The following is a 40494-nucleotide window of genomic DNA, read 5'->3' on the forward strand; positions in this document are numbered from 1 at the left end:
TTCCTTCTATAAATAATGGATTGTAGTTTAATCCGCCTGATTTCCAAACGCAACCTAATCCGCGTTCCCAAGCAAGAAGTTGGAAGTTTTGCATGAATGCACATGTTGCAGCATAATCTTCATCACGTTGAATTTGACGCGGATCTTCATTTATATATACAACGATTTGTGCAGGCGTGCTTAAAAAACGATCTGATAAAATTTTACCGCGTTTCGCTCTTTCTTCTTCCGTAAAAGAGTTTAATACTGCATCTACTAATTTCTTGCGGCCTTCTCCGATGTATAGTTTACAATTCCATGGTTCACGGTGCTTATGATTTGGTGCCCATGTTGCATCGTTTAATAGTTCAATTAATAAATCTTTTTCTACTGCTTTGTCTGTAAATGTACGAACAGAGCGTCTTTCTTTAATCACATTAGCGATGGAAGTATATGTAGTCATATTTATCTCTCCCTTATTTTTATCTATATGTATAAGTTTATCGTCATCATTGATATTGATTTTCAATTTCGATTATACCTTAGTTTTTTACTATTAATCAATGTTTTATGTTGGAAAACTTCTAAAAACGTCATTTCATACTGTGAATAAAAAAACTTGATTTGTTCACAAGTATTTCACATTTTATGGAAATGATATGTGTACAGTTTTCTACATTATCCATCTAGGAGGAGTTTTCATGTACAAAAAAATCGCTGTTTGTATGACTATGGCAGCATTATTATGCGGGATATCCACCTTCCCTACATCCGCTGCCACACCAAAAGAAGTAACAATGCATCACCATAAACCAATTCCAGAAGAAGTGCAATCGCTAGAAAAACTCGGCTATAACAAACATGAAATTTGGAAAGCTGCTCATATTGCAAGAATTAGTAATAAAGAAATAAAAGATGTTTTAGCTTACTATAAGCAAAATAAATCTTGGGAGAAAACAGCCGAGCATTTCGGTGTAGATCCAAGTAAGCTGAAAAAGCATCATATGAATAAAGAAACAAAGCAAGCACTGCTACAACAGTTAGCAACTATGCAAAAATCCACACCTGATCAGCTAAAGCAAAAAATGAAAGAATATAACATCAAATTGCGTCATCTTACTGTGTTAACAATCATCTCTCAAAAAAGCAATACCCCTCTTGATGATGTATTAAAAATGAAAAAAGATGGAATGGACATTAAACAAATTGCCGAAAAATTAAATGTAAAAAGAGAAGATATACGAGCGGAAATGATGAAATTAGTGAAGTCTATTAAAGAACAAAAAACAAATTAAAATGCTAAAAAGGAAGAGGCTTTCACTACTCTTCCTTTTCTTTATGAACTTTCAATTTTTAAGTATAAATTCCCGTCTTTCCCAAAAACTAACACAAGTAAATGATGTAAGTTAGGGGTGAGAAAATGTTCGGTTTATCATCTAAGAAATCAAAAAAGACTAATACAAAAACACTTTGTTCTATCCCAGAATTTATACAAACCATGAAAGAATCAAGCGATTTTGTCTCTTATAACATACTTAAAGATGAAACGTTGTGCTTGTTTTATTATAAATCTGTCGTGGAAGCACTTATTATTAAACAATTCATTTTAACTCCTATAAAAAAGGAATCGGAACAAATCCAAAACATCTCTGATTTATGTAATATTATCTCTATTGAAGACATTATTACCTCCCCTTCTATTGATGATATTCGTGAAAAATTATTAGGTGGATATATTTTAATACGCTTAAAAAACAATTCGAAGCCTGATCAATATGCTTTAATTCGTGCCGAAAGTACTGTTTTAGGAAAACGATTATATAACGATACAGAAAATGAGTATAGCGTAATCGGGCCTAAAATCGGTTTCGTTGAAAACCTTGATACAAATATCCACTTATTACGCCGAAATATCGTAACGGAGCAACTCATTTTTAAAGAAGTTACCGTCGGATCTATATCAAAAACAAAAGTAGCAGTTGCTTATATAGAAGGAATTACAAATGAACAATTTGTCAACACCGCAATTCAACGGCTAGAAGACATTGACTTTGATGTCCCATTTGATTCAACTATGATTGAGCAATTTATTAGTGATAATAGCAATTCACCTTTTCCTGTTCTATTACCTACAGAACGATTAGATCGAGCTGTATTTGCATTAATTAACGGGGAAGTTTTAATTTTAACAGATGGTTCTCCATATGCTTTATCAGGACCAACAACGTTACTGGATTTTTTCATTTCACCAGAAGATTATTATTTACCGTGGATGATTGGATCGTTCTTTCGTATTATTCGTTTTTTCGGAGCTATATTTTCTCTTTTTTCCTCCGCTATTTATACAGCGGCTTTAACATATCATTATCAAATGATCCCTGCCGATCTACTAGGTCCTATTATTTTCTCGAGAGCTAACGTACCTTTTCCTCCTATTCTAGAAGCACTCTTTTTAGAAATTACAATCGAATTGCTTCGTGAAGCAGGGGCGCGTTTACCAACAAAAGTCGGACAAACGATCGGGATTGTTGGGGGGATTGTAATTGGCCAAGCATCTGTTGAAGCAGCTTTAACAAGTACAATTTTATTAATTGCAGTTGCTTTATCCGCCCTTGCATCTTTCACAACACCGACTGTAAAGATGTCTTCTACTATCCGGTTGTTACGCTTTCCGCTTATTCTCTTAGCCGGTGCATTCGGAGGATTAGGCCTCGCTGTCGGATTTGTATTTATTTTAGCTCATTTAATTAAATTAAAATCGCTTGGATCACCTTATTTGTTACCTTTATATCCATTTCGTGGTTTAGGTACAGCAGAAGGTTTTCTTCGATTACCATTTAGTCAAACGGCACAAAGACCTTCTTTTCTTAGACCAAAATCAAAATGGCGCTACAATCCAAACAAATCGAAGCAAAAACGTGATGGTAAGAATGAATGAAAAAAATTTTATTGCACCTTATCATTATCTTCTTCGTTTTACAAACTGGCTGTACACAAACGTATATAGTGGATGCACAGCGTATTATTCATATTGCTGGATTTGACATCACAAAAAACAAAAAATTCCAAGGAACTATTCTATTCCCAGAGTACACACATGGTGTAAAGTCTAAACCAGAGACGCAAACAACATCTGCCCGTTCACTTGAAACAATTGCTTCACGATTAAATGCGAAATCTCCTCACAATGTTGTTGTAGGTCAAATGCGTGTCGTCCTATTTGGAAAGGCTCTAGGGGAACGCGGAATGGGAGAGATTATTACTAACTTACAACGTGACCCAAATATCGGGCGTGATGTGCAACTAGCAATTGTAGATGGATCGGCTGAAGAGCTTTTAAATTACGGGAAAAAAAATGGGTCTTTATATATTGCTGATTTACTCGAGCAAAATATAAGAAATGAGAACATTCCACAAACTGAATTAAACATTTTTTTATATAATTATTACTCTTCTGTATGTGATGCCTATGTTCCTTATATTAAAATGGACGATAATCATTCTGTCGCTGTCAAAGGACTTGCCTTTTTAAAAGGCGATAAAGTCGTCATGTATACGGATAAAAGACATTCTGTTTTAGCAAAATTACTTATTAATCCTACGAAAAATGGACGTTACGAAGCAGCAATAAAAAAGGATAAACATAAAGGTATGGTTGTGATACAAAACTTAGCTGGGAAAAACAAATATGATATAGATCAAACTGGCGACATACCAAAAGTAAAAATCCATTTAAAATTAAATGGATTAATTAAAAACTCTCCTAATTGGATTGATTTAAGAAAAGAAACAAATATCAACTATATAAAAAAACAAATTGAACGAAATGTCGAAAAAGACTGTGAAGATTTAATAAAACAATTTCAAGAAAAGGAAATTGATCCGTTAGGAATACGAGATGAAATTAGAAGCCATACGAGAAAATGGAATATAAAACAAATTCGAAATATGTATAAAAATGTAGCGGTAGATATAAATTTAGATCTTAATATTGTACAATCTGGAATCGGAGAATAGTGAGGTGAAATAAGCAATGAATACAATGAATAAAACAAAGACAGTATCTCCATATTTTGCATTTATTTTATTGCATTCTCTCCAGATTGGTATAGGAATTCTCGGATATCAACGTGTAATTTTGAAAAATGCAGGTTATGATGCTTGGATTTCTCTTATTATTGCAGGTATTGCAACTCATATTGTACTGTTTTGTATGTTAAAAATGCTTGAAAAAGACGGAGATTTAATTAGTATTCATACAACAACCTTTGGAAAATGGGTTGGCTCTATATTTTCTGTAATTTTCACTCTTTATTGCTTATTATTTTGCCTTACTGTTCTTCGTACATATATGGAAGTGATACAAGTTTGGATTTTCCCTACCATTAAGTTATGGAAACTTACGCTTATGTTTTTATTAGTCACTTACTACATTATAAAAGGTGGCTTCCGTTCTGTGACAGGGATATGTTTTTGGGGTATTGTTCTTCCTATGTTCGTTGTATTCTTTTTAATCTATCCGATGAAGTATGCACATTTTCGTAATATTTTACCTATTTTTACACATTCACCTTTTGACATGCTTATATCTGCAAAACACTCTGCATTGGAATTTCTAGGGTTTGAAACAATTCTTATCTTTTATCCCTTTATTGAAAAAGGAAAATCTTTAAAAAGATGGGCCCATGCTGGAATTGCTTTTAGCACCTTAATTTATGTAGTTTTAGCTATCGTATCTTTTATGTATTACAGCGAGGGACAATTAAACCGTACTATTTGGCCTACTTTAACGATGTTAAAAATAATTAAAGTTCCTTTTATTCAGCGCTTTGAATATATTATTATTTTCGTTTGGTTTTTAATTATTTTACCAAACCTTTGCTTAACCATTTGGTCATCATGTCAAACGATGAAGCGTTCCTTTCATATTTCATTTAAATTTACATTACCGTTTTTTATTTTCATCATATTTTCAGCTTCTCTACTTTTCACAAACCGTGAAAGTATCAACACATTAAATACCGTACTATCTCAAGCGGGTTTATATATTGTATACGCTTATATCCCAATTTTATTTCTATTCCATTCGCTAAGATGGCGCTTCAAAAATCAGTCAAAAAAATCTTCAACCGATACACCGTAATCTCTGATACAATTTGATTAATACATTTGTAAAGGGGACAAGCGAATGAAAAAGTATGTATTTTCTTTACTTGCAGTACTAAGCTTAATTCTTGCTGGATGCGGAAGTACTGGTACAAATGACCAAAAATCTTCTGAATCAAAACAAGAAGAACATGACCACGCATCGCACACTCAGCAAGCTGACATTCAAGAGAAAACAAAAGGAGTCGACACACTTCCAACCTTCCTAGATAAGCTTGATCCACAAATGAAAGATATCTACACCGTCGCTGGACAAAATGCAGAGCTATTAGATTGGATTCCATGCTATTGTGGTTGCGGTGAAAGTGTAGGACATAAAAATAATAAAAACTGCTTTATTCGTGAAATTAAAAAGAATGGTGAAGTTGTTTGGGACTCCCATGCAACGACTTGCGTCAATTGCCTAGAAATTGCAGTTGAATCTGCTTCCATGAAACAAAAAGGAAAATCAACGCTTGAAATTCGTAACTATATCGATAATAAATACAAAGAAGGCTATGGCAAACCAACACCTACGCCAATGCCAAAAGCTTAAAAAACGAGGGAATTCCTCGTTTTTTCTTTTCATTCTCATTTTTTCTTAACAAATTCTTTCAAGTGTATTTCTCCTTACTTATCACACACTATATATAACTCTCGGTAAGGAGGGTACACAGTGCAAACATATAACGACTATGATAAAGCTCTCTATTACACGTATTGCTGTAATTGGGATAAATTACTCGTTCTCATGGTTCAAACGAACGATCAATTATTTTCTAAGCGTATTGAGCATTTTTTACACGCTTATCAATACAGCAAGGAACTGCCAGAAGTTGATAAACAATTGCAGCTCCTATTTCAATATATTGACCACGCATCCCAAAAGTCGCATGTAGAAGAAGTAGAACAAATTCAAATGTAAACTATAGCGCTATTCTCTTCCGGAGAATGGCGCTTTTTTTAAATTTTTATATCAATAAAAGTTTCTCCTCATAAAACTTTTATTGATAAACATATTTTTTCTTTCTTTTCCATACCACTTCATACTATAATTTAGTATGTAACTATTATAAGAGAGGTATAAAATATGGGACGAGAAAAAAAGCAAGAATATGCTTTACTTACCGCATGGGGAGCTTCTTTTATCGCTACACTGGGAAGTCTTTATTTTTCCGAAATCATGAAATTTGAGCCTTGTGTACTTTGTTGGTATCAACGTATTTTTATGTATCCATTCGTTTTATGGCTCGGTATCGCTGTAGCAAAAAAAGATTATCGCATCGCAAGTTATTCTTTACCAATTGCAAGTATTGGTGCTTGTATTTCTTTATATCACTATGCAATTCAAAAAGTCCCAGCGTTTTCAGCTGCTGGAGCAGCTTGCGGTCGTGTACCCTGCACCGGAGAATTTATAAACTGGTTTGGTTTTATTACAATCCCGTTTTTAGCACTTATCGGCTTTATTACAATCGCTGTTTGTAGCTTTATTGTCATCAAAAACAAATAAGGAGATGAAAGAATGAAAAAAATGCTTATATTTGGTGGTATTATTATCGCCTTGTTCGTAGCAATTTTCGCTGTCACACAAATGGAAGAAAAAAATGCTACTAGCCAAAAGATTGATAATCCTACTGAAAGTAAGACAAACGGTCCTGACTACTACACAAATAAAATCTCTCTTTCAGATCTTCAAAAGAACTTAAAAGAGAAAAAAGAAGAAACAGTATACTTTTATCAAACATCTTGCGTTCATTGCCAAAAATTATCTCCTGTCCTAGTGCCAATGGCTAAAGACTTAAACGTTGATATGAAAGTTATGGATATTGAAAAATTAGATGCTCCTTGGGATGAATATAAAATTCAAGGAACACCAACAATCATTCATTTTAAAGATGGCAAAGAAGTGAGCCGTATTAGCGGTGAACAGCCGAAAGATAAATTAAAAGAATGGCTTGAGCAAACGAAAAAGTAACTAGAAAAGGAAACTCCTTCTACACATGAAATGGGTGTAAAATCCCACACTAATGTATAAGGAGGGGGTTTTATGCCAGAAGTAAGATGTTCTGTTTCCAACTGTTCTTTTTGGGGACAAGGTAACTTTTGTCAAGCAAGTGCGATCATCGTTCAGCCTGATGCAGATGAAACTGGTCAAACTGAAAATGATTCATATACAGCTGCTGTTTTAACAAACGAGACGCTAGAAAGTTCTGTAGCAACGAGTGTAGAAACTTGTTGTCATACATTTAAGCCTAAATATTAAACAAAAAAAGCATGCGATTAATCGTATGCTTTTTACATTCCCCTCCAAAAATCATGCATAATAAAAAAGTACAAAATAACGAGAACGGCCGTCCCGCATAAGGTAATGCGCCGATATATACTCTTCTCTCCTTCCCTCGCTTTCACAAACGCCCAAATAAATCCGAAGAACAATATTAAATCAACATATGGAACATAAAAAGAAAAGACGAGAAACGCATATAAATACACGATAAATAAACAGGTCGTTACTAAAAAAACTTTAAACGCAAATTCACTTTTCATAATATAACCGCCCCCTATCTGTACTGTATTATATTCAGCAAAATACAATAGTTGCAGTTAAACTCCAAGTATAAATAAGCTACCGTCTATAAAACGGTAGCCATTACGGAACATTGTATTTCCGTTTATATATATTACTTAAAATCGAAGAAGGAATTTGCTCGTAACGAATTTTCTCTCCTGTTTCATCTATAATATACAAATTGTTTCCTATATAATATATTCCATCTTTTCGTTTTGAGTACACTGGATATCTTTCATTTGGCAATACCGTTTTCACTTTTGTTAACTGTCCATTTGGTTCTTGCCAATATATATCCGCGCGGTCTACTAGCGTAAGTACTCCAATTTGTTCTTCTTCTATTTTCCGACTATTCCAGCTCACAACGCGATAACCAAGCTTATTCGCTTCATATTCGGGGCTCGTATGAAAACGAGAAATGATTACTTTTGTTTGTAATTGTACTCTGTCATATAACCATTGTATATCCCTGTCATGCATGCGAATACAACCATTTGATTCCCTACTTCCAATCGTCCATTCCCGATTTGTCCCGTGAATCGCATATTCATTCTTATCTAGTCCAAGCCACCTCGTACCGAGAGGATTATTCGGTGCACCCCCAGGTATTTTTTTTCGATGGTATTCTTTATTTTTAAATTTAGTTATAATACAAAAGTTACCTTCAGGCGTAGGTGTACGATCTCTTCCAGTCGTTACTGGAAATGTTTTTGTATAATTTCCATTCTCAAAAAAAGACAACTGATTTGTCGTAAGATTCACTAATATTAAATGATCTGTATTAGCAAAAGCACTAACCGGTAGGATGAAAAATAATAGTATGACGAAACATAACTTTTTCAGCTATATCCCCCCTAGCGCTCACTATAATAAGTGGAGTTAATATTACTTTGCTCTTATAAATGAAAACTATCCATTTACAATAATGCCCCCATTTACATGTATCATTTGTCCAGTAACATAAGAAGAATCACCAGACGCTAAATATACGTATGCCGGCGCTAACTCATATGGTTGACCAGGCCTTTGCATTGGGACATTGCTCCCAAACCGAGAGACTTTCTTCTCATCAAAGCTCGATGGAATAAGCGGTGTCCAAATCGGTCCTGGTGCAACACCATTTACCCGAATCCCTTTTTGCACTAACGATTGAGAAAGTGATCTTGTAAAAGCTACGATTGCTCCTTTCGTCGCGGAATAATCAATTAACGTTTCATTTCCTTCATATGCAACGATAGATGCCGTATTTATAATGACATCCCCTTTCTTCAAATGAGAAAGGGCTGCTTTCGCAACGTGAAAATAAGAAAAAATATTAATACGAAAAGTCTTTTCTAGCTGTTCTGCTGTAATATACTCTAGTCCTTGCTGCGGATATTGCTGCGCGACATTATTTACCAAAACCTGTAAACTACCTAGCTGCTGGACGGTCTCTTGAACAACATCTTTACAATGCTGTTCATCACTTAAATCACCCGGCAACAATACACACTTTACACCTTCTTTCTCAACATATTGCTTCGTCTCATTAGCATCTTCTTCCTCATCTAAATAAGCAATCGCAACATTTGCTCCTTCTTTTGCAAAAGCGATGGAAACTGCTCGTCCAATTCCGCTATCTCCCCCTGTAATTAATACATTCTTTCCTTTTAACTTTTCGCTACCTTTATAATTGGGATCTTCAAACTGTGGTAGAGGATTCATTAATGATTCAATACCAGGCTGCTTATTTTGATGTTGCGCAGGCATTGTTATAAAGTTTTTTTGCTGTGGCATAGCTGCTTTCAACTCCTTTTCCTTAGCATGTGCACAATAAAAAGCTGAAATTCACACATCGGTTTACGATTAATATTCGAATTTAAGACACAAAATATGAATTGTTATAAACTTTTTATGCAAAACTATTGCAAAATAGATAAAAAACGAATATTATATATAACTGTTGTGAAAATTATTCGTAAACAGAAAGGATGTTTATATGTTTAACCTTTCAAAACATAAAACTTCTATTAAAACTGAAATTATGGCAGGTATTATTACCTTCTTAACAATGGCATATATCATTGTCGTAAACCCTGTTATCCTTGGAGATGCAGGTGTTCCATTTGAACAAGCATTTACAGCAACAATTATTGCTGCTGTTGTCGGAACATTATTTATGGCAATCTTTACAAACTTACCAATCGCAATCGCGCCAGGTATGGGATTAAATGCTTACTTCTCTTACTCTGTTGTAAAAGCGCATGAAGGCATGACTTTCGCAATTGCATTCTCTGCTGTATTCGTAGCAGGTATGATTTTAATTTTGCTATCATTTACATCTTTCCGTACAAAATTAATGGAAGCAATTCCTGAAAACTTAAAACATGCAATTACTGCTGGTATCGGGTTATTTATCGCCTTTATCGGTTTACGATTAACTGGTATCGTTACAAAAAATGATGCAAACTTAGTTGGACTTGGTGATCTTCACTCTGCTCCAGTTCTACTAGCATTAGCTGGACTTGGAATTACTATTATCCTTATGTCTTTAAATGTAAATGGCGCACTATTTATCGGTATGCTATTAACTGGTATTATCGCTTTCTTCACAGGACAATTAACATTCTCAAACGGTGTTACATCAATGCCTGGATTACCAGAAGGAATTATCGTTTCAAATCCAATTACTGCTGTATCTGACGTAATTAACTACGGATTATACGGCGTTGTATTTTCATTCTTCCTTGTTACATTATTTGATACAACAGGTACATTACTTGGGGTAGCTCAACAAGGTGGATTTATGAAAGACGGAAAACTCCCAAAAGCTGGACGAGCTCTTCTATCTGACTCATTCTCAGCAACTATTGGTTCTATGTTCGGAACGACACCATCAACAGCTTACATTGAATCATCTGCTGGTGTTGCAGCTGGTGGTCGTACTGGTTTAACAACTGTTACAGTAGCTGTTCTATTCGCACTAGCAGCATTCTTCGGACCATTAGTAAGTGCTGTCTCTGGTGTATCAGCTATTACTGCTCCATCATTAATTATCGTTGGTAGTCTTATGATGGGTTCAGTTCGCCACATCGATTGGGACGCATTTGATGAAGCATTCCCAGCATTTTTAGTAATCTTAAGCATGCCTCTTACATCAAGTATCGCAACAGGTATCGCACTTGGATTTATTTCATATCCACTTATGAAAGTGGCAAAAGGTAAATTCCGTGCTGTTCACCCACTTGTATATGTATTTGGAATTTTGTTTGCTTATCAATTGATATTCTTACCACATTAAAAAAGTAGAGCATCGAAATCCGATGCTCTACTTTTCTTTTACAACAATCATTCAAACTATAAAGGCACCTCCAAAATATGAAGAAGGTTATAACCTTTTAATACTTCTCTTCTACCTTTAATTCTTTACTATACTTTTGAATGAAAACTGATGAAATAACCATTACTATGCCCACACTAAAACCAATAAGTTGATCTATTAACATTTCATCATGAATAAACCAGCGAAGTAAAAATACGCTACCAAAAATAAACATCATAATAAACCCAGTATGCCTAAGTCCTTTATAGACATTTTCCATATGTATCACCTCTTCACATAACATTATCCATATTATACCATACAACCATCAAGTAACCGTATCGTCCTCTGACAATATGCAGCTACCTTTTGATCATGTGTAACAACTAACACTGTTTTTCCTTCTTTATTAATCTCTTGTAAAATACTCATAATTTTCTCCCCATTTTCTTGATCAAGAGCACCAGTCGGTTCATCAGCAAGTATAATTTTTGTATCTTGTGCTAAAGCCCTTGCTATTGCTGTTCTTTGCTGTTCTCCTCCTGATAACTCGTAAGGATATTTGTTAATATGCCTCTCAAGCCCTACCATTTTCAGCATTTCTTTTGATATTTGCATACGTTTCTTATGAGAAATTCTTCTATATATAAGCGGAAGCATTACATTTTCAACAACTGTATAATCATCTAATAGCGAAAAGTTCTGAAACACAAATCCAACTTCCGTGTTTCTATACTTATGATAATTTGACTTGAATGTACTCGTATCCATTCCATCTAAAAAATACTTTCCAGTAGAGGGGCTATCAATTAAGCCAATAATGTTAAGCAAGGTTGATTTCCCAGAACCAGATGGTCCCATAATGGCTATCATTTCGCCTTTTTCTATTGTAAGATTAATATCTTGTAAAGCACTAAAATTACTCTTTCCGTATCCCTTAGCCACATTTGCGAGCTGAATCATCTATAACACCTCTTTCATATATGTATTTTTATTTTTAGTACATTGAAATAAATGATTGCATATATAACGAGGATCATTACAAATGATAAAGCACCTATAACAACCAATGATTCTATAGAGACTTTTAACGTTCCAAAGAAAGATACTATACTATTTTCTAGCCCTTTCTGAATTTCAATTACTCCGCTATTCTCCCATTGAAAATACATTATGCCTATACATATCGCTAAAACGAATAGCAACATATACTCAATAATAAATGGAAGACATATTTGAAAAGTGCTTGCACCTAACGCTGATCTAATAGAAATATTTTTACGCTCCATATAAAGTGCTGCCATTGATGTTAATACAATAGATAGAAATGAAAAAAATAAGACTGTACCGCTTAATAATAAGGGGTATGACATATTATCAATACCTTGTTTTTCGTTTTCTAACAATTTATTCGGATTTGTAACATAATACGAATAACCCTTACCTTCTGTTACCTTTAATACTTTCTTTTGAAGTTCATTTATATTTATCTTATCATTTGTTTCTATAATTAACCCATTGTATAAAAGTTCTACACTATAGAACTCTATTTCTTCTGTTCCAATTGGTAAAATCGCCATGTCATCTAATAATGTAATACGATTATCCGATATTTCACCACTTCGAGGATATGTAAATGGTGAATTTTTTTCTAAAAAACCAATTACTTTTAGCTTCATTTTTCCAGATGGTATAACATCACCAATAGATACCTTTTCTATATAATTAGCCCCTAATATAACAGGTCTAATATCAAATACTGATTTATGAAATTCCGATTCCTCAAAATATCTTCCTTGTGAAATTCGTATACGAAAGTACTTATTAATATCTTTATCAACAATAAGAGTCTTTATCGTTCCATTTTCTTTTTTTAAACTAAGTGAATAGTTACGGAACAGATAATTAGTTTTATTTGTTATTGGTATCATATTAGATAACCCTTGCATGAAATGTTGATAATCATTTTTCGCTTTTTCTTCGCTAAACAAGGTTATATCTTGCGTCGCATAAAGTTCATAGAAATTTTTATGAGTCGATAAATTATTTGCTACCGTCATCATTTTTCGATATCCCGAAAGATTACTAACAAATTCTATTGCTGAAGAAAATGCAATAATTAAAGAAATTACTATAATCAAACTTGGTAACAACCGTTTTTTCACAGACCGTATAGAATCAAATATAAAAAACATGACGACCTCCTACGTTCTTAAATGTTTTCCGGGATATATATTTATAATGTGCTTGATTGGAATTACAGTAACAAAAATTGTAAGAAAAATTATAAAAATAACATTGCATATCAATACATATAGTGTTAACGGTTTTACTAAGTATGTCTGAAAATAAGTATGAATTGTTCCCGAAAATATTTCTAACGTAATAAAAACTAAGAACATCGCTGCTAGAGAAATAAACAAAATTTGAATATATAGTTCGCAGTAGATAGATATATTAGAAGCACCTACTGCTTTTTTTAATGAAATCTCTCTTTCTTTTTTATAAATCCAAAATAAAACCGCAGAAATGCCAGAAACAATTGCAACAAGAATAAATTTATAATAATACTTATTTGCTGGATCTATATGTGTCACATGTAGTTCTTGAAGATCTCGTTCATTCAGCATTTGAACATCTCCCGAAAGCACTTCTTTACTCCTACCCATAAACTTTTTTATTTCGTTATGAATAGATGATGTAGGATTAACAACTGTTAATTGTAATTGTTTACTCTCGATAATACCTTTTTTAGATATAGTAGGTAAGTTTTGAAGTGGAACGTATATGCCTGCTACACCGACGTCACTGTCTTTTCTTGATATAGTTCCTATTTTTTTATATGTATCATCAAATTCATATAACTCCTCTACATTCGTTTGATCGCCAACAACCATATCGTTTACATTTTCACGATGAAAATATTGTCCTTCAGAAATATATGGCTTCCAATAATAATCATCTTTTAAATTCACAGCTATGATCTTTGTTGCCCCTGAACTATTTAATGCTTTTAAATGCTCTACATAAATATCACTTTTAACAAAAGTATCTTGTATGAAAGGAATTATCTCTTCCAATTCAGTTGCATTCGCTATCGGAACAGTTAAAACTTGGTTCTTCTCTGGAAAACCGATTTGAAAAGCCGATATAAAGTTTCGTTTAGACTCTGTTAAAAGTGCGGCTATTGATATAGAAAGAAAAGAAATAAAAAATGACATAAGGAGAATTAAGAAAAACAGTTTATTGCTTTTTATATTTTTAAAAGCTAGGTACATGTCTGTGCTCCTTTTAAATAAGAAGGAGATGATGAACATCCCCTTCTCCTTATCTAAATATTTATAAAGACAACTGTTTAATGCTTTTTACCACTGTAATCGTAAGTTACCATTACTATCAAAAGTACCTTTGTGTGTATCTTCTTGATAGTCATTATTCTCATTTGCATAATGCTCCGAGTATAGTCCTTTTGCACCAAAGGCGTTATATGCACCATTACTCACAGTTGCGTTTAATGCTCTTCCAGATTCATGGGATCCTAATTTGTCTGAAGCGCTTTCAATATATGAATTATTTCCATTTGATTTAATAAAAGAAATTGCTACTGAACAACGAGATGCATTTTGATTCGTAGTAGTTTGAGCTCTGTAAGATAGTAGGTTACCGCTTTTGTGACCGCTTAGAGTTGGATAGAATGCACTTGTTGAGATTGATGTTGCTAATAATACTAAAGTCGTAATTGAAAAAACTTTTCCTTTCATTAACAATCACCTCATAAATTTAATAGTTTAGTAGCGCTACATCATCATAATATCCTTCAAATAAATTCTCCTCAACAAGAAACCCCGATGTTTTACAAACTCTTTAAACACTTAAACATTCATACATTTTTAAAAAGTAACGGATAAGCAAGCAATACAAAAAAAGGCTGCAGAGAACTCCATCTCCGCAGCCTAATACTTATTTTTGCAAGAACGCCTTTAAATCTGCAAATTGTCTCTTTGCGTCTTCATAGCCTTGCTCGTATAAATTTTGTAGTTTTGCTGTATCTTTTTCCATACGATCTACTTGAAGCGGCACTTCTGGACGAATAACAAATAAATTCCCAGCTTGTTCTTCTTTTTCAATGTAGTGAAGTGTTTCATTATACACTTCATAACGATTCAGCATCGTGTTAACAAGGTTCGGATATTTTTTATAAGCTTTCGCAGCAACCCATCCAAACTTTGATTTTTTCTTCGCGTAGCCATGATTTCTCGTTAAAATTACGACTGATTTTTTAAATCCATCTTCCTGTGCTTTACGAACTGGAATCGGATCTGAAATCCCACCATCTAATAATTGCTTACCACGGTAATTTACTACTGGTGCAATGAAAGGCAATGAACTAGACGCTTGTAATAAATTTAGCGCATCATCATTCGTTCCTTCTTTTTCAAAATAAACAGATTGCCCAGTTTCACAATCCGTCGTTCCTACAAGGAAACGTTCCGGGCTATTAAAGTATGTTTCAAAATCAAACGGCACATGCTTTTCTGGAATTTCATGAAAAATGAAATCCATATCAAATAACTGCCGTTTTCTCCATAAGTTTTTATACGATAAATATTTCGGATGTGATGCATAATCAATATTGACCGTTTTATTTCTATTTCTTTGTCTGGAAAGATACGACGCTGCATGACAAGCACCAGCTGATACACCAATTACATATGGAAAATATAAATCTTGTTCCATAAAGTATTCTAATATCCCGCCCGTGTACACACCACGCATACCGCCGCCTTCTAATACTAACCCCGTATTTTCAAGCATGTTACTCTCTCCTCTATATATATTGACTCTTTAATTATTCACCATGTTAAGTATCTTTTTCTATTATATATGAGTTCTTTCAGAAATTATATTTAAAAGACTTGAGAAAAAGGAGTTTTTTCTTCCAATTATATTTCCAAATGACCGGAGACATCCTTTATAAACCTTTGAATAAAATCTTGCTCTTCTTTCGTATATCCATCTAAAAGTAACAACCACTTTTCTTCAGCTTGCTTATGCAATTTTTCATGAGCTTTATATATTTTATTCCCACTTTCCGTTAAGCGGAAGAAGATTTCTTTTTGATTATCTAACATTTGCATCTTCTCAACGAATTGCTTTTGAAACAACTTTGTACAAATTTTAGAGATTGCTCCCTTCGTCATGCCCATTTCTGTCGTAATTGCCGTTACATTCATCAAACCATTTTTTCCGATACATTCGATTACATGTAACTCAGATAAAGACATACTACTTACACCTGTCTCATAAAAAAACTTCTCGTTTTGTCGTTTTAAATGTTCTTCTTTTTTATGCAAAAGTGTACGAATGTCCGACAGTATTTCCATTTGCTTCGTTGCATGCTTCAATCCGTTCGCCTCCTAAGTTTCCGAAGAAACAATTTAACTATATACCATTTTAAAATTATTTTTTCATCTTTACAAGTGAGAAAATCATGTTAAAATAAATTTAGTTTCCTAGGAAACTAAATAATAAGGAGGTTAACAAGATGAAAAAATCTAAACTAAATTTCATTTTATATGTTATCTGTATTAGTGCCTTATTCGGTTCCTTCGCTCAAAATATTTACACACCTATCTTACCGATGATTCAAAATTCTTTTCATACTTCTCTTTATCTTGTAAATGTAACAGTTTCACTTTTTACATTCGTTCTTGCGATTATGCAGCTCATATATGGCCCTTTAATTGATACAAAAGGGAGAAAATCTGTCCTTATTCCTAGTTTAATTATTAGTACGATTGCTTCAATCGGATGTGCTTTTTCGGCAAACATTTATTTATTTCTCTTTTTTAGAGCTGTTCAAGCTATAGGAATAGCGGCTATACCTGTAGTTTCAGCAACGATTATCGGCGATTTATTTGAAGGAAAAGAACGCGGAGAAGCGATGAGCCTATACCAAATGTTACTTGCCCTCGCACCTGCAATGGCTCCTCTCATAGGTGGTTATCTTGGCAGTATAAATGGTCACTTATCTGTATTTCTCTTTTTATCTACACTTGGCATTATCTTATTAATGATAAACATTTCACTACTTCCAGAAACAAAGCCAAATGTAATTAAGCAGTCTAAAGCACAAAAGAATTACTCTCTTATCTTAAAAAATAAAACTGGATTTTCTATTACTCTTATTGGCTTCATTCAATTTTGTATTTACTTTTGCTTTCTCGTTTTTTTACCGAGTATTTTAACAAATTCATTTCATTTAGCTGCAAATGAAATTGGTCTTATGTTTGTGCCAATGTCTCTTTCTATCATGCTAGGAAGTTTTTGCTACAAGTTTTTGCAAAAACGCCTCACAACAAAGCCAACTTTATTTATTACGAGTTTCTTCAATATTATATGTGTCTTTTTATTCTCTTTCACATATAACATCAATATCCCATTCATCATTATCGTTACATCTTTGTACGGTTTTAGTATGGGACTTTCTATGCCAACTCACACTACTTTATTAACAGAAGAATTCGTACAAGAACGTGCAACAGCTATCGGTATATACAACTTCATCCGCTATCTTGGTATGGGTACAGGGCCACTTATAGGTGGATTTCTTTTATTTAACCAAAATTACTTTTGGATTTTCTTCCTAGGCGCAATTATGTTTTTACTTGTAATCTTATATGCAATGAAAATGCTAAGTTTTCATGCTGTACAAAAATTAAAATAGAGCCCCCAAAATGTCGGCTCTATTTTACCCTCTTTGATCCGCAACAATATGAATATCAATATACTTTGTTTGTCTCATAATTTCATTTACAATAGAGCCTTTTCGTATTTCTTCCCACCTTGTTCTTGCAGATTGTCCAAGTAAAATTTGCGTCACTTGTAATCTTCTTGCGACTTCAATAATAACATCCGCTGGTTTTCTCCCTTTCGCCTCTTCTAATACAAAACTCGCATCAAATTGATTGGTTAACGATTTCCACTCTTCAATCGTCTGCTTTTTTCCAGCTGAAATAGAATCTATATTTTCCCTCTCAACGTTTAATACGTACAATTCAGCATTTAATCGATCAGCCATGCGCCATCCCCGTCTTATTAATTTCTCCGCTGTTGAACTGTATTGTACACAAACGAGAATTTTTTCTTTTACGCCAATTGGTTCTATTACTGTTTGGCTAATTTTCTCGTCCATATCATCGGCAACTTCTCGAAGTGATAATTCCCTAAGTGCTCCTAAATTATTAAGTGTAAAGAAGTTTTGTAAGCTTTGCTGAATTTTTTCTTCTTTATATATCTTTCCGTCTATTAGTCTCTTCCTTAATACCTCAGGCGTTGCATCAACGAGCTGAATTTCATTTGCTTTTTGTAAAATAAAATCTGGAATTCGTTCTCTTACTTTTACATTCGTAATTTGAGCTACAATATCATGAACACTTTCTAAATGTTGAATATTAAAAGCTGATAATACCGATATACCAGCCTCTAACAATTCCTGCACATCCATATAACGTTTCTTATGTTTAGAACCAGGAACATTACTATGAGCAAGTTCATCCACTACGACTACTTGCGGCGCGCGTTTTTTTATTCCTTCCACATCAAGCTCATAAAATACCTTTCCTTTATACTGTATTTCTTTCAAAGGAACTTTTTCTAAATTAGCAATTGCTTCTTCCGTCTCTTTTCTTCCATGCGTTTCAATTAAACCAATTACAATATCAATTCCATCTTTTTTCATTTCCCTTGCATCAAAGAGCATTTTATAACTTTTTCCTACGCCTGGAGCTGCTCCTACATATAGCTTTAACTTTCCCCGATTTTGCTGACGAATATATTCTAAATATTCCTCTGGCGTTCGCCTTTGAAACTTCGGTTCATAATCATCTGCATACAAAATAAACACTACCTTTCATTCGAAACAACGCTACCTCAATCCTTTAGATTGAGGTAGCACTGTTGCTATTTTATTAATTTCTGTAACTCTAAATTTAATTTTAAGACGTTCACACGATCTTCTCCAAACAAGCCGAGTGCAGCGCCTTCCGTTTGATCCTTAATCAATTGATTAAGTTTTTCTTTCGGAATATTCGTTAATTTTGAGATGCGATCCACCTGCACCGAGGCCGCCTTTGGACTAATATCAGGATCAAGCCCTGAACCTGAATTTGTCACTAAGTCTATCGGTACTTCTGTGACTGGAACAGTGGGATTTTGTTTCTTCCACTCTTCAATACTTTTCTCTACTCGCTTTGCTAAATCTGGATTAGATGGTGCATAGTTATTTGAACCAGATGCTTCAGCCTTATATTCAATACTAGAAACACGCCCTTGAAAATAACGTGGATCCGTGAAGTTTTGACCAATTAATTTAGAACCAATCACTTCATTTTTATCATTATATATTAGACTTCCATCCGCATTATCCTTCATCACTGCTTGTGCAATACCAGTAACAATAAGTGGGTATACAAGTCCACACAACACTAGAAATGTAAAAGTAATACGGATAATTGGTGATAGTATACTTTGTTTCTTCTCCATCTTTTTCCCCTCTTCCTTATATAAACAAGCCGACAATCATATCAATTACCTTAATTCCAATGAACGGAACGATAACTCCGCCAAGCCCATAAATAAGTAAGTTTCGGCTAAGCAATGCATTAGAACTCATCGGTTTATATGCAATACCTTTCATCGCTAACGGAATGAGTAATGGAATAATAACAGCGTTAAATATTAATGCTGATAAAATCGCTGACAGTGGTGATGTTAATTTCATAATGTTCAATGCTTCCATTTGCGGAATCGCAAGTGTAAACATTGCTGGAATGATTGCAAAATATTTCGCTATATCATTCGCAATACTAAACGTCGTTAAAGCACCTCGCGTCATTAACAATTGCTTACCGATTCCTACAACCTCAATAATTTTCGTTGGATTCGAGTCTAGATCAATCATGTTCGCCGCTTCTTTCGCTGCTGTCGTACCACTGTTCATCGCTAATCCAACGTCCGCCTGTGCTAATGCTGGAGCATCATTTGTACCATCACCTGTCATTGCTACAAGTTTCCCTTTATCTTGCTCTGCTTTAATAACAGCAATTTTATCTTCCGGTTTACACTCGGCAACGAATTCATCTACTCCAGCTTCTTTTGCAATCGTTGCTGCCGTTAACGGATTATCACCTGTACACATAACCGTTTTAATCCCCATTTGGCGTAACTGTTCAAAACGCTCACGCATACCCGGTTTTACTGTATCCTTTAAATAAATTAAACCATAAATACGATTATCTACTGCAACTACAAGTGGTGTTCCACCCTCTTTTGAAATTAAGTCTGCTTTTTGATTTACATCTTTCGGAATTATTCCGCCTTGTGACTCAACCCATTCAATAACGGCACCTACAGCACCTTTTCTCACTTTCGTTCCGTCTTGTAAATCAACACCACTCATTCTCGTTTCTGCTTTAAACGGAACAAACTCACCTTGTTCTGCAAGTTCTCTATTGTATGATATAGATTTTCCCTGCACATACTCGATAACAGATCGACCTTCTGGTGTTTCATCTAAAACAGAACTAATAGCGGCCCACTTTCCAACTTGCTCAATCGTTTCATTTCCTACAGGCAATAATGTATGAGCCATCCGGTTCCCAAAAGTAATTGTACCTGTTTTATCTAAAATAATTGTATTAATATCGCCAGCAGCTTCTACTGCTTTCCCCGACATCGCTAACACGTTAAACTTTGTCACACGGTCCATCCCAGCAATACCAATTGCCGATAATAGCCCACCAATTGTCGTTGGAATTAAACAAACTAATAATGCAACTAGCACAGCAGTATCAATTTGAAACCCTAAATAATTTGTAAAAATCGGCAACGTCACAACGACGATCAAGAAAATAAGAGTTAAGCTCGTTAATACTGTATTTAAAGCAATCTCATTCGGCGTTTTTTGACGAGCAGCTCCTTCTACTAAAGAAATCATTTTGTCTATAAATGATTCACCAGGATTACTCGTAATGACAATTGTAATTTCATCACTTACGACCATCGTTCCACCTGTTACGGAACAAAAATCACCGCCTGCTTCTTTTATAACAGGAGCTGATTCCCCTGTAATTGCAGATTCATCTACAGATGCTAATCCTTTGATTACTTCGCCATCATTCGGAATCATTTCTCCTTGTTTTACGATAACAACGTCACCTTTTGTAAGATCAGTTGCTGAAACTTGGACAATGTCTCCATTTTCTTTTACAACATTTGCAAACACATCTTTCTTCGACTGCTTTAAAGAATCGGCTTGCGCTTTACCACGACCTTCTGCTAATGCTTCTGCAAAATTCGCAAATAAAACTGTAAATAATAGAATGAGAGAAACTGTTATATTAAACCAACCTGGTATACTACTAGAACTACTTGGAAGAAAAGATAAAATGAACGTAATGATAAATCCAATTTCCACAACGAACATAATCGGATTCTTTATCATGACTTTCGGATTCAATTTCGCAATGGATTGCTTCATCGCATGTGTTACGATATCACGATCCATCGTTTTCGCTTGTCTAACTTCATCTTCTACAGCATGTATTTGTGACTCATTTAATTGTTTTTCTTTTACTACTACCGGTCTCATCATTTACCCTCCATTACTTCAATGTAAGAAATTCTGCAATTGGTCCGAGTACTAACATCGGGAAGAATGTTAATGCACCAACAATTACAATTGTTCCGATGAAGATGCCACCAAATAAACTATTATCTGTACGGAACGTTCCGACTGTTTCTGGCACTACCGTTTTTTCTTTCAACGAAGCTGCCACAGCTAGCATCGTAATTAAACTGAAGTAACGTCCTAAAAACATAACTAAACCAGTCGTAATATTCCAAAACGGTGTATTATCTCCTAATCCTTCAAATCCAGATCCGTTATTCGCAGCTGACGATGTATACTCATATACAACTTGCGTTAAACCGTGGAAACCGGAATGAGAAATAGCATCCGTCCCTAAATTTGTTGAAAGAGCTAATGCCGAAAAGCCTAAAATGAGCAATGGATGAAATAAAATCGTGACCGCGATTAATTTCATTTCCTTACCTTCAATCTTTTTACCTAAAAACTCTGGTGTCCGTCCAACCATTAACCCAGATATAAACACCGCGATAATTGCATACATAATAATGTTCACAAAGCCTGCTCCAACGCCGCCATATACTGTATTTAACATCATATTTACGAGTGGTACTAAACCACCAATTGGTGTTAACGTATCATGCATCGTATTAACAGCACCTGTTTCCGCAGCAGTCGTTACTGTCGCATAAAGGGAAGAAAATACTGTTCCGAACCTCACTTCTTTTCCTTCTGCACTTCCTTGTACATGCTGGATACCCATTTCATTTAATACTGGATTTCCATGTAATTCAGATGTCGTAATTGTGATAAATCCTAGTAAAAACATCATGAATAGTGATACGAAAAGGATGCGACCTTGCTTTTTATTTCCTACCATTCGTCCGTACGTAAACGGAAGTGCAGTTGGTAATAACATCATAAGCATCATTTGCAAAATATTACTCATTTGCCCTGGATTTTCAAAAGGATGCGTAGAGTTTGCTCCGAAAAATCCACCACCGTTATTTCCAAGTTCCTTAATGGACACGAATGATGCAACTGGTCCGCGTAATATACTTTGCTTTGCACCTTCAATCGTATGTGCTGTAACAGCCCCATCTAACGTTTGCGGTACACCAAGAGCGACAAAGATTAACGCCGTAATAAAAGCGATAGGAAGAAATACTCTCGTTAACGCTCTCGTAAAATCAACGAAAAAGTTACCGAGTTCTTTTCCAGCGAGCCCTCTTATAAATGCCATAACGAGCGCTAATGTCGTTGCTGGTGCTGCGAACATTAAAAATGTAATCCCGATTAATTGTGATAAATAAGATAAGCCATTTTCACCGCTATAATGCTGTAAGTTTGTATCAGCCATAAAACTAATTGCTGTATTAAAAGCGAGCGTAGGCTCCATTCCTTCAATATGCGCTGGATTTAGCGGCAATACACCTTGTAATCTGAAAATGAAATATACAATAACAATCATAAATCCGTTGAGTAAAACTAATGATAATGCGTACTGTTTCCACGTTTGATTGTATTCTTTTACACCCGTAATTTTAAAAATAATTTTTTCAAAAGGCCCGAATACTTTATCTAGCTTTTTGCTACCTTGAAAAGCTTTTTCTAAATAAATCCCCGTTGGCTTTGCTACTAAAATAAACAAGAGCATTGTAATAATGACTGCAACCCAAATCATAATGAATGATTCCCCCTAATTAAAACTTCTCTGGATTTAATAATGCATACACTAAATACACTGTAATTGCTGCGACAATAACCGATAAGACAATCATCATGATTGCTTTCCTTCTTTCACAACTTTATCTGACCAACTTGCAAGACTTGCCATTGATGCAACTAATAAAATAAAAATCCCGACCATTACAACATCTAACATAGCTATCCCTCGCTTTGTTTTTGTTAAAATTTACCATTTAAATGTTAAAAAAGAACACTGAGCTCTACTCAGTGTTCAAAAAATGAACAACAAAAAGTAAACCTCCTCTCTAAACGCTTACGAGGTTAGCTGTCGGATTCGGGCCTAAAGAGTAGCCCTACTTTCAAAACTGAAAGATTCACCCCAAGTGACGATGCACAAAATTGGTTCCCCCGCTCCATTTCTGGAACTCAGCGATTTTAGGTTTTTTTGGAAATTTTATGAATGATTTATGAGAGTAAATATACTCCTCTATATTTCACTTGTAAAGGGGTAAATTACTGAAAATAATAATATTTACATTCATTTAAACGCTTACATTGAAGATTATTACTATTATTTCATCTATTTTCTTTATTTCTCTTCTCTTTTCTTAAAAATGACCTTTTAAATATGAAATAAAAAGAGCGAATGAGATGAAGTGCATAGCTTGTTGCACTCAGCATTCGCTCTTTTTATTCAACCTTTATTCTCCTCGTAAAAATGCACGTAAATTTCTCCCGCGAATATAAACTTGTGTCAATTCTGCATGTAGCTGCTCATACTCGGTAATATCCACCTCTAAATACAAAGCATCTTTTGATGGTAATATAATATACGGCCCTGGAAAAAGGGGATCGATCTGAACCAATTCTTGAACTCGCTCTACCGATACTGCCCAACGATTTGCTATATCTCCAAGTAATAGTACCTTCATCATTTCTTCCCCCGCCCTATTCAAAAAATAAAAAAGAAATATTATCACAATTTGTAAACACGACAAACTTAGCTCCAATTGTTTCATAGAGCCTCGCTGGATATCGTTTATTCCTTGTAACAACAGTAATAGGTGCTTGAAAAGAAAAGCGAATGTGTTCTGTGAAAAAACTAACGATTGAAAGCTCATCCCCTAGTAAAATCACCTTCTTAATACACTCACAAATACTAGTAAAGTCCTGCTCCTTACTGCAGCTATAAGTCCAATCAAACCCACAATTCCTAACTTCAGCCGCTATCTCTTCATTTGCTGTAAAAATAATTAACTCATGTTGAAATGATACTAGATCTCTTAAACTATCTACCTTACTTTCTTCTCCAACACAAATAAGTGTTAGTTCCATGTACCTCATCCTCCTTAGTATAAAAGAAATCAAACATAGATTGATATTCTCCTATACTAATCAGATCGATGAAGTGATGTATCCATCATGGCACCGTCCTCTCTCAAGACGCTTACGAAGTTAGCTGTCGGATTCGGACTTTGAGAGTAGCCCTACTTTCAAACTTGAAAGATTCACCCCTAGTGCCTACGCACAAATTGGTTCCTCCGCTCCATATAATTGGACTCAGCGTTTACAAAAAAATGTATTCTGGCTGATATATTACTCCTGTATTTTGAAAAAGTAAACAGAAAAAAAGCCAGTTATAAAACTGGCTTTTCACTTACCTATGCACGCATTCTATTCACTTTATATGCAAAATGATTCGTCGGCCCATGGCCACTACCAATATTCAATGGCTCTTCAATTGCTATACTAATAAATCGTTTTGCTTCTTGAACAGCATCTTCAATCGAGTATCCTTTCGCAAGTCCTGCTGTAACCGCTGAAGCAAATGTACACCCACTTCCATGCGTTTGCTTTGAAGGAATTCGCTCGCTTCTAAACTCAATAAATTTTTCTCCATCAAAGAGGAAATCAATTACTTCATTCCCTTGATATTCTGCATGTCCGCTCTTCATAAGCACATATTTAGCACCTAATTCATGCAATACTTTTGCAGCTTCCTTACTATCTTCAACATTATGAATCTCCATCCCAGTTAACACTTCTGCTTCTGGGACATTCGGTGTTATAACAGTTGCTACTGGTAATAAATATTCTTTTAATGCTTGAACTGCTTCTTGCTGTAATAATGATGCACCGCCTTTTGCAATCATAACGGGATCTAGCACAATATTATTCCAGCCAAACTTTTTAATTTGTTCTGCAACAATTTGAATTATTTCACTACTAAATAACATTCCTAGTTTCACTGCATCTGGTGTTAAATCCGTACCAATTGAATTCAACTGTTCTGTAATACCTTCTAACGGAACAGGATATACCCCTTGAACGCCAAGCGTGTTTTGAGCAGTAATCGCCGTAATCGCCGTCATTCCGTATACACCAAGCTCTTGGAATGTTTTTAAATCTGCCTGAATTCCAGCACCGCCGCCGCTATCAGACCCTGCAATTGTTAAAGCTTTATTCACTTTCATCCCACTCATCCTTTTCTATCCAAAATAGCGATGATAAATCGTTTTTGCTTCGCTTATATCTTTCGTTCCATGTACGAGCACACGGCCATCTTTAAAGGCGACTAACCTCTTGTCTTCAATAGAAAATGATAGTAAATATGGATTTATATTTAAATCATTCACACGACCTTCCAACAACTCTTTATATTGTTCAAAATTTATTTCATCTTTATGAGGTGGTCTAATTTGAACTGTATTTCGCCCGCATAAAACTGCTGTTTTTGATGTGTTCTCTTTATTTAAATACGGATATAATGCATTCTCTCCGCATGAAGGACAATTATGCTGGCGAAGCTTTTGCACATTCATACATGAATACTCATTCTTCCACATATCAAACGATACAAGCCCATCTCGAAGTGATTCGTAATCTTCTACTAACAGTTTAAGAGCTTCTGTTACTTGATGAGAAACGACAAGAGATACAGCAGGTGATATAATACCCGCTGTATCACATGTTGCCCCGCCAAGCGGAATCGACTGTAATAAACATGATAAACATGGTGTTTTACTAGGAAGGATTGTGTAAGAAAGACCGTAACTACCTACACATGCACCGTAAATCCATGGAATAGAATATTTTTGTGCTATATCATTTACAATAAAGCGTGTTTCAAAATTATCAGTCGCATCAATAATTACATCAACATTTATAACAAGTTCTTCTAGCTCTTCAGCTGTTACATCTTGAACGAGAGCTTCTATTGTTACATCGCTATTAATCTCATCTAAACGTTTTTTAGCCGCTATAGCTTTTGGAAGATTATTCTTTACGTCGCTCTCTGCATACAATTGTTGTCTTTGTAAATTACTCCAATCTACATAATCACGGTCAACAATTGTTATCTTGCCAACACCTGCTCTTACAAACATCTCTGCATTTGCACTACCTAATGCACCTGCACCGATAATAAGCACATGCTTTTCTCTTATCTTTTGCTGTCCTTCTTCTCCAATTGGAGAAAATAGTTCTTGGCGAGAATATCGATTATTCAACTACGCTCATTCCTTCTAAAGGACTACTTGCAGTTGCACAACGCTTACGTGCAATACGACCTGCTTCAAATCCTAAACGGCCTGCTTCAATACTTAATTTCATTGCTTGTGCCATTTTAATAGGATCTTTTGCACCTGATACAGCTGTATTTAATAACACGCCATCTGCTCCTAATTCCATTGCAAATGCCGCATCAGCTGGGCTACCAATACCGGCATCAACGATAACTGGTACTGTCGCTTGTTCAATAATGAAGCTCAAATTTAATGGATTTACAATACCAAGTCCTGATCCGATTGGAGATGCTCCTGGCATAATCGCATGCACGCCAAGCTCTTGTAATTTACGTGCTAATACAACATCATCAGATGTATACGGAAGTACGATAAATCCTTCTTCCAGTAACATTTCAGATGCCTTTAACGTTTCTACCGGATCAGGTAATAACGTTCTATCATCACCAATAACTTCTACCTTTATCATGTCACAAAGCCCAGAGGCTTTTGCTAATTTTGCAATACGAACAGCCTCTTCAGCGTTTTTTGCCCCTGCTGTATTTGGTAATAACGTATATTTTTTCACATCAAGTTTCTCTAATAAATTAGGTTGCTTTGCATCAAAGATATCCATACGACGTACTGCAAACGTTAAAATTTCAGCTTCAGAAACGTCAATTGCCTTTTGCTGTACGTCAAAATCAGGGAATTTACCTGTTCCTAATAAAAGTCTAGAATGAAATGAAAATGGTCCAATGTTTAACATAATCAACCGCCTCCTACGAAAGTTACAATCTCAATTTGGTCTCCATCAAAAACAGATGTATCTGTATGATCATCTTTTTGTAAAATATCTTTATTACGCTCTACTACAACAATTCTGTTATCTAACTCTAAATGTGTAAGTAGCTCAGCTACTGTTTTTACACTCGCTGGCACTTCAATTTGGTTACCATTAATTTTTAAATTCAAACTTCCATCCCCTTTCTAAACGCTTCTAGAAAGCAATGAATCTAGCAAATGATTCTCTTGCTTTCCTTCTATTAAATCAGCCATATATTGACCAGAAATAGGACTTAATAAAATACCGTTTCGATAATGGCCCGTGCAAGCATATAAACCTTTTATTTCTTCATGCTCTCCCATATAAGGAGCTTCATGATTCGATTGTGGTCGTAATCCTGCCCACGTGCTTTCCCATTCTGCTTCTTTTAAAGCTGGCAATATTGTATAAGCACGCTCTAATATAGAAGTTATACTTTCTGGCTGCACAGTTTTATTGAACGTATGTGGCTTCATTGTTGCCCCAATTACGTAACGTCCACCGCGCTTTGGAGTAATGTAAAATCTTTCTTGAAAAATAGGTGCTTTTAAAAGTTTTTTTCTACTTCTTACCGCAACCACTTCTCCTTTAACTGGATATGTACCCCAATCACGGTGAAAATAACCTAGTAACTTCGTGCTCCATGAACCTCCTGCAATAACGACTTTCTCACATGTGACAATACCTTCACTTGTAATAACTCCAGTCACTTTATTATTTTCAATACGGATATCAAATACTTCTGTCTGTTCATATATATCAGCACCGGAAATTGCCGCAGAATGTGCGAATGCTTTCGTAAGCTCTGGTGCAATAACATGACCGTCTTTCGGATAATATACTGCTCCTATAATAGATTCGGATAGATATGGCTCTTTTTCCCGCACATGGTCTCCCGTTAGAAAATAAGAATCTTCACCTGTTTTCTGCTGCCAATCCATAATGTGAAGTATTCTTTCCTTCTCATCTTCATTTTGAGCAATACGATAAATTCCTTTTTCTTCATATCCAATATCAATACCCGTCTTTTCACGTAAAACTGCTGCAAGTTGTGGAAATATAGTTCGGCTTTCTCTAGCAAGTTCAAATAGCGGATCATACGCATCCCATTCTGCCTGAACACCAAGTAAACCAGCAGCTGCTTTGGAAGCTTCCGATGCAATACTTTGCTTCTCCACAATCGCTACTTTATGTCCTCTTTCTGCTAGAAAATGTGCAACTGAACTGCCAATTACACCACCACCAATAATCGCTACATCATACTTCTCACACATGTTTTTCCGCCCACTTTCTTATTGATTCCTTATAAGATTTCGCTTTGCTATACGGGTTACTACTACTTACAATTCCAGACATAACTGCTATACCACTTACACCGTTAGTAAGAACATCCACTGTGTTTTGTGGGGTAATTCCTCCAATTGCTGTAATCGGTATAGATAAACACCTTGCAATGTCTGAAATTTCTTCAAGCCCTCTCGCTGGCACACCTTTTTTACAATCTGTCGGAAATACATGGCCATAAACGAGTGAATCCGCTCCATTTTTAAAAGCTACTATTGCTTCATCTAGCGAATGCACAGAATAACCGACATGCAAATACGAAAACTTTTCTTTCACTGACTTTACATCTGTACTTCGATATCCTAGTTGAACACGAGGAATATTTAATAAAATTGCAATATCAATTCGATCGTTTATGACAATTTTAGAAGCCGGAAAGCCCTCCATTAATAGACTTTCCACACCTTCATATAATTCCTTCGTACTCTTCTCACGCTCACGAATATGCAAATAATCAATCTCACTCTCAATTTGCATCGCTACATTCACTAACTCTTCGAATGGCATATGGCCATTTGAGATTACGTGGAGCTCATTTTTCATATTCATTCGCCTACTTTAAAATATTTTCGAATAGTTCATCGGCTGGGACGGTTTCTTTCGTCATTCCTTTGTCCTTCAGCCACTTATTTTGTTTCTCCCAAGATTCTTTTGAATCTGATAAAAATGGCTCATCTTTCGTTTCCATCTTCTCTAATAAAATTTTCATACTTTCCTTTTCAACTTCTGGCACAAGTGGGAAGTTTTCTTTTTCTTGATGATTTAATAAAATATTCAATGCTTCATCTGGGTTTTTCTTCATGAAATCATAGCCTTTTTTCGTACCGCGTAAGAAAGCTTGCAACGCTTCTTTATCTTTTTTCAACGTTTTATCACCTGTTACAAACACAAGCTCATGATAGTTTGGTACTCCGTAATCAGCTGGATTAAAGTACGCTGGTTCATGGCCTTCATGACGCATAACAGGTACTTCATGGTTAATGTATGCCCCTGTTACCGCATCTACTTTCTTCGTAATTAATGCTGGTACTAAATCAAAGCCAACATCAACTACTTTCACTGTATCAGGATTACCACCAGCTTCTTTTACCATCGTTTTTAAATACATCTCACTTAAAGGTGTTCCAGAGTATCCTACTGTTTTTCCTTCTAAATCTTTCGGTGATTGAATGCCCGCTGATTTCAGTGATACAACATGATTTAATGGTGAACGTACGACAGCTCCAATTGATTTCACTGGAATTTGCTCATTCGCTCTCGCCATAACAACATCTGGCTGATAATACAAGCCAACTGTTACCTTCCCTGCTGCTGCCAGCGTTAATGGATCAGTCGGATTAGAAGGGAATTTAATATTTACCTTTACACCTTCTTCTTTAAAGTATCCTTTTTCAATTGCTGCATAGATAAAGCTATGTACCGCATTTGGATACCAATCTAACATGACTGTTATTTCTTTCTCTTTTTTACTTTTGTCTGATGCTGAATTACTCGAACATCCTGCAATTATTGCAATTAATAATGTAAACACAAAGATGCGCTTTAAAAATTTCATGAATACTTCCTCCAACTAATGAATTTCTTTTCTAATATGGAAATAATTACGACGAAGAAAATAGCTAATAATGATAACAATACAATAGGTGCAAATACGCCAGCTCCATCTAACTGCGTCATCATTCTCTTACTGAAATATCCAAGCCCAGCTTGTGCACCGAGCCATTCTCCAATTGCTGCTCCGATAACACTAAGCGGAACTGCAATTTTTAAAGCTGAGAAAAAATAAGGAAGAGCAGACGGCAACTTTAATTTAAGAAAAATATCTCTTTTTGTTGCTCCATATGTAACTAAGAGCTCCTCCCATTCTTTTTTCGTACTACGCAGTCCATCATACGTATTGACCGCAATTGGGAAACACGTAATTAAAACTGTGACAACAACCTTACTCCAAATTGTGTATCCAAACCATAAAACAAATAGCGGAGCAAGCGCAGTAATCGGAATCGTTTGTGAAGCAACTAATAATGGATAAAATGCTCTCTCCATCCATGTACTCGCATTCATTAACATCGCTAGCCCTACACCTAATACGATAGAGATAACAACACCTATTAAAACGACGTATAACGTTGCAGGTAAATGAACTGTAAATAATATGTCTTTTAGTTTCCATATCTTCATTACAATCGCAGAAGGTGACGGTAAAATGTACATCTCATCTACAATTCTTGCTCCTATTTCCCACACAACTAGTAAAATACTAGAAAGTGTAATAGCAGGAACTAATTCTTTCAATCGGTTCATCACACAAGTACCTGCCTTTGTAACATACTAAGAAGCTCATCTTTCAGCGCTAATACTTCCGGTTTATATAAATCTTTTCGTGTTCTGTTATGATCAAGCGGTACAGTCCGCTCAGTCAAAGTCGTTATCGGCTGCTGTTCCACTACTAAAACTCGGTTTGAAAGAAATAACGCTTCTTCAACATCATGAGTAATGAATAAAATTGTTTTTTCCCACTCTTGCCATTGTTCAAACAACCATTCTTGCAAAGAGGTCTTCGTTAAAGCATCCAACGCACTAAATGGTTCATCTAACAGCAATATTTCCCCGCCTGTTAATAAAGTTCGAATAAAAGATACACGTTGTCTCATACCACCAGATAAATCTTTCGGATATTTTTTCTCATACCCTTGCAAACCAAATTTATGTAACAGTTCCTTTGCCTTTACTTGTGCTTCTTTCTTCTGTACACCTTGGCACTCTAGCGGCAGGGCAGCATTCTCAATAATTGTTCTCCACGGCAAAAGCATATCTTTTTGCGGCATATATCCTACAGGATGGTGCTTTGTTTCTGTCAGTTCTATCTGTCCAGTACTTACCTTTTCTAGACCTGTAATAAGGCGAAATAAAGTACTTTTCCCACATCCACTCGGTCCGATAATACTGACAAACTCTTTCTCATGTATAGAAGCATTTAATTCATGGATGATTGGTTTCTCATCGTAATGAAAAGAAACATTATGAAACTGTAGTATGTTCTTGCTCCTCAAATCCCCACATCTCCTTACGATAGGACATATCCCAGAATAAATATTCAAATCGACTGGAATATAAGAAAATCTCCTCTAATCTTTCTAGTTCTGTCTCAGACTTTCCCACTGCCATTTCATTTAATAAATCTATTAACCAAATACACAGATTACCGTATTCTTCCGAACTATATCCTTGAATCCACTCACCAAAAAACTCATGATCTCTTGCTCCAGGAATATCATTTAAACGCTTTCCAATTTCCCAATAGCTCCACATACATGGAAGAAGCGCTGCTATTAATTCCGCAAGTGTGCCATTTTGAGATACAGACATCATGTAATTTGTATAAGCTAAATTTTTAGCAGATGGTTTCGCAGACTCTATCTCCTCTATAGAAATTCCAAGTCTTTTTGCATATTGTTTATGGATTGTCATTTCGCCATTTAATATTCCATCAATTTGTTCAGCGAACTTTCCCATTACTTGTGGATTCGTTGCTTTTACAACACCAATCGCATATAACTTTGCATAATCTAGCAGATATAAATAATCTTGAATAATATAATACTGGAATTTATCTTTTTCTAACGTGCCATCTCCCATACCTACTACAAACGGATGATTATGACTCATCTCCCAAACCGGTTGCACAGTTTCTAATAATCTATCGCAAAATTTCATTTCTCTATCCCCTTTCAATATATGTATCTAAATAAAAAACCACTTCTATATATAAGAAGTGGTTACAGCAAATAAAGTTATACATTTATTCGATGTTCCACTTCCCTTCGCTAGTATTACCTAGATCAGGTGTTGTAAGGGTTAAGGATTATTCCTCTCTCAGCAAATCAAGCACCCCTAGTGGTTTCAATATGAAATTTTCAAATAAAAAAGCCCCGTTTCTATACGCAAAGAAACGGGGACTCATTGTTAGTGTCCGAATTGCTTCCCTACGCTAGCATAATCTAGATCAGGTAATAAAAAGGATCAAAGGCTTACGGCCTACTCTCAGCTGGCAACACCAGCTCTCCTAGCAAACTATAAAATTATCACTGTCAGTATAACACCCTAATAAGACATCATCAACTTTTTTAATTTTCTTAATTATTAACAGAATATCAAATTTATACAATACATACATTCTATTTTAGAAAATAAAACCCCAATTAATTGCATAAGAAGGAATCATTATCCTCAAAAAATTTATTTTTATATTGATTTCATATTACATTTATGTGAATACACCCACTATATTATATCTTTATACTATAATAAAATTACAACTATACAACTAGAGGAGGTCTCTATTCCATGAATATGAAAGCTACTGCTTTAACAGCAACTACTGTAGCGATTGCTTCTTTACTTCCTTCTATGGGTGAAACAAATGTACAAAAAGCAAACGCTGAACAATTATCTAATATTAAAACTGGGTATGTCAAAGTCGATCAAGTAGCATTACATACAGAAGATAACGTAAAAAGCACATCAATTGATACAATTCGCTTTAATACAAAAGTGAACATCCTTGAAACAACTAATGAGTGGTATAAAGTATCTGTTCATAATAAAGTAGGTTATGTACAAAAAGATGCTATTTTACTAAAAAACAAACTTCATTCTAATGATCAATACATCGTTAATGCTAATGCATTAAACGTTCGCTCTGAACCTAATTTAGAATCTTCCATTTTAGATGTATTACCAAATGGCAAGTTTATTACCGTTCAAGAAGATCAAGGCGAATGGTATAAAATATCGCATAATGGCCAAACAGGTTACGTACAAAAAGCATTCATCTCTAATGGTTCACAACCCTTAGTAAAAGGAATCACCGTTCAAAATAATACAAAATATACTGTTGCAACACCTAATCTAAATGTACGTAGCAACGCTAGTACAAGTAGCGCTCTACTCGGTTCATTACAAAACGGTACACAAGTACAAGTAGTAGAAACTGTAGGAACTTGGTATAAAATTCGTTTTGGCACAGGATACGGATATGTAGCAAAACACTATGTAGTACAAAATCAACCACAAGCTAAAACTGATCAACCTTCATCAATTCCAGCTGCTTTCAAATTCCCTGCTCAAGGAAGAATTAGCTCAACCTTTGATATACGCTGGGAACAAATGCATTATGGTATAGATATTGCCGCTCCAGGAAACGTCTCTATCCAAGCTGCTGCTGCAGGTAAAGTTGTGAAATCTTATTATTCAGCTAGCTATGGCAATGTTGTTTTCATTGCGCATCAAATCAATGGGAAATTATATACAACTGTTTATGCTCATATGAAGGATCGCACTGTACAAGCTGGTGATCAAGTACAAACTGGACAATTAATAGGTCATATGGGAAACACAGGTCATTCATACGGGCAGCATCTTCATTTTGAATTACATAATGGAGAATGGAATTTTGAAAAAACAAATGCAGTAAATCCACTGCCATATTTAGTTAGGTAAATTGTATGCCACGCAATATACCTCTTATAATTGAATACGTAGCCTTTTTAGGTTTAATCTGTTGTTTAATCATTTACAATACAAACATTGTATTTTTATCTATTATTATTGCTTTTGTTGCATTAGAAATTATGATGGAATCATTTCAAGTGCAACTAAAACAAAAAATTGCCCATATTTATAATGCTATTTTTCTTTTGAGTGCTCTCATAACAAATATAATTAGTAATGGCTTTTATTTATCTACTGTATTTCCAGTATTCTTTATGGCTGTTTTATTATTTGTAGCTAGATATATTAATGTCCCTTATAACCAAAAACAAAAACAAGAAGCTTAGAAAGAGGAGACACTGTGTACCAATCTTTCAAAGATACTCCAATAAAATACATATTGAATTTGTATAAGAAAGCCAATACTTTTTTTGGTATACAAGGAAGTTATACTGAACAACTTCTCCTATATGGAATGTTTTTTCTTGTCTTAATCACTTTCTCTTTGTTTTACTAACAAAAAAGGATCTCACATAAACTGGAGATCCTTTTTAATTTATATTAATTTTTCATATCGAAAATATTGTTTATCCACAAGCATATTTTTCATAAATAAAGCTCAGATTATATTTTTTCTCTAAGCTCATTCGTTGTTCGTCATCGCACCAATAGAAAAGAATATCATGAATCGTTGCGTAACGCTTATTTTTAAGAAATAGCCTAAAGAATGATGGTAAACAATCATGTAATTGTATAAATATATAATTGCGTAGTGTTTCTTCTTTATATTCAATGCCCTTACAAATATACAGTAATTCTTCACAATAATATGCATGCTGTGGAACTTGTATCATTTCGAAAAATGGCACATAAGATAGTAGCTTTCCAATAAAATGACCGTATCGATCCATTACTCCTATCGTCATATGCTCCATCATTTCTTTCATCACATATAAATAATCATCTACATGCGTTGTCTTTAATGGGTCTAAGCGATCGGAAATTTGAGATAATACAGCTCTTTGACATGCTAAAACTGCCTGACTAGGTCCATAATATGATAGGAAATCTGTACACTTACGATATTTCCGTAATAAATCATGTGTATACAAATCATATACAAAAGTATTACAATACATTGCTAAACTCATCATATCACTATTTAATTGCTCTTTTGATAATGATTTCGCTCTCTTGCACATATAAAAGAATGTAAATTCCAATACTTCTTTATGAGATAATAAATGTTTACAATCGGTTATACACTTCTCATTAAATTTAACTCTATCCCAAATTTCAATATCCCTATCTGTCAATTCACCTATACGATATTTAATAATTAAATAATTTAAAGCAACTGATTGCGTCAAAAGATCCCATGTTTCATATTCCAATGAAGTATGAACAAACTCAGCTAATCCTTGCGCTATCATAAAATCATTTGCCTCTTCATACCAACCAATCTCTTGGCATAAGCGAAGAATACGCACTAAAGTTGGAATTTCATCTTTATGAAACTGCGGTAATTTCTTTGCTTTATTCATGCCATATACGATAAATGCCGCTAAATTTTCTTCTTTATAAAATTCTTTTTCTTTCCATACTAATATAGTTCGTTCTTTCCCCTCACCTTTTGGGTGACAAGGTACAAGCAAAGAAAATAATTCAGCGAAATTATTTGGTTCTATATATGTATCTGTAACCAAATTCCAATTTGGATCGCCCTGTACAGCCTTCATATAATTCCCCTTCCCTTTTCATCTATGTAGGAAATATTAATTTATTATCGCACCACTAAAAATTAATATTGTTATATTCAAAATCTATCATAATACTTATATCTATCAGTATATCATCTTTTCTCTTATTAAAAATTAAGAATAACAAATTTTAAAAAAATGTCGAAATTATTAACCGTATCCTTATTATATAATGTCTCAGATACATCACGCTAACATATTAGTTTAATCCATATATGCTAGAATAATGTATCTGAAATTTATATATAATTTAGCTCTTTATGAGTGACCATTAAACTCTCGGTTAATTAAAGTTTCAATTTACTCTGTACGCTCTGAGATTTCACTCAAGGCAAATCCAGCTTGATCATCTGCTGATTCCCTTATAGCTAAATCTCCTAGTGCTAACATGCCAATAAGTTGACCACTATCAACTACTGGTAATCGTCTAATTTGATGCTGTGCCATTAGCTCTGTAGCTTTTTCAATAGAATCATTTGGAGAAACTGAGATAATATTTGTTGTCATTACATTTGTAATTTTATTAGATCCAGGATGTTTTTCAGCAATCCCTCGAACGACTAAATCACGATCAGTAACAAGCCCAACAACTTGCTCATTTTCAACAACAGGAATTAATCCAACTGATTCTTCCTTCATTTTAACAGCTGCCTCATATACATTGTCTAGCGGTGTACAATGTACAATATGGGTACTCATTAAGTCTCTAACTCGTGTCATTATTTATTTCCTCCTTTTTATACATACCATAGCTTTTCCAAAATTCCTTTATTTATTTCTGGAAAGTAACGTAATAAAAAGGATTAACAAAATAAAAAAGAGCCAGCATAATGCTGACTCTTTTTTGTATGACCCGTACGGGATTCGAACCCGTGTTACCGCCGTGAAAGGGCGGTGTCTTAACCACTTGACCAACGGGCCATGGCTCCGCAGGTAGGACTCGAACCTACGACCGATCGGTTAACAGCCGATAGCTCTACCACTGAGCTACTGCGGAATAATATATGGTGGGCCTAAATGGACTCGAACCATCGACCTCACGCTTATCAGGCGTGCGCTCTAACCAGCTGAGCTATAGGCCCATATACTTTACAGGGGCAGTAGGAATCGAACCCACACTGGAGGTTTTGGAGACCTCAGTTCTACCTTTAAACTATGCCCCTAAATGATGCCGGCTAGAGGACTTGAACCCCCAACCTACTGATTACAAGTCAGTTGCTCTACCAATTGAGCTAAGCCGGCATAAAAAAATGGTGGCTCGGGACGGAATCGAACCGCCGACACGAGGATTTTCAGTCCTCTGCTCTACCGACTGAGCTACCGAGCCAACATAAATGGCGGTCCCGACCGGGGTCGAACCGGCGATCTCCTGCGTGACAGGCAGGCATGTTAACCACTACACCACGGGACCATTTGGTTGCGGGGACAGGATTTGAACCTGCGACCTTCGGGTTATGAGCCCGACGAGCTACCGTGCTGCTCCACCCCGCGACAATATAAAGTTTTAAAAAATGGAGGAGGTAGAGGGATTCGAACCCCCGCGCGACTCTCGCCGCCTGTCGGTTTTCAAGACCGATCCCTTCAGCCGAACTTGGGTATACCTCCATGAAGGAAAAAATAAATATTTTATTATTATATGTCTAAACCATTAGAGAAAAAATGGAGGAGGTAGAGGGATTCGAACCCCCGCGCGATTCTCACCGCCTGTCGGTTTTCAAGACCGATCCCTTCAGCCGAACTTGGGTATACCTCCGAGACATATATTAAATAAAGTGGAGCCTAGCGGGATCGAACCGCTGACCTCCTGCGTGCAAGGCAGGCGCTCTCCCAGCTGAGCTAAGGCCCCATGTTTTTTGGGAATATCGGGAAGACAGGATTTGAACCTGCGACCCCCTGGTCCCAAACCAGGTGCTCTACCAAGCTGAGCCACTTCCCGTTAATAAAAGCGCGCCCGAGAGGAGTCGAACCCCTAACCTCTTGATCCGTAGTCAAACGCTCTATCCAATTGAGCTACGGGCGCATATGGTGCCGAGGGCGGGGGTCGAACCCGCACGGTGGTCACCCACCGCAGGATTTTAAGTCCTGTGCGTCTGCCTGTTCCGCCACCCCGGCATGTCATATTGAAAATTGGAGCGGAAGACGGGATTCGAACCCGCGACCCCAACCTTGGCAAGGTTGTATTCTACCACTGAACTACTTCCGCAAGACATGTATGAGTTATTTTATTAAAAGTGCGGGTGAAGGGAGTCGAACCCCCACGCCAAAGGCGCTAGATCCTAAGTCTAGTGCGTCTGCCAATTCCGCCACACCCGCATATTTCATTAAAATGGTGAGCCATGAAGGACTCGAACCTTCGACCCTCTGATTAAAAGTCAGATGCTCTACCAACTGAGCTAATGGCTCTTAATGGCTGGGCTAGCTGGATTCGAACCAGCGCATGACGGAGTCAAAGTCCGTTGCCTTACCGCTTGGCTATAGCCCATTAATTAAGAATGGTGGAGGGGGGCAGATTCGAACTGCCGAACCCGAAGGAGCGGATTTACAGTCCGCCGCGTTTAGCCACTTCGCTACCCCTCCGACATATATGGTGGAGGATGACGGGATCGAACCGCCGACCCCCTGCTTGTAAGGCAGGTGCTCTCCCAGCTGAGCTAATCCTCCATTTTGCCTGGCAACGTCCTACTCTCACAGGGACAAGGTCCCAACTACCATCGGCGCTAGAGAGCTTAACTTCCGTGTTCGGTATGGGAACGGGTGTGACCTCTCTGCCATCATTACCAGACTGTATTCATTTAAGACAAGAATCATTTTAACTTATTTAACTTTTAAAGTCAACAAGTTTTTTATATTCTCTCAAAACTAGATAACATTGCTACATATTATATGGTTAAGTCCTCGATCTATTAGTATTCGTCAGCTCCACATGTCACCATGCTTCCACCTCGAACCTATCAACCTGATCATCTTTCAGGGATCTTACTAGCTTACGCTATGGGAAATCTCATCTTGAGGGGGGCTTCATGCTTAGATGCTTTCAGCACTTATCCCTTCCGCACATAGCTACCCAGCTATGCCCTTGGCAGAACAACTGGTACACCAGCGGTGCGTCCATCCCGGTCCTCTCGTACTAAGGACAGCTCCTCTCAAATTTCCTACGCCCACGACGGATAGGGACCGAACTGTCTCACGACGTTCTGAACCCAGCTCGCGTACCGCTTTAATGGGCGAACAGCCCAACCCTTGGGACCGACTACAGCCCCAGGATGCGATGAGCCGACATCGAGGTGCCAAACCTCCCCGTCGATGTGGACTCTTGGGGGAGATAAGCCTGTTATCCCCGGGGTAGCTTTTATCCGTTGAGCGATGGCCCTTCCATGCGGAACCACCGGATCACTAAGCCCGACTTTCGTCCCTGCTCGACTTGTAGGTCTCGCAGTCAAGCTCCCTTATGCCTTTGCACTCTACGAATGATTTCCAACCATTCTGAGGGAACCTTTGGGCGCCTCCGTTACACTTTAGGAGGCGACCGCCCCAGTCAAACTGCCCACCTGACACTGTCTCCCGGGTCGATAAGACCCGTAGGTTAGAATTTCAATACAGTCAGGGCGGTATCCCACCAGCGCCTCCACCGAAGCTAGCGCTCCGGTTTCAATGGCTCCCGCCTATCCTGTACAAACTGTACCAAAATTCAATATCAGGCTACAGTAAAGCTCCACGGGGTCTTTCCGTCCTGTCGCGGGTAACCTGCATCTTCACAGGTACTATAATTTCACCGAGTCTCTGGTTGAGACAGTGCCCAAATCGTTACACCTTTCGTGCGGGTCGGAACTTACCCGACAAGGAATTTCGCTACCTTAGGACCGTTATAGTTACGGCCGCCGTTTACTGGGGCTTCAGTTCAGAGCTTCGCTTACGCTAACCCCTCTCCTTAACCTTCCAGCACCGGGCAGGTGTCACCCCCTATACTTCGCCTTACGGCTTCGCAGAGAGCTGTGTTTTTGCTAAACAGTCGCTTGGGCCTATTCACTGCGGCTTTCCGTTAAGAAAGCACCCCTTCTCCCGAAGTTACGGGGTCATTTTGCCGAGTTCCTTAACCAGAGTTCTCTCGCACACCTTAGGATTCTCTCCTCGCCTACCTGTGTCGGTTTGCGGTACAGGCACCTTTTATCTCGCTAGAAGCTTTTCTTGGCAGCGGGGAATCAAAGACTTCGCTCCATAAGGAGCTTCCCCATCACAG

At 36.2% G+C, this 40494-nt stretch carries 43 protein-coding genes, 20 tRNA genes, 2 rRNA genes, 1 pseudogene and 4 riboswitches (2 of these 70 running past the window's edge); of the genes and pseudogenes, 13 read left to right on the forward strand and 53 right to left on the reverse strand.

What is annotated here, in order from left to right; genetic code table 11:
* On the reverse strand, positions 1–442 hold the 5' portion of the coding sequence (locus B9A45_RS26360) for a nitroreductase family protein (RefSeq protein ID WP_000214819.1). The gene continues 119 nt to the left of window position 1, outside the view; the window shows 442 of its 561 coding nt (coding positions 1–442); it begins with the start codon at positions 440–442; its stop codon lies beyond the left edge, outside the window.
* 238 nt (positions 443–680) lie between these two features.
* Here B9A45_RS26360 and B9A45_RS26365 point away from each other — a divergent pair, with 238 nt between their 5' ends.
* The 9 genes from B9A45_RS26365 to B9A45_RS26405 all read left to right on the forward strand — a co-directional run bounded on the left by B9A45_RS26365 (position 681) and on the right by B9A45_RS26405 (position 7387).
* A complete protein-coding gene (locus B9A45_RS26365; RefSeq protein WP_141531462.1) occupies positions 681–1274 on the forward strand; it encodes a hypothetical protein in 594 nt (197 codons plus the stop codon).
* 125 nt (positions 1275–1399) lie between these two features.
* The gene (locus tag B9A45_RS26370; RefSeq protein WP_084065467.1) at positions 1400–2917 is read left to right on the forward strand and encodes a spore germination protein; all 1518 of its coding nucleotides are present in this window, start codon (positions 1400–1402) and stop codon (positions 2915–2917) included.
* Positions 2914–3996, forward strand: a complete 1083-nt coding sequence (locus B9A45_RS26375; protein WP_000722248.1) for a Ger(x)C family spore germination protein — start codon at positions 2914–2916, stop codon at positions 3994–3996. Before B9A45_RS26370 ends, B9A45_RS26375 begins: the two co-directional genes overlap by 4 nt.
* Positions 3997–4012: 16 nt before the next feature.
* Positions 4013–5122 carry a GerAB/ArcD/ProY family transporter gene (locus B9A45_RS26380; RefSeq protein WP_016109274.1) on the forward strand — a complete coding sequence of 370 codons (1110 nt, stop codon included), beginning with the start codon at positions 4013–4015 and terminating at the stop codon, positions 5120–5122.
* 45 nt (positions 5123–5167) lie between these two features.
* Entirely contained in the window at positions 5168–5680 is a 513-nt protein-coding gene (locus B9A45_RS26385; protein WP_000761029.1) for a PCYCGC domain-containing protein, read from the forward strand.
* 120 nt (positions 5681–5800) lie between these two features.
* A complete protein-coding gene (locus B9A45_RS26390; protein ID WP_001195459.1) occupies positions 5801–6049 on the forward strand; it encodes a YhdB family protein in 249 nt (82 codons plus the stop codon).
* A gap of 165 nt (positions 6050–6214) precedes the next feature.
* Positions 6215–6634, forward strand: coding sequence for a disulfide formation protein C (locus tag B9A45_RS26395; RefSeq protein ID WP_000532264.1), 420 nt, complete (start codon positions 6215–6217; stop codon positions 6632–6634).
* Between the two features lie 12 nt (positions 6635–6646).
* A complete protein-coding gene (locus B9A45_RS26400) occupies positions 6647–7099 on the forward strand; it encodes a thioredoxin family protein (RefSeq protein ID WP_000738450.1) in 453 nt (150 codons plus the stop codon).
* Between the two features lie 72 nt (positions 7100–7171).
* Positions 7172–7387 carry a DUF1540 domain-containing protein gene (locus B9A45_RS26405; RefSeq protein WP_001115481.1) on the forward strand — a complete coding sequence of 72 codons (216 nt, stop codon included), beginning with the start codon at positions 7172–7174 and terminating at the stop codon, positions 7385–7387.
* A gap of 32 nt (positions 7388–7419) precedes the next feature.
* Here B9A45_RS26405 and B9A45_RS26410 read toward each other — a convergent pair whose 3' ends face one another.
* From B9A45_RS26410 to B9A45_RS26420, 3 genes are all read right to left on the reverse strand, one after another.
* A complete protein-coding gene (locus B9A45_RS26410) occupies positions 7420–7671 on the reverse strand; it encodes a hypothetical protein (RefSeq protein WP_000834195.1) in 252 nt (83 codons plus the stop codon).
* 103 nt (positions 7672–7774) lie between these two features.
* Entirely contained in the window at positions 7775–8536 is a 762-nt protein-coding gene (locus B9A45_RS26415; RefSeq protein WP_025118307.1) for a L,D-transpeptidase, read from the reverse strand.
* 66 nt (positions 8537–8602) lie between these two features.
* The gene (locus tag B9A45_RS26420) at positions 8603–9469 is read right to left on the reverse strand and encodes an SDR family oxidoreductase (protein WP_084065470.1); all 867 of its coding nucleotides are present in this window, start codon (positions 9467–9469) and stop codon (positions 8603–8605) included.
* Positions 9470–9671: 202 nt separating this feature from the next.
* Here B9A45_RS26420 and B9A45_RS26425 point away from each other — a divergent pair, with 202 nt between their 5' ends.
* Positions 9672–10973, forward strand: coding sequence for an NCS2 family permease (locus B9A45_RS26425; protein ID WP_000482710.1), 1302 nt, complete (start codon positions 9672–9674; stop codon positions 10971–10973).
* Positions 10974–11070: 97 nt separating this feature from the next.
* On the opposite strand, the gene B9A45_RS26430 is transcribed toward B9A45_RS26425, so the two are convergent.
* The 7 genes and pseudogenes from B9A45_RS26430 to B9A45_RS26460 form a co-directional block, all read right to left on the reverse strand.
* Positions 11071–11274 (reverse strand): hypothetical protein, encoded by a 204-nt coding sequence (locus tag B9A45_RS26430; RefSeq protein WP_000432806.1) that lies wholly within the window; start codon positions 11272–11274, stop codon positions 11071–11073.
* 32 nt (positions 11275–11306) lie between these two features.
* A complete protein-coding gene (locus tag B9A45_RS26435; protein ID WP_000615295.1) occupies positions 11307–11957 on the reverse strand; it encodes an ABC transporter ATP-binding protein in 651 nt (216 codons plus the stop codon).
* Positions 11958–13189, reverse strand: a pseudogene (locus tag B9A45_RS26440) (ABC transporter permease).
* A gap of 9 nt (positions 13190–13198) precedes the next feature.
* A complete protein-coding gene (locus B9A45_RS26445; protein WP_000280228.1) occupies positions 13199–14272 on the reverse strand; it encodes an ABC transporter permease in 1074 nt (357 codons plus the stop codon).
* An 87-nt stretch (positions 14273–14359) separates the two neighbouring features.
* Positions 14360–14755: a hypothetical protein gene (locus B9A45_RS26450; RefSeq protein ID WP_000676983.1), complete on the reverse strand. Its 396-nt coding sequence runs from the start codon at positions 14753–14755 to the stop codon at positions 14360–14362.
* Positions 14756–14954: 199 nt separating this feature from the next.
* Complete coding sequence (locus B9A45_RS26455) at positions 14955–15809, reverse strand: patatin-like phospholipase family protein (RefSeq protein ID WP_084065472.1); 855 nt, start codon at positions 15807–15809, stop codon at positions 14955–14957.
* A gap of 128 nt (positions 15810–15937) precedes the next feature.
* Positions 15938–16399 carry a MarR family transcriptional regulator gene (locus tag B9A45_RS26460; protein ID WP_084065475.1) on the reverse strand — a complete coding sequence of 154 codons (462 nt, stop codon included), beginning with the start codon at positions 16397–16399 and terminating at the stop codon, positions 15938–15940.
* 140 nt (positions 16400–16539) lie between these two features.
* Here B9A45_RS26460 and B9A45_RS26465 point away from each other — a divergent pair, with 140 nt between their 5' ends.
* Positions 16540–17721 (forward strand): MFS transporter, encoded by a 1182-nt coding sequence (locus B9A45_RS26465; protein ID WP_000748708.1) that lies wholly within the window; start codon positions 16540–16542, stop codon positions 17719–17721.
* A 24-nt stretch (positions 17722–17745) separates the two neighbouring features.
* Here the strand turns inward: B9A45_RS26465 and kdpDN are convergent, their stop codons facing one another.
* From kdpDN to tenA, 18 genes are all read right to left on the reverse strand, one after another.
* Positions 17746–18900, reverse strand: coding sequence for a KdpD-like non-kinase potassium sensor (kdpDN, locus tag B9A45_RS26470; RefSeq protein ID WP_003283246.1), 1155 nt, complete (start codon positions 18898–18900; stop codon positions 17746–17748).
* A gap of 56 nt (positions 18901–18956) precedes the next feature.
* A complete protein-coding gene (kdpC, locus tag B9A45_RS26475; protein WP_000412599.1) occupies positions 18957–19538 on the reverse strand; it encodes a K(+)-transporting ATPase subunit C in 582 nt (193 codons plus the stop codon).
* Between the two features lie 16 nt (positions 19539–19554).
* The gene (gene kdpB / locus B9A45_RS26480) at positions 19555–21645 is read right to left on the reverse strand and encodes a potassium-transporting ATPase subunit KdpB (RefSeq protein ID WP_001247992.1); all 2091 of its coding nucleotides are present in this window, start codon (positions 21643–21645) and stop codon (positions 19555–19557) included.
* Between the two features lie 13 nt (positions 21646–21658).
* Positions 21659–23326, reverse strand: coding sequence for a potassium-transporting ATPase subunit KdpA (gene kdpA / locus B9A45_RS26485; protein WP_000638322.1), 1668 nt, complete (start codon positions 23324–23326; stop codon positions 21659–21661).
* A 19-nt stretch (positions 23327–23345) separates the two neighbouring features.
* On the reverse strand, positions 23346–23426 hold the full coding sequence (gene kdpF, locus B9A45_RS26490) for a K(+)-transporting ATPase subunit F (protein ID WP_000973728.1): 81 nt from the start codon (positions 23424–23426) through the stop codon (positions 23346–23348).
* Positions 23423–23527, reverse strand: coding sequence for a SipW-dependent-type signal peptide-containing protein (locus B9A45_RS26495; protein ID WP_000887894.1), 105 nt, complete (start codon positions 23525–23527; stop codon positions 23423–23425). Before B9A45_RS26495 ends, kdpF begins: the two co-directional genes overlap by 4 nt.
* 100 nt (positions 23528–23627) lie before the next feature.
* Positions 23628–23773, reverse strand: a riboswitch (cyclic di-AMP (ydaO/yuaA leader).
* A 259-nt stretch (positions 23774–24032) separates the two neighbouring features.
* Entirely contained in the window at positions 24033–24266 is a 234-nt protein-coding gene (locus tag B9A45_RS26500) for a hypothetical protein (protein WP_001985933.1), read from the reverse strand.
* A gap of 13 nt (positions 24267–24279) precedes the next feature.
* On the reverse strand, positions 24280–24666 hold the full coding sequence (locus B9A45_RS26505; protein ID WP_118414074.1) for a hypothetical protein: 387 nt from the start codon (positions 24664–24666) through the stop codon (positions 24280–24282).
* 93 nt (positions 24667–24759) lie between these two features.
* A riboswitch (cyclic di-AMP (ydaO/yuaA leader) is annotated at positions 24760–24907 on the reverse strand.
* 85 nt (positions 24908–24992) lie between these two features.
* Positions 24993–25805: a bifunctional hydroxymethylpyrimidine kinase/phosphomethylpyrimidine kinase gene (gene thiD / locus B9A45_RS26510; RefSeq protein WP_084065480.1), complete on the reverse strand. Its 813-nt coding sequence runs from the start codon at positions 25803–25805 to the stop codon at positions 24993–24995.
* A 15-nt stretch (positions 25806–25820) separates the two neighbouring features.
* A complete protein-coding gene (gene thiF / locus B9A45_RS26515) occupies positions 25821–26840 on the reverse strand; it encodes a thiazole biosynthesis adenylyltransferase ThiF (protein ID WP_001065413.1) in 1020 nt (339 codons plus the stop codon).
* Positions 26833–27603: a thiazole synthase gene (gene thiG / locus B9A45_RS26520; protein WP_000931981.1), complete on the reverse strand. Its 771-nt coding sequence runs from the start codon at positions 27601–27603 to the stop codon at positions 26833–26835. Before thiG ends, thiF begins: the two co-directional genes overlap by 8 nt.
* A gap of 2 nt (positions 27604–27605) precedes the next feature.
* The gene (gene thiS / locus B9A45_RS26525; RefSeq protein WP_001049502.1) at positions 27606–27809 is read right to left on the reverse strand and encodes a sulfur carrier protein ThiS; all 204 of its coding nucleotides are present in this window, start codon (positions 27807–27809) and stop codon (positions 27606–27608) included.
* Positions 27810–27824: 15 nt separating this feature from the next.
* A complete protein-coding gene (gene thiO, locus B9A45_RS26530; RefSeq protein WP_084065482.1) occupies positions 27825–28934 on the reverse strand; it encodes a glycine oxidase ThiO in 1110 nt (369 codons plus the stop codon).
* The gene (gene tenI, locus B9A45_RS26535) at positions 28927–29547 is read right to left on the reverse strand and encodes a thiazole tautomerase TenI (protein WP_000787171.1); all 621 of its coding nucleotides are present in this window, start codon (positions 29545–29547) and stop codon (positions 28927–28929) included. Before tenI ends, thiO begins: the two co-directional genes overlap by 8 nt.
* A gap of 10 nt (positions 29548–29557) precedes the next feature.
* The gene (locus tag B9A45_RS26540) at positions 29558–30559 is read right to left on the reverse strand and encodes an ABC transporter substrate-binding protein (RefSeq protein ID WP_000670416.1); all 1002 of its coding nucleotides are present in this window, start codon (positions 30557–30559) and stop codon (positions 29558–29560) included.
* On the reverse strand, positions 30556–31308 hold the full coding sequence (locus tag B9A45_RS26545; RefSeq protein ID WP_084065484.1) for an ABC transporter permease: 753 nt from the start codon (positions 31306–31308) through the stop codon (positions 30556–30558). Before B9A45_RS26545 ends, B9A45_RS26540 begins: the two co-directional genes overlap by 4 nt.
* Positions 31308–32057 carry an ABC transporter ATP-binding protein gene (locus B9A45_RS26550; RefSeq protein ID WP_001256793.1) on the reverse strand — a complete coding sequence of 250 codons (750 nt, stop codon included), beginning with the start codon at positions 32055–32057 and terminating at the stop codon, positions 31308–31310. The genes B9A45_RS26545 and B9A45_RS26550 overlap by 1 nt, the downstream gene beginning before the upstream one ends.
* Positions 32026–32721, reverse strand: a complete 696-nt coding sequence (gene tenA / locus B9A45_RS26555) for a thiaminase II (RefSeq protein ID WP_000666828.1) — start codon at positions 32719–32721, stop codon at positions 32026–32028. Before tenA ends, B9A45_RS26550 begins: the two co-directional genes overlap by 32 nt.
* A gap of 85 nt (positions 32722–32806) precedes the next feature.
* Positions 32807–32910: riboswitch (TPP riboswitch) on the reverse strand.
* A gap of 60 nt (positions 32911–32970) precedes the next feature.
* Positions 32971–33082, reverse strand: a riboswitch (TPP riboswitch).
* Positions 33083–33351: 269 nt separating this feature from the next.
* Between tenA and B9A45_RS26560 the strand changes: the two genes are divergently transcribed.
* Positions 33352–34506: an SH3 domain-containing protein gene (locus tag B9A45_RS26560; RefSeq protein WP_001056031.1), complete on the forward strand. Its 1155-nt coding sequence runs from the start codon at positions 33352–33354 to the stop codon at positions 34504–34506.
* Positions 34507–34511: 5 nt separating this feature from the next.
* Positions 34512–34844 (forward strand): hypothetical protein, encoded by a 333-nt coding sequence (locus B9A45_RS26565; protein WP_001137823.1) that lies wholly within the window; start codon positions 34512–34514, stop codon positions 34842–34844.
* 240 nt (positions 34845–35084) lie between these two features.
* Here the strand turns inward: B9A45_RS26565 and B9A45_RS26575 are convergent, their stop codons facing one another.
* The 24 genes from B9A45_RS26575 to B9A45_RS26690 form a co-directional block, all read right to left on the reverse strand.
* Entirely contained in the window at positions 35085–36236 is a 1152-nt protein-coding gene (locus B9A45_RS26575; protein ID WP_000648912.1) for a DUF3965 domain-containing protein, read from the reverse strand.
* Positions 36237–36557: 321 nt separating this feature from the next.
* Entirely contained in the window at positions 36558–36977 is a 420-nt protein-coding gene (locus tag B9A45_RS26580) for a CBS domain-containing protein (protein ID WP_000199011.1), read from the reverse strand.
* Between the two features lie 129 nt (positions 36978–37106).
* Positions 37107–37178 (reverse strand) — tRNA-Glu (locus B9A45_RS26585).
* A 1-nt stretch (position 37179) separates the two neighbouring features.
* A tRNA-Asn gene (locus B9A45_RS26590) sits at positions 37180–37254 on the reverse strand.
* Between the two features lie 8 nt (positions 37255–37262).
* Positions 37263–37339: transfer RNA gene (locus tag B9A45_RS26595), tRNA-Ile, on the reverse strand.
* A gap of 10 nt (positions 37340–37349) precedes the next feature.
* Positions 37350–37420: transfer RNA gene (locus B9A45_RS26600), tRNA-Trp, on the reverse strand.
* A 6-nt stretch (positions 37421–37426) separates the two neighbouring features.
* A tRNA-Thr gene (locus B9A45_RS26605) sits at positions 37427–37499 on the reverse strand.
* 9 nt (positions 37500–37508) lie between these two features.
* Positions 37509–37584 (reverse strand) — tRNA-Phe (locus tag B9A45_RS26610).
* 8 nt (positions 37585–37592) lie between these two features.
* A tRNA-Asp gene (locus B9A45_RS26615) sits at positions 37593–37668 on the reverse strand.
* A 3-nt stretch (positions 37669–37671) separates the two neighbouring features.
* A tRNA-Met gene (locus B9A45_RS26620) sits at positions 37672–37748 on the reverse strand.
* 21 nt (positions 37749–37769) lie between these two features.
* Positions 37770–37862, reverse strand: a tRNA-Ser gene (locus B9A45_RS26625).
* A 55-nt stretch (positions 37863–37917) separates the two neighbouring features.
* Positions 37918–38010: transfer RNA gene (locus tag B9A45_RS26630), tRNA-Ser, on the reverse strand.
* A gap of 20 nt (positions 38011–38030) precedes the next feature.
* A tRNA-Ala gene (locus B9A45_RS26635) sits at positions 38031–38103 on the reverse strand.
* Positions 38104–38119: 16 nt separating this feature from the next.
* A tRNA-Pro gene (locus B9A45_RS26640) sits at positions 38120–38193 on the reverse strand.
* A gap of 10 nt (positions 38194–38203) precedes the next feature.
* A tRNA-Arg gene (locus tag B9A45_RS26645) sits at positions 38204–38277 on the reverse strand.
* Positions 38278–38280: 3 nt separating this feature from the next.
* Positions 38281–38369 (reverse strand) — tRNA-Leu (locus tag B9A45_RS26650).
* A gap of 16 nt (positions 38370–38385) precedes the next feature.
* Positions 38386–38460, reverse strand: a tRNA-Gly gene (locus B9A45_RS26655).
* A gap of 29 nt (positions 38461–38489) precedes the next feature.
* Positions 38490–38570: transfer RNA gene (locus B9A45_RS26660), tRNA-Leu, on the reverse strand.
* Between the two features lie 14 nt (positions 38571–38584).
* A tRNA-Lys gene (locus tag B9A45_RS26665) sits at positions 38585–38660 on the reverse strand.
* A 4-nt stretch (positions 38661–38664) separates the two neighbouring features.
* Positions 38665–38739: transfer RNA gene (locus tag B9A45_RS26670), tRNA-Gln, on the reverse strand.
* An 11-nt stretch (positions 38740–38750) separates the two neighbouring features.
* A tRNA-Tyr gene (locus B9A45_RS26675) sits at positions 38751–38834 on the reverse strand.
* An 8-nt stretch (positions 38835–38842) separates the two neighbouring features.
* A tRNA-Val gene (locus B9A45_RS26680) sits at positions 38843–38918 on the reverse strand.
* Between the two features lie 5 nt (positions 38919–38923).
* Positions 38924–39039 (reverse strand): 5S ribosomal RNA (gene rrf / locus B9A45_RS26685).
* A gap of 101 nt (positions 39040–39140) precedes the next feature.
* Positions 39141–40494 (reverse strand): 23S ribosomal RNA (locus B9A45_RS26690) (it continues 1568 nt past the right edge of the window).

The sequence above is a fragment of the Bacillus sp. JKS001846 genome (assembly GCF_900176455.1).
Classification (GTDB): domain Bacteria; phylum Bacillota; class Bacilli; order Bacillales; family Bacillaceae_G; genus Bacillus_A; species Bacillus_A cereus.

Coding starts and splice junctions, on each gene's coding strand:
- B9A45_RS26365 (WP_141531462.1), top strand. CDS start 681: ATGTACAAAAAAATCGCTGTTTGTATGACTATGGCAGCATTATTATGC.
- B9A45_RS26370 (WP_084065467.1), top strand. CDS start 1,400: ATGTTCGGTTTATCATCTAAGAAATCAAAAAAGACTAATACAAAAACA.
- B9A45_RS26375 (WP_000722248.1), top strand. CDS start 2,914: ATGAAAAAAATTTTATTGCACCTTATCATTATCTTCTTCGTTTTACAA.
- B9A45_RS26380 (WP_016109274.1), top strand. CDS start 4,013: ATGAATACAATGAATAAAACAAAGACAGTATCTCCATATTTTGCATTT.
- B9A45_RS26385 (WP_000761029.1), top strand. CDS start 5,168: ATGAAAAAGTATGTATTTTCTTTACTTGCAGTACTAAGCTTAATTCTT.
- B9A45_RS26395 (WP_000532264.1), top strand. CDS start 6,215: ATGGGACGAGAAAAAAAGCAAGAATATGCTTTACTTACCGCATGGGGA.
- B9A45_RS26400 (WP_000738450.1), top strand. CDS start 6,647: ATGAAAAAAATGCTTATATTTGGTGGTATTATTATCGCCTTGTTCGTA.
- B9A45_RS26405 (WP_001115481.1), top strand. CDS start 7,172: ATGCCAGAAGTAAGATGTTCTGTTTCCAACTGTTCTTTTTGGGGACAA.
- B9A45_RS26410 (WP_000834195.1), bottom strand. CDS start 7,671: ATGAAAAGTGAATTTGCGTTTAAAGTTTTTTTAGTAACGACCTGTTTA.
- B9A45_RS26420 (WP_084065470.1), bottom strand. CDS start 9,469: ATGCCACAGCAAAAAAACTTTATAACAATGCCTGCGCAACATCAAAAT.
- B9A45_RS26425 (WP_000482710.1), top strand. CDS start 9,672: ATGTTTAACCTTTCAAAACATAAAACTTCTATTAAAACTGAAATTATG.
- B9A45_RS26430 (WP_000432806.1), bottom strand. CDS start 11,274: ATGGAAAATGTCTATAAAGGACTTAGGCATACTGGGTTTATTATGATG.
- B9A45_RS26435 (WP_000615295.1), bottom strand. CDS start 11,957: ATGATTCAGCTCGCAAATGTGGCTAAGGGATACGGAAAGAGTAATTTT.
- B9A45_RS26445 (WP_000280228.1), bottom strand. CDS start 14,272: ATGTACCTAGCTTTTAAAAATATAAAAAGCAATAAACTGTTTTTCTTA.
- B9A45_RS26450 (WP_000676983.1), bottom strand. CDS start 14,755: ATGAAAGGAAAAGTTTTTTCAATTACGACTTTAGTATTATTAGCAACA.
- B9A45_RS26455 (WP_084065472.1), bottom strand. CDS start 15,809: ATGCTTGAAAATACGGGGTTAGTATTAGAAGGCGGCGGTATGCGTGGT.
- B9A45_RS26465 (WP_000748708.1), top strand. CDS start 16,540: ATGAAAAAATCTAAACTAAATTTCATTTTATATGTTATCTGTATTAGT.
- kdpC (WP_000412599.1), bottom strand. CDS start 19,538: ATGGAGAAGAAACAAAGTATACTATCACCAATTATCCGTATTACTTTT.
- kdpB (WP_001247992.1), bottom strand. CDS start 21,645: ATGAGACCGGTAGTAGTAAAAGAAAAACAATTAAATGAGTCACAAATA.
- kdpA (WP_000638322.1), bottom strand. CDS start 23,326: ATGATTTGGGTTGCAGTCATTATTACAATGCTCTTGTTTATTTTAGTA.
- kdpF (WP_000973728.1), bottom strand. CDS start 23,426: ATGATGATTGTCTTATCGGTTATTGTCGCAGCAATTACAGTGTATTTA.
- B9A45_RS26495 (WP_000887894.1), bottom strand. CDS start 23,527: ATGTTAGATGTTGTAATGGTCGGGATTTTTATTTTATTAGTTGCATCA.
- B9A45_RS26500 (WP_001985933.1), bottom strand. CDS start 24,266: ATGATGAAGGTACTATTACTTGGAGATATAGCAAATCGTTGGGCAGTA.
- B9A45_RS26505 (WP_118414074.1), bottom strand. CDS start 24,666: ATGGAACTAACACTTATTTGTGTTGGAGAAGAAAGTAAGGTAGATAGT.
- thiD (WP_084065480.1), bottom strand. CDS start 25,805: ATGAAAGTGAATAAAGCTTTAACAATTGCAGGGTCTGATAGCGGCGGC.
- thiG (WP_000931981.1), bottom strand. CDS start 27,603: ATGTTAAACATTGGACCATTTTCATTTCATTCTAGACTTTTATTAGGA.
- thiO (WP_084065482.1), bottom strand. CDS start 28,934: ATGTGTGAGAAGTATGATGTAGCGATTATTGGTGGTGGTGTAATTGGC.
- tenI (WP_000787171.1), bottom strand. CDS start 29,547: ATGAAAAATGAGCTCCACGTAATCTCAAATGGCCATATGCCATTCGAA.
- B9A45_RS26540 (WP_000670416.1), bottom strand. CDS start 30,559: ATGAAATTTTTAAAGCGCATCTTTGTGTTTACATTATTAATTGCAATA.
- B9A45_RS26545 (WP_084065484.1), bottom strand. CDS start 31,308: ATGAACCGATTGAAAGAATTAGTTCCTGCTATTACACTTTCTAGTATT.
- tenA (WP_000666828.1), bottom strand. CDS start 32,721: ATGAAATTTTGCGATAGATTATTAGAAACTGTGCAACCGGTTTGGGAG.
- B9A45_RS26560 (WP_001056031.1), top strand. CDS start 33,352: ATGAATATGAAAGCTACTGCTTTAACAGCAACTACTGTAGCGATTGCT.
- B9A45_RS26565 (WP_001137823.1), top strand. CDS start 34,512: ATGCCACGCAATATACCTCTTATAATTGAATACGTAGCCTTTTTAGGT.
- B9A45_RS26575 (WP_000648912.1), bottom strand. CDS start 36,236: ATGAAGGCTGTACAGGGCGATCCAAATTGGAATTTGGTTACAGATACA.
- B9A45_RS26580 (WP_000199011.1), bottom strand. CDS start 36,977: ATGACACGAGTTAGAGACTTAATGAGTACCCATATTGTACATTGTACA.